This window comes from Ramlibacter sp., from assembly GCF_035554825.1.
Classification (GTDB): domain Bacteria; phylum Pseudomonadota; class Gammaproteobacteria; order Burkholderiales; family Burkholderiaceae_C; genus Ramlibacter.
The window spans coordinates 1-44,250 of sequence record NZ_DATMHS010000171.1 but is presented as its reverse complement, the minus strand read 5'-3'; the positions used below and the strand labels follow the sequence as shown (position 1 = coordinate 44,250).

Annotated in this window: 43 protein-coding genes; 15 read left to right on the top strand and 28 right to left on the bottom strand. The window is 70.0% G+C overall.

Annotated elements, in window-relative coordinates; all coding sequences use genetic code 11:
* The 3 genes from VNT59_RS20695 to VNT59_RS20685 form a co-directional block, all read right to left on the bottom strand.
* Nucleotides 1-225: hypothetical protein (locus VNT59_RS20695; protein WP_325501661.1), on the bottom strand; the 225-nt coding region annotated here is incomplete at its 3' end.
* Between the two features lie 135 nt (nt 226-360).
* Nucleotides 361-2,355 (bottom strand): DEAD/DEAH box helicase, encoded by a 1,995-nt coding sequence (locus VNT59_RS20690; protein ID WP_325501659.1) that lies wholly within the window; start codon nt 2,353-2,355, stop codon nt 361-363.
* 13 nt (nt 2,356-2,368) lie between these two features.
* On the bottom strand, nt 2,369-4,153 hold the full coding sequence (locus tag VNT59_RS20685) for a glutamine--tRNA ligase/YqeY domain fusion protein (protein WP_325501657.1): 1,785 nt from the start codon (nt 4,151-4,153) through the stop codon (nt 2,369-2,371).
* A gap of 156 nt (nt 4,154-4,309) precedes the next feature.
* On the opposite strand from VNT59_RS20685, the gene VNT59_RS20680 reads away from it, so the two are divergent.
* Nucleotides 4,310-4,663 (top strand): hypothetical protein, encoded by a 354-nt coding sequence (locus VNT59_RS20680; protein ID WP_325501655.1) that lies wholly within the window; start codon nt 4,310-4,312, stop codon nt 4,661-4,663.
* Nucleotides 4,664-4,979: 316 nt separating this feature from the next.
* Here the strand turns inward: VNT59_RS20680 and VNT59_RS20675 are convergent, their stop codons facing one another.
* From VNT59_RS20675 to VNT59_RS20655, 5 genes are all read right to left on the bottom strand, one after another.
* On the bottom strand, nt 4,980-5,267 hold the full coding sequence (locus tag VNT59_RS20675; RefSeq protein WP_325501653.1) for a 2TM domain-containing protein: 288 nt from the start codon (nt 5,265-5,267) through the stop codon (nt 4,980-4,982).
* A gap of 105 nt (nt 5,268-5,372) precedes the next feature.
* Nucleotides 5,373-6,173, bottom strand: coding sequence for a LytTR family DNA-binding domain-containing protein (locus VNT59_RS20670; protein WP_325501651.1), 801 nt, complete (start codon nt 6,171-6,173; stop codon nt 5,373-5,375).
* The gene (locus tag VNT59_RS20665; protein ID WP_325501649.1) at nt 6,170-7,249 is read right to left on the bottom strand and encodes a sensor histidine kinase; all 1,080 of its coding nucleotides are present in this window, start codon (nt 7,247-7,249) and stop codon (nt 6,170-6,172) included. The genes VNT59_RS20670 and VNT59_RS20665 overlap by 4 nt, the downstream gene beginning before the upstream one ends.
* Nucleotides 7,246-7,539, bottom strand: a complete 294-nt coding sequence (locus VNT59_RS20660; RefSeq protein WP_325501647.1) for a 2TM domain-containing protein — start codon at nt 7,537-7,539, stop codon at nt 7,246-7,248. Before VNT59_RS20660 ends, VNT59_RS20665 begins: the two co-directional genes overlap by 4 nt.
* Before the next feature lie 131 nt (nt 7,540-7,670).
* Entirely contained in the window at nt 7,671-8,627 is a 957-nt protein-coding gene (locus VNT59_RS20655) for a DUF6622 family protein (protein WP_325501645.1), read from the bottom strand.
* A gap of 175 nt (nt 8,628-8,802) precedes the next feature.
* On the opposite strand from VNT59_RS20655, the gene VNT59_RS20650 reads away from it, so the two are divergent.
* The 4 genes from VNT59_RS20650 (at nt 8,803) to VNT59_RS20635 (ending at nt 13,988) form a co-directional block, all read left to right on the top strand.
* Entirely contained in the window at nt 8,803-10,530 is a 1,728-nt protein-coding gene (locus VNT59_RS20650; RefSeq protein WP_325501643.1) for an efflux RND transporter periplasmic adaptor subunit, read from the top strand.
* 10 nt (nt 10,531-10,540) lie between these two features.
* The gene (locus tag VNT59_RS20645; RefSeq protein ID WP_325501641.1) at nt 10,541-11,239 is read left to right on the top strand and encodes an ABC transporter ATP-binding protein; all 699 of its coding nucleotides are present in this window, start codon (nt 10,541-10,543) and stop codon (nt 11,237-11,239) included.
* Nucleotides 11,236-12,468 carry an ABC transporter permease gene (locus tag VNT59_RS20640; protein WP_325501639.1) on the top strand — a complete coding sequence of 411 codons (1,233 nt, stop codon included), beginning with the start codon at nt 11,236-11,238 and terminating at the stop codon, nt 12,466-12,468. Before VNT59_RS20645 ends, VNT59_RS20640 begins: the two co-directional genes overlap by 4 nt.
* Before the next feature lie 119 nt (nt 12,469-12,587).
* Nucleotides 12,588-13,988 (top strand): MBL fold metallo-hydrolase, encoded by a 1,401-nt coding sequence (locus tag VNT59_RS20635; protein ID WP_325501638.1) that lies wholly within the window; start codon nt 12,588-12,590, stop codon nt 13,986-13,988.
* A 3-nt stretch (nt 13,989-13,991) separates the two neighbouring features.
* On the opposite strand, the gene VNT59_RS20630 is transcribed toward VNT59_RS20635, so the two are convergent.
* A complete protein-coding gene (locus VNT59_RS20630) occupies nt 13,992-14,198 on the bottom strand; it encodes a CsbD family protein (protein ID WP_325501636.1) in 207 nt (68 codons plus the stop codon).
* 208 nt (nt 14,199-14,406) lie between these two features.
* On the opposite strand from VNT59_RS20630, the gene VNT59_RS20625 reads away from it, so the two are divergent.
* Nucleotides 14,407-15,231: an undecaprenyl-diphosphate phosphatase gene (locus VNT59_RS20625; RefSeq protein ID WP_325501634.1), complete on the top strand. Its 825-nt coding sequence runs from the start codon at nt 14,407-14,409 to the stop codon at nt 15,229-15,231.
* On the opposite strand, the gene VNT59_RS20620 is transcribed toward VNT59_RS20625, so the two are convergent.
* From VNT59_RS20620 to VNT59_RS20580, 9 genes are all read right to left on the bottom strand, one after another.
* The gene (locus tag VNT59_RS20620; RefSeq protein WP_325501632.1) at nt 15,232-16,005 is read right to left on the bottom strand and encodes an alpha/beta hydrolase; all 774 of its coding nucleotides are present in this window, start codon (nt 16,003-16,005) and stop codon (nt 15,232-15,234) included.
* Nucleotides 16,006-16,128: 123 nt separating this feature from the next.
* On the bottom strand, nt 16,129-16,929 hold the full coding sequence (locus VNT59_RS20615) for an alpha/beta hydrolase (RefSeq protein WP_325501630.1): 801 nt from the start codon (nt 16,927-16,929) through the stop codon (nt 16,129-16,131).
* A 55-nt stretch (nt 16,930-16,984) separates the two neighbouring features.
* Nucleotides 16,985-17,812 (bottom strand): proteasome-type protease, encoded by an 828-nt coding sequence (locus VNT59_RS20610; RefSeq protein WP_325501628.1) that lies wholly within the window; start codon nt 17,810-17,812, stop codon nt 16,985-16,987.
* Nucleotides 17,813-17,816: 4 nt separating this feature from the next.
* Nucleotides 17,817-20,378: a DNA mismatch repair protein MutS gene (mutS, locus tag VNT59_RS20605; protein ID WP_325501626.1), complete on the bottom strand. Its 2,562-nt coding sequence runs from the start codon at nt 20,376-20,378 to the stop codon at nt 17,817-17,819.
* Between the two features lie 189 nt (nt 20,379-20,567).
* Nucleotides 20,568-21,092, bottom strand: a complete 525-nt coding sequence (locus VNT59_RS20600) for a MarR family winged helix-turn-helix transcriptional regulator (protein ID WP_325501624.1) — start codon at nt 21,090-21,092, stop codon at nt 20,568-20,570.
* A 48-nt stretch (nt 21,093-21,140) separates the two neighbouring features.
* Nucleotides 21,141-21,761 carry a thiol:disulfide interchange protein DsbG gene (dsbG, locus tag VNT59_RS20595; protein WP_325501622.1) on the bottom strand — a complete coding sequence of 207 codons (621 nt, stop codon included), beginning with the start codon at nt 21,759-21,761 and terminating at the stop codon, nt 21,141-21,143.
* An 8-nt stretch (nt 21,762-21,769) separates the two neighbouring features.
* Complete coding sequence (locus VNT59_RS20590) at nt 21,770-22,579, bottom strand: TlpA disulfide reductase family protein (RefSeq protein WP_325501621.1); 810 nt, start codon at nt 22,577-22,579, stop codon at nt 21,770-21,772.
* Nucleotides 22,580-22,599: 20 nt separating this feature from the next.
* Nucleotides 22,600-23,712 (bottom strand): mechanosensitive ion channel family protein, encoded by a 1,113-nt coding sequence (locus tag VNT59_RS20585; protein WP_325501619.1) that lies wholly within the window; start codon nt 23,710-23,712, stop codon nt 22,600-22,602.
* Nucleotides 23,713-23,720: 8 nt separating this feature from the next.
* Nucleotides 23,721-24,659: an inositol monophosphatase family protein gene (locus VNT59_RS20580; protein ID WP_325501617.1), complete on the bottom strand. Its 939-nt coding sequence runs from the start codon at nt 24,657-24,659 to the stop codon at nt 23,721-23,723.
* Between the two features lie 323 nt (nt 24,660-24,982).
* On the opposite strand from VNT59_RS20580, the gene VNT59_RS20575 reads away from it, so the two are divergent.
* From VNT59_RS20575 to cysE, 3 genes are read left to right on the top strand one after another with little or no spacing between them, the layout of a single operon-like run.
* A complete protein-coding gene (locus tag VNT59_RS20575; RefSeq protein WP_325501615.1) occupies nt 24,983-25,231 on the top strand; it encodes a lipoyl domain-containing protein in 249 nt (82 codons plus the stop codon).
* Between the two features lie 47 nt (nt 25,232-25,278).
* Entirely contained in the window at nt 25,279-26,007 is a 729-nt protein-coding gene (locus VNT59_RS20570; RefSeq protein WP_325501613.1) for an RNA methyltransferase, read from the top strand.
* Between the two features lie 27 nt (nt 26,008-26,034).
* The gene (gene cysE / locus VNT59_RS20565; RefSeq protein ID WP_325501611.1) at nt 26,035-26,808 is read left to right on the top strand and encodes a serine O-acetyltransferase; all 774 of its coding nucleotides are present in this window, start codon (nt 26,035-26,037) and stop codon (nt 26,806-26,808) included.
* A 21-nt stretch (nt 26,809-26,829) separates the two neighbouring features.
* On the opposite strand, the gene VNT59_RS20560 is transcribed toward cysE, so the two are convergent.
* The 3 genes from VNT59_RS20560 to yjgA form a co-directional block, all read right to left on the bottom strand.
* Complete coding sequence (locus VNT59_RS20560; RefSeq protein WP_325501609.1) at nt 26,830-29,487, bottom strand: M1 family metallopeptidase; 2,658 nt, start codon at nt 29,485-29,487, stop codon at nt 26,830-26,832.
* 134 nt (nt 29,488-29,621) lie between these two features.
* Nucleotides 29,622-30,221, bottom strand: coding sequence for a molybdopterin adenylyltransferase (gene mog / locus VNT59_RS20555; RefSeq protein WP_325501607.1), 600 nt, complete (start codon nt 30,219-30,221; stop codon nt 29,622-29,624).
* Nucleotides 30,211-30,876, bottom strand: a complete 666-nt coding sequence (gene yjgA / locus VNT59_RS20550) for a ribosome biogenesis factor YjgA (RefSeq protein ID WP_325501605.1) — start codon at nt 30,874-30,876, stop codon at nt 30,211-30,213. Before yjgA ends, mog begins: the two co-directional genes overlap by 11 nt.
* 58 nt (nt 30,877-30,934) lie before the next feature.
* On the opposite strand from yjgA, the gene pmbA reads away from it, so the two are divergent.
* Nucleotides 30,935-32,311: a metalloprotease PmbA gene (pmbA, locus tag VNT59_RS20545; protein ID WP_325501603.1), complete on the top strand. Its 1,377-nt coding sequence runs from the start codon at nt 30,935-30,937 to the stop codon at nt 32,309-32,311.
* 21 nt (nt 32,312-32,332) lie between these two features.
* Here the strand turns inward: pmbA and VNT59_RS20540 are convergent, their stop codons facing one another.
* The 5 genes from VNT59_RS20540 to ybiB all read right to left on the bottom strand — a co-directional run bounded on the left by VNT59_RS20540 (nt 32,333) and on the right by ybiB (nt 36,279).
* Nucleotides 32,333-32,779 (bottom strand): GatB/YqeY domain-containing protein, encoded by a 447-nt coding sequence (locus VNT59_RS20540; protein WP_325501601.1) that lies wholly within the window; start codon nt 32,777-32,779, stop codon nt 32,333-32,335.
* A 104-nt stretch (nt 32,780-32,883) separates the two neighbouring features.
* On the bottom strand, nt 32,884-33,096 hold the full coding sequence (gene rpsU, locus VNT59_RS20535) for a 30S ribosomal protein S21 (protein ID WP_012346814.1): 213 nt from the start codon (nt 33,094-33,096) through the stop codon (nt 32,884-32,886).
* Nucleotides 33,097-33,354: 258 nt separating this feature from the next.
* Nucleotides 33,355-34,578: an NAD(P)/FAD-dependent oxidoreductase gene (locus tag VNT59_RS20530; RefSeq protein WP_325501599.1), complete on the bottom strand. Its 1,224-nt coding sequence runs from the start codon at nt 34,576-34,578 to the stop codon at nt 33,355-33,357.
* A 34-nt stretch (nt 34,579-34,612) separates the two neighbouring features.
* A complete protein-coding gene (gene cobA / locus VNT59_RS20525; RefSeq protein ID WP_325501597.1) occupies nt 34,613-35,383 on the bottom strand; it encodes a uroporphyrinogen-III C-methyltransferase in 771 nt (256 codons plus the stop codon).
* Nucleotides 35,380-36,279, bottom strand: a complete 900-nt coding sequence (gene ybiB, locus VNT59_RS20520; protein ID WP_325501595.1) for a DNA-binding protein YbiB — start codon at nt 36,277-36,279, stop codon at nt 35,380-35,382. Before ybiB ends, cobA begins: the two co-directional genes overlap by 4 nt.
* 244 nt (nt 36,280-36,523) lie before the next feature.
* On the opposite strand from ybiB, the gene tsaD reads away from it, so the two are divergent.
* Nucleotides 36,524-37,555 carry a tRNA (adenosine(37)-N6)-threonylcarbamoyltransferase complex transferase subunit TsaD gene (gene tsaD, locus VNT59_RS20515; protein WP_325501593.1) on the top strand — a complete coding sequence of 344 codons (1,032 nt, stop codon included), beginning with the start codon at nt 36,524-36,526 and terminating at the stop codon, nt 37,553-37,555.
* Here tsaD and VNT59_RS20510 read toward each other — a convergent pair.
* Together VNT59_RS20510 and VNT59_RS20505 are read right to left on the bottom strand one after the other, a co-directional pair.
* Nucleotides 37,521-38,354, bottom strand: coding sequence for an alpha/beta hydrolase (locus VNT59_RS20510; protein WP_325501591.1), 834 nt, complete (start codon nt 38,352-38,354; stop codon nt 37,521-37,523). The genes tsaD and VNT59_RS20510 overlap by 35 nt on opposite strands.
* A 72-nt stretch (nt 38,355-38,426) precedes the next feature.
* Nucleotides 38,427-38,807, bottom strand: a complete 381-nt coding sequence (locus tag VNT59_RS20505) for an Hsp20/alpha crystallin family protein (RefSeq protein ID WP_325501589.1) — start codon at nt 38,805-38,807, stop codon at nt 38,427-38,429.
* Between the two features lie 191 nt (nt 38,808-38,998).
* Between VNT59_RS20505 and VNT59_RS20500 the strand changes: the two genes are divergently transcribed.
* The 4 genes from VNT59_RS20500 to pnp form a co-directional block, all read left to right on the top strand.
* Entirely contained in the window at nt 38,999-40,204 is a 1,206-nt protein-coding gene (locus VNT59_RS20500) for a branched-chain amino acid ABC transporter substrate-binding protein (RefSeq protein ID WP_325501663.1), read from the top strand.
* Between the two features lie 12 nt (nt 40,205-40,216).
* Nucleotides 40,217-41,371, top strand: a complete 1,155-nt coding sequence (locus VNT59_RS20495; RefSeq protein ID WP_325501587.1) for a pyridoxal phosphate-dependent aminotransferase — start codon at nt 40,217-40,219, stop codon at nt 41,369-41,371.
* 135 nt (nt 41,372-41,506) lie between these two features.
* Nucleotides 41,507-41,770, top strand: a complete 264-nt coding sequence (rpsO, locus tag VNT59_RS20490; protein ID WP_325501584.1) for a 30S ribosomal protein S15 — start codon at nt 41,507-41,509, stop codon at nt 41,768-41,770.
* Between the two features lie 245 nt (nt 41,771-42,015).
* Nucleotides 42,016-44,250, top strand: a 2,235-nt coding sequence (gene pnp, locus VNT59_RS20485) for a polyribonucleotide nucleotidyltransferase (protein WP_325501582.1), incomplete at its 3' end; no start/stop codon positions are given.

The following is a 44,250-nucleotide window of genomic DNA, read 5'->3' as shown; positions in this document are numbered from 1 at the left end:
GGAATAATGTCGCCCGCGTACAAATGTGAGGTACTCCTCAATATTGGAATCAACAAAACTACTTAAATCGGGGCGCACAGATGCAGTGGCCCAAGTCACTCGGACAACGCGTTCCTCGACCCGCTCCGTCGCGTTCTCATTGGCATCCAACAAAAGTCCGAGCGTTTGGATTATCTGGCGAGCTTGCCTTAGCGCGTGATCAATATCGCGCGGAGTGGCTTTCACGATTATGACTTCAGGGAATCAAGGAGTTCTTGAACGTCTGTGGGAAGATCGTCGACATTTATTTCGCCTGCCTTAATCCGCTGGAGTAGACGCTTCATTTGTTTGACTTCTTGGCTGACCACCTTTCTTACACGTTTAGTTCGTTCTTTGTAGGCGGCACGCATCTTCTGAATTTTCTGGTGACGTCGGATAAGTGAAGCATAGCTGATAGTTATCAGATGCGATGCCGCGGATTTCGTTGATCAGACCGTCCATGGTCGTGCCCACGCCGCAGACTCTCACCCACGCCTTCGCGCGTGTCATTGCGGTGAAAAGTACATTGCGTCGGCGCGCGACGTCGTAGCCGTCAAATCCGTACTCAGCGTGAGCCACGTACACCAAGGGAGCCTCGTTCCCCTTTGCACGATAAATTCCGCTCATGGCGATCGAGCCTTCAATGAAGACGGCATCTCTACTCGAGGTCACTCCAATGAGGTGACTGCGAATGCCGAACTCGGCTAATTCTGTGCTAATCGTCTGGGCGATCTTGGGCGCGTCCAACGAGTTGGGAATCACCACAAGAATGTCGCTGTGATCAAGTTCCTCATTATTTAGAATTCTCTGAATATCTTTTGCTATCCACTCCGCTTGCTCTGTTGCGGACTCAAAGCGTTTGCTCCGAACGGAACTCTCGGGAGACAGTACATCCTCAAAAAACGGTGCACTTCTATCAGGCCGTCGCTGTAAGCTGACGCTCTTGCCGAGCTCAAGTTTGCCTGCAGTTGCCTCGTAGCCTATTTCGCGCCAGAAGTCTGGATCTGGAAACATCTGGACAGGGGTGCCGTTAGCACGCTTAGTGCCCAATCCGACTCCGAGTGCAAGTGTCAATAGCCAAGAAGGATTTCGGTAGCAAATTGGTAGCAAGATATCTTGCTTTGGCTGACCTTCTACATTGTTGATTTGAACCAGCGGCTGGCCATCGACGTCTTTGCCGAAAAGCTCATCGATAGGGGGCATTGACGAATCGCCAAGATTCTGAAGCTCATCGTACGCCCATACGATTCGATGTGGGTTCTTGGTTACGAGGTAGACGAGTCTGAAGAACGACTCGGGAAAGTCTTGTGCCTCATCAATTAGCACATAATCCCACCTTTGTTTCAGCGCGATTTTGGAGGAGCAGAGTTCCGCGCAAACGCCGGAAAATGCCGCGCTGTAACCATACTTGTAGCGCGCTGTTCCGAAGGGAGTCGGTGAGTAGCCATTGTCCGTTGCAGCTACCGAATAGAAGCCGGCCTCAGAGGGGCTGCCCCAAGCATGCAGGATATGTAGGCGATCCCAATCTGGCTCGTCAGACATGTGCTCAAAGTAGAACCGGCGGATAAGTCCTTTGAACTGCTGGTAGAGAGAGCGCGTATTAAACGTCACCACGATCTCTGCTTCGGGGTCATTGGCGTGGAGGTAAGCTGCTTTCATCGCCAAGATGATTGTCTTGCCGCTCCCGGCTAGTCCGCGGATCCGCTGAGGTCCTTCTGGGGATTCAATCGCGGCGTTACGCTGCCATCTGTCTAGGTTTGCGATCTGCCCCTCCAGGTATTTAATGTTCGCGCCCATTGAGTTGGACTTTCGAACACCTAGCCGCTTTTTCTTCGGCCGCAGGGCGGCGGTCTTCTGAATTGCAGCGTTGAGGGGTGGAATGTAACGTTGTTTGAGCGGCGGCAACTCTGACAGAAACGCTACTAAGTTATCGGCGGAGATAACGCCAGCAACACCTTCGTCCTTGTATTCTGCGGGGGCCAACGTGATGACTTCGACTTTGAACGCGAGAGCCATCGTGTCGTCATCGATTAGCTCTTCATAGGCGACGAGTCGTGCGTTCACTTTTCGGCGAAGTTCCTTGTGACGCTGCCTCACGGCAGCCTCGACTTCCCCGGTGCTGGCCAACTCGAGCGCTTCCAGCGCCATGTCAAAAATTACCAAGCCATGTTCTCGACAAACGAGAAGCGCATCCGTAATGGAGGCTGAAGCGTCATCGCCGCCGAAAACCGGATATCCGACGTAGAGGCTGCCATCCCAGTCCTGCTGCTTAATTGCCGCGACGAGGCTCTCGACGGCTTGCGGATTTGTTTTCTTGCCGTAAACGATGTCAAGCATGGGAACGCCTCTACTATTTGCCCCAAGAATCCTTCATCCCCGCCACCCGATTGAACACGGGTTTCCCCTCGCGGTGATCGACCCGATCCGCCACGAAGTAGCCGTGCCGCTCGAACTGGAACTTGTCGTCGCCCTTCGCCGTCGCCAGTGAGGGCTCGACATACGCCGTCACCACCTTCAGCGAGTCCGGATTCAGTTCTTCCAGGAAATCCTTGTCGCCCGTATCCGGCTGCGGCACGGCGAACAGGCGGTCGTACAGGCGCACCTCCGCTTTCAGCGCGTCGGCGGCGGCGACCCAGGTGATGACGCCCTTGACCTTCACCTTGTCGCTGCCCGGCGTGCCGCTCTTGGTGTCGGGCACCAGCTCGGCGTGGACCACGGTGACGTTGCCCTTCGCGTCGCGCGTGGCGCCGGTGCAAGTCACCACGTGGCCGTATTTCAGGCGCACCTTGTTGCCGGGGTAGAGGCGGTTGTAGCCCTTGGGCGGCGCTTCCTCGTAGTCGGTGCGCTCGATCCACAGCTCGGCGCCGAAGTTGAATTCGCGCCGTCCCAGTTCCGGCAGGTGCGGATGCACGGGCGCCGAGCACGCGTCCAGCACGTCCTCGCCGCCCATCACCTCGCCCCAGTTGGTGATCACCAGCTTGACCGGGTCCAGCACGGCCATCGCGCGCGCCGCCTTCGGGTCGAGGTCGTCGCGCAGCGCCTGGTCCAGCGTCGAATAGTCGATCCAGCTGTCGCTCTTGGTGACGCCGATGCGTTCGGCGAACAGCTGGATGCTCTCGGGCGTGTAGCCGCGCCGGCGCATGCCGACGATGGTGGGCATGCGCGGGTCGTCCCAGCCGCTCACGTGCTTCTCGTCCACCAACTGCTTGAGCTTGCGCTTGCTGGTGATCACGTAGGTGAGGTTCAGCCGCGCGAACTCGTACTGGCGCGGATGCGGCTGGTTGGTCAGCCCGCCTTCGCCCAGCCGGTCCAGCAGCCAGTCGTAGAACGGCCGCTGGTCCTCGAATTCCAGCGTGCACAGGCTGTGGGTGATGTTCTCCAGCGCGTCCTCGATCGGGTGCGCATAGGTGTACATCGGGTAGATGCACCACTTGTCGCCGGTGTTGTGGTGCTCGGCGCGGCGGATGCGGTACAGGGCCGGGTCCCGCATGTTGATGTTGGGACTGGCCATGTCGATCCTGGCCCGCAGCACGGCGGCGCCGTCGGCCAGCTTGCCGTCGCGCATGTCGCGAAAGCGCTGCAGGTTCTCCTCGATCGAGCGGCTGCGGAAGGGGCTGTCGACGCCGGGCTTGCCGAAGTCGCCGCGGTTCACGCGCATCTCCTCGGCGCTCTGCTCGTCGACATAGGCCAGCCCCGCTTCGATCAGGTACTCGGCCGCGCGGTACATGAAGTCGAAGTAGTCGCTGGCCTGGTACAGGTGGCTGGAGCCGTTGGCGTCCCACGAGAAGCCGAGCCACTGCACCGCATCCAGGATCGAGTTGACGTACTCGACGTCTTCCTTCTCGGGGTTGGTGTCGTCGAAGCGCATGTGGCACACGCCGCCGTAGTCGCGCGCCAGCCCGAAGTTCAGGCAGATGCTCTTGGCGTGGCCCACGTGCAGGTAGCCGTTCGGCTCGGGCGGAAAGCGGGTGCGGATCTTCGCGGGATCGGGCGCGCCGGCCTGGTGATGGGCCGCGTCGCCGGGCGTGCCGCCCCAGCGGCGTTGCGCGTAGGTGCCTTGCTCCAGGTCGCGCTCGATCACCTGGCGCAGGAAGTTGCTTGGCTTCGGGAGTTCTTTTTCGGCTGGCACGGTCATATCCGGTCGATTTTAGGTGCCGCGCGCGGGGCGTGACTTCCATCACGGCCGTTACGTGTGGCAACGGGTTTGACTGTGCAAGCGGTATTGGGACGCAAGTCAGGTGCGTTTAATAAACGCATGGGGTCCACGCCCCCACACCAACAGGAGATGTCCATGAAGTTCAGTTCCGTTTCTGCCAAGGCCGCTGCCGTCGCCGCGCTGGCACTCGCGGCCGCCGGCTCGGCCACCGTCGCCCAGGCCCGCGACAACGTTTATTTCTCGATCGGCGCCAACGTGGCGCCCGGCGTCGCCGTCGGCGTCTCCAATGCGCCGCCGGTCTACTACCCGCCCGTCACGTACGTCCAGCCGGCGCCCGTGTACTACGAGCCCGCCCCGGTGTACGTGCGGCCGGCGCCGGTCTACTACGCGCGCCCGGTGTACGGCTACAGCTATGCCGCGCCGGTCTACTACGGCGGCCCGCGCCATCACCGGCACGGTGGCCACGGCCGGCACGAAGGCTGGCGCTAAGCCACGGGTTTTCGCAGCGCACGGAGTTTTCTCCAGGCTGGCCCCCCTCGCGCAAGCGACGGGGGCCTTTTTTTGCGCGGACAAAAAAAGGCCCCCAGGCTTTCGGCCTGGGGGCAACATGCTAGTCGCGGGACGGAGGGCCGGACCAGCTCACCCCGGAGGAGGAGGGGACTCAGAGGAGTCGGGGTGATTGGCTTGTAGTACACCTCCTCCTTCCCAACATCGCTGTAGGACAAGGCCCACACCATCTGCCGGACGAGGCCGCGTGGCTGGAAGCCCTTGAACGGTGGTCGGTGTTGGCCGCGCAGCGGCCGGGTCAGGAGCCTTCGAGCTGCCGCTGCAAGCGCTCGCGCTCGCGGCGGACCAGCCGTTCGCGCACGCCGGCGCCGGCGCCCAGGAAGAAGACGGCGATGCCGTGGAAGGCCAGGCCGAGGCCCCAGCCGAGCACGGGGTAGATCGTCCAGGTGTAGCCGAAGACGAAGGCGAGGACGGTGAGGAAGAGGTTGACCACCAGGTAGATGGCGGCGTGCAGGTACCAGCCGAGTTTGGCGCCGGCGCGCTTGTGCGCGAGGCGTTCGAGATCTTCGGGGCTCAGTGGTCGCATGCCGGAACCTGCAGGTACGCATTCATTGTAGGCCGCGGCGCGGCCGCTGGCGAAAACCTCGCCGCTGACAGTGGCTGAGCCGCCACGCGCCGCCCCGTGGGGTGCTCACATCGCCTTGAACAGGTGGGCATAGAGCCGGCTCACCGGCAGCCGTTCCGGCCGGCCGCGCAGCGCCAGGTGCAGCTTGCCGGCCTCGTCGCGGGTGACGCTCTCGATGGCGTTCGCGCGCGCGACGGTGCCCCGATGCACCTGCCAGAACCGGCCCGGATCGAGCTGCGGCACCAGCTCCTTGAGCGGGGTGCGGATCAGGTATTCATGGGCGGCGGTGAGCACCCGCACGTACTTGTCGGCCGCCTCGAAGTAAAGCACCTCGTCCAGCGGCACCATGCGGATGCTGTTACCTACGCTCACCTGCAGGACCTCGAGCGCCTCTTGCCGGGGCGCGCCGCCGTCCAGCGCGCCGAGCAGGTTGCGCAGCTGGGTCAGCGTCGGCTCGAGCCCGGCGGCGGCCGGTGGCCGGCGCCCGAGCACCTCCTTGACCTTGGCCACGGTCCTGGCCAGCCGCGCCGGCTGCACCGGCTTGAGCACGTAATCCACGGCTTGCGCCTCGAAGGCCTGCACCGCGTAGCTGTCGTAGGCCGTGACGAACACCAGCGCTGGAAACGGGCGGTCGGCAGGCCATTCGTCGGCCACCTGCGCGGCGGCGTCCAGCCCGCTTTGGCCGGGCATGCGGACGTCGAAGAACAGCACGTCTGGCCGCAGCGCGAGCGCTTGCTGCGCCGCGGCGCTGCCGTCGCCGACGTTCGCCACGATCGCCAGTTCCGGCCACGCGCGGGCCAGTTCCGCCTGCAGGGCCCGCGCCAGCAGCGGTTCGTCTTCGGCGATGAGTGCGGTGGGCCGGTTCATGTGAGCAGCGGCAGCCGCAGCGTGGCGGTCGCACCGGTGCCGGGCACGGCGGTGAACTCGGCATCCGCGGCATGGCCGTACAGGGTTGCCAGGCGTTCCCGCACCTGCGCCAGTCCGAAGCCCTTGCCACCGGCGGGCGTCCCGGCCTGGCCCAGGCCGGTGTCGTGCACCCGCAGCACCAGCTGGTCGCCGTCGCGCTCGGCGCTCACCAGGACGTGGCCGCCCTCCACCTTCGGCTCCAGGCCGTGCTTGATGCTGTTTTCCACCAGCGGCTGCAGCAGCAGCGTCGGTACCCGGTGCAGCGCCAGCTCGCGCGGCAGCAGCAGCTCGTACTGCAGGCGCGGACCCATGCGGATCCGCATCAGCTCCAGGTAGTCCTGCAGCCGGTCGAACTCGGACTGCAGCGGATGCGAAGGGGCGCGCGAGGCGTCGAGCGTGGCACGCAGGTAGCCGATCATGTGATCGAGCATGCGCTGGGCGCGCACCGGATCGGCGCCGATCAGGGCCCGCAGGTTGGCCAGCGTGTTGAACAGCATGTGCGGCTCGAGCTGCGTCTCCAGCAGCTTCAGCCGCGCATCGTCGGCGTGGCGGCGCGCCTCGGCCATCTTGCGCTCCAGATAGGCGCTCCTGGTCTGCGCGTAGAAGTAGAAGCTGGCGACGATGCCGGCCAGCACCGTGATCAGGATCGTGGTGCGCCAGTGGCCGGCGCCCGGCGCGGCATGTCCCGCCGGCAGCCAGCCGTACAGCACGCCGATCCGGGTCGCGATGAACGTGCCGAGCAGGAATCCGGCCACGTTGGCGCCCATCACCAGCGCGATCGCCGCCAAGCCCTTGGGCCAGCCGGTCTCGGCCGCCGACGGCAGAAGGTGGCGCCCGAAATCGATCACCGCCCACACGGTGGCGCCGATGCAGATCGAATAGACCACGCTGGGGGCGTACGGCTGCTCGGGCTGGAACGCGGACTGGATGGTCGCGATCGCCAGGCAGAACGCCATCACCTGCAGGAAGTTCTGCAGCTTGGCGGTCCAGTCGATGCGGCCCCGCCAGGGGGCGCCGAGCGGATGGACGGCGCTCACGAGCCGTTGCGCCGCTGCAGCTGTTCGCGCTCGCGCTGCACCAGGTGTTCGCGCAGCGCGCCGCCGGTGCCGAGCATGAACACGGCCACGCCGTGCATCGCCAGACCCAGGCCCCATCCCAGCAGCGGGAACACCGACCACGGCCGATGGCCGAAGCCGTAGCGCGAGATGGCGAAGATGAACAGGTTCACCAGCACGTAGACCAGCGCGTGCACGTACCACCCGAGCTTGGCGCCGGCGCGGCGGTGCGCGATGCGTTCGATTTCCTCGGAAGACAGATGCGGGGTCATGGTGCGGATGATTCTAGGTGGCAGGTGCGGCGGAAGGAAGGTGTCGCTGGTCCTGGGCGCTACCGCGAATCCACCAGCTCATCTTGGCGGCGACGCGGCGACGGCCAGCGTTCAAGATCGGTCCAGCTCGGTCAGGAGACCAGGGCGCGCGCGCCCGTGCCGGACGGGCCCAGGGCAAGCCGCGCCAGCTGCACGGTGCGGCCGAGGAAGATGCCGCTGCAGCCGCCGTACAGCGCGGCCACCGCCACCACGAAGGCGGCGTCGGCGCCCAGCTGCGGCCGGATCGCGAGGCTCGCGGCCACGGCGTAGCGGACCGCGAAGATGCCGAGCATCAGCAGCATCGGCAGCCAGCTGCCGGGAATGACGAAGCGGCGCGATGCGACCAGGTACCTGGCCGCCGACGGGCGCAGCTGCTGGCTGGCGATCGCGGCGCCCGCCGCGGCCGTCCAGGCGAGCAGCACCGGGGGCGAGGCGCCGAAGGCGGACAGCGTGCCCCACAGCGAGAACGCGGTCAGCCCCAGCGGCAGGGCGAGGGCTCGCGCCGCGGTGATGGTGCGTTGCCGGCGCTGGATGATGCCGAGCACCAGCAGCGCGACGAGCAGGGCCCAGACCCAGAGCGGCGTGCGCGCCACGATCTGCGGCAGCGCGAGGGCGACGGCGGCGCCCGCGGCGCCGGGCCGGCCCAGCCCCAGCCACTCGGCCCACAGCAGGTGTCCCAGGAAGCGCGATGGCAACAAGGCGAACAGCCCGGCGACGATGCAGGCGCCGAAGTACAGGCGCTGCATGATCCAGCGGTGGCGGGCGATGTCGTGCCTTGCGAGTGCGCGGAAGGCTCCGGCCAGCGACAGCAGCGTCACCGGAACCAGCAGGTGGACGGGAGTGAGTCCGGCGCTGTGGGGCCACGCGGGATCGCGGATGAACAAGGCGCTGGCGGCCGTGACGATCATCAGCGTCACCCAGGCATGACCGAAGGCGCGGTGCAGCCGCGGCCGCTGCGGAGTGCGGCGGGCCCACAGCGCCACCGGACCGGTGGCGAGGGCGCCGATGGCGGCGGCCATGTGGATGGCGATGAGCGGCGTGAGTTGCATGAATTTGCTCCGATGGGGCGAGCGGCTCACTGTCGCGGCGCAACGGCGGCGCCGCAGCAGCGCCGAGACGAAACGACCGGATCGGGGAGCGAAGCGCACGGCCGATGGCGCGAAACGCGGCCCGCTTTACCTCGGCGAAATGAATGCGGAAGGGCTCATTCCTACAATCGCTTACATGAACAAGCTCTCGTGGAAAGCCGGCGCGGCGGCGCTTGCCGTGCTGGCGGCGGCGGCCGGCGGCGGCTGGTGGTGGTGGCAGGGCCGAGCCCCCGAGGCGAGCTACCGCACCGGCAGGATCGAACGCGGTCCGCTCCAGGCCACGGTGTCGGCCTCGGGCGCGGTCAATCCGGTGACGCAGGTGGTGGTGGGCTCCCAGGTGTCCGGGCAGATCAAGGAGCTGTACGCCGACTTCAACGCCGAGGTGAAGGCCGGCCAGCTGATCGCGCTGATCGATCCCGAGACCTTCGAGTACCGGGTGCGTCAGGCGCAGGCCGACGTCGAAGCGGCGCAGGCGGCGGTGCTGACGGCCCAGGCCAACGCGGCGGCCGGCCGCGCCGCGGTGTCCAGGGCCCGGGTCGACCTCACCGAAGCCAGGCGCGACTTCGACCGCAAGGCGATGCTGGTGGACAAGCAGTTCATCGCCCGCAGCGAGGCCGACAAGGCCCGGGCGCTGGTCGACACGATGACCGAGGCGGTGAAGGCGGCCGAGGCGCAGCAGGGCGTGACCGAGGCGCAGATCAAGACCGCCCAGGCCAACGTCCGGCAGCGCCAGGCGGCGCTGGCGCAGGCGCGGGTGGACCTGGGCCGGACCCGCATCACCTCGCCGGTGAACGGGATCGTGATCAAGCGGGCGATCGAGCGCGGCCAGACCGTGGCGGCCAGCCTGCAGGCGCCCGAGCTGTTCGTGATCGCGCAGAACCTGCAGGACATGGAGGTGGACGCCAGCATCGACGAGAGCGACGTCGGCCGCATCCGCAGCGGCCAGCGCGCGACCTTCACGGTCGACGCGTTCCCCGGCCAGACCTTCGACGGCGAGGTGCGCCAGGTGCGCAAGGCCGCGCAGAACGTCGCCAACGTCGTGACCTACGTCGCGGTGATCGGCTTCGCGAACACGGCCGGCCGGCTCCTGCCCGGCATGACCGCGAACGTGCGGGTCGTGACCGACGCGCGCGAGAGCGTGCTGAAGGTACCGAACGCCGCGCTGCGGGTGCGGATCGCCGGCGTGGAGCCGGCCGCCGCTGGCGCTTCCGGGCCGGCCGCCGGCAAGGGCGCGCCGGCCGCGCCGCCGGCCTCGGGCCCGGCCACCGGGGACGCCGGCGGCTGGCACTGGATGCCGCAGGCGGTCGCGCAGCCGGCAGCGGGCGGGCCACCGCAGTCCGAGCCTCGACCGAAGCAAGCGCAGTCGGACCCTGCGGCGCGCGCTCCGGGCAACCCGGCGGCCGAATTCCGCGCGCGCCTGCAGGCCGAGTTGAAGCTCACGCCGTCGCAGCTGGAGCAGGTCGATGCGATCTACGCCGACGTGCGGCCGAAGTTCATGCAACTGCGCGAGCTGCCGGCCGAAGAGCGGGCCAAGGCGCGCGAGCGCATCTCGGCCGAGGTGCGCGCGCGCATCGGCGGCCTGCTCACGCCCGAACAGAAGCCGCCGTATGCGGCGATCCTGGCCGAGAGCGCGGGCCGCACGGTGACCCGGGGCCGCCTCTACCTGCTGGGCGAGGACAACCGGCCGCGCGCCTTCAACGTGCGCCTGGGCATCACCGACGGCACCAGCACCGAGCTGATCGTGGCGCCGAACGCGCCCGACGCGGCCGACCTCAAGGAAGGCGCCGCCGTGATCACCGGCGTCACCGCGCCGGGCGCCGCGGCGCCGGCGCGCGCGCCTTCGGGTCCGCGGATGCCGTTCTGAGCGCCGGCCCATGGCCCTCATCGAAGCGCGCGACCTCACCAAGGTCTACGTCATGGGCGACCAGACGGTGCACGCCTTGCGCGGCGTGTCGGTCGACGTCGCGGCCGGCGAGTTCGTGGCGATCATGGGCTCGTCGGGCTCCGGCAAGTCGACGCTGATGAATATCCTGGGCTGCCTGGACCTGCCCACCGGCGGCACCTACCACCTCGCGGGCGAGGCGGTGGAAGGCATGGGCCAGAACCAGCTGGCGGCGATTCGCAACCGGCGCATCGGCTTCGTGTTCCAGCAGTTCAACCTGCTGCCGCGCACCAGCGCCGTGGAGAACGTCGAACTGCCGATGATCTATTCGGGCGTGAAGGCCGCGGCCCGGCGGGAGCGCGCGCTGGCCGCGCTGCGCCGGGTCGGGCTCGGCGAGCGCAGCAACCACACGCCCTCGGAGCTGTCCGGCGGACAGCAGCAGCGCGTCGCGATCGCCCGGGCGCTGGTCAACGATCCGCAGCTGATCCTGGCCGACGAGCCGACCGGCGCGCTGGACACGCAGACCTCCGAGGACATCATGCGGCTGCTGACGGCGCTGAACGACCAGGGCATGACGGTGGTGATCGTGACCCACGAGCACGACATCGCGCAGTGGGCCCGGCGCAAGATCGTGTTCCGCGACGGCGCTATCGTCGAGGACAGCGGCGCCCGCCAGGGGGCCGCCGCATGAACACGCTCGCCGCCCTGCGCTCCGCGTTGCGAGCGCTGGCCGCCAACAAGCTGCGCAGCGTGCTGACCATGCTGGGCATCATCATCGGCGTGGCCGCGGTCATCACGATGATCGCGGTCGGCCGCGGCGCCACTTCGCGCGTGCAGGAGCAGATGAAGGGCCTGGGCTCCAACATCATGCTGGTGCTGCCGGGCGGGGTCACGGCCGGCGGCGTGCGCCTGGGCGCGCAGACCGGGCAGATGCTGACCGAGGACGACGCGGCGGCGATCGCCCGCGAGATCCCCGAAGTCCAGGTGGCGGCGCCGAACCTGCGCACCGGCGCGCAGGTGGTGGTCGGCAACACCAACTGGGGCACGTCGATCTTCGGCACGACCAACGACTACCTCGAGGCGCGCGAGTGGCCGCTGGCCGACGGCCGGCTGTTCGAGGCCGCGGAGCTGCAAGGTTCGGCCAAGGTGGCGATCGTCGGCCAGACCGTCGCCCAGCAGCTGTTCGGCGACGCCGACCCGCTGGACCAGGTGATCCGCGTCAAGAAGGTGCCGGTGACGATCGTCGGCGTGCTGGAAAAGAAGGGCCAGAACTCGATGGGCCAGGACCAGGACGACATCGTGATCGTGCCGATCAGCACCTATCGCAACCGGATCCAGGGCGGCACGGCGGGCAAGCTCAAACGCATCGGCTCGATCAGCGTCAAGGTGCGCGAGGGGCAGAGCATGAAGGACGCGGAGGAGGGCATCAAGGAGCTGCTGCGCCAGCGCTTCAAGGTGCAGCCCGGCGCCGACGATCCGTTCTCGATCCGCAACCTGACCGAGATCCTGCAGGCGCAGGAGGCTTCCAGCCGGGTGATGACCATGCTGCTCGCCGCGGTGGCCGGGATCAGCTTGGGTGTGGGCGGGATCGGCATCATGAACATCATGCTGGTGAGCGTGACCGAGCGCACCCGCGAGATCGGCCTGCGCATGGCCGTTGGCGCGCGCGGGCGCGACATCCTCGCCCAGTTCCTGATCGAGGCCATCACGCTCAGCCTGATTGGCGGCGCGATCGGGGTGGTGTTCGGAGCGGCCGCGACCTGGGCGGTGGGCGCCTTCGCCGGCTGGCAGGTCAGCATCAGCGCCGGCGCGATCGGACTGGCGGCCGGCTTCTCGGCCTTCGTCGGCGTGTTCTTCGGCTTCTATCCGGCACGCCGCGCCTCGAAGCTGCTGCCGATCCAGGCCTTGCGCTACGAGTGATCGCGGTCTGCCGGCTTGCCGCCGGCGCCTGCCGGGCGCGACATCTCTTGCAACAGCGGGCCCCGCGGGCGCGGCGCCTCTGGTATACCGGCGCGCTCCACATCCACCGGAGCTGCGGCATGGCGCTCGTGTTCGAACGCGTGGTCACCGAAGGGCTCGGGGACCTGAGCTACCTGATCGGCGACGATTCCCGAGGCATCGCGGCCGTCATCGATCCGCGCGCCGATGTCGAGGTGTACCTGCAGCTCGCGCGGCGGCACCAGGTTGCCATCACGCACATCCTGCAGACCCACGTGCACGAGGACTTCCTGAGCGGCGCCCTGGAACTGGCGGCGCGTGTCGGCAACGCAAAGGTCTGCAGCAGCGCGGTGGACGCGGCGCCGTACGGCTACCCGCACGAGCCGCTGCGCGACGGCGACCGCCTCGAATTCGGCGCCACGGTGCTGACCGCGCGCCACACGCCGGGCCACACGCCCGAGCACATGGCTTTTCTGGTGGCCGAGTCCGGCAAGGAGCAGTCGCCGTACGCGGTGTTCTCGGGCGGATCGCTGTTGATCAACGCCGCCGGCCGCACCGACCTGCTCGGCCCCGAGCGGGCGCGCGAACTCACGGCCACCCAGTACCGCACGCTCCACGACTTCTTCCTGCGGCTGGACGACGGCGTGATCGTCCATCCCACCCATGCCCACGGCTCGCCCTGCGGGGCCTCGATCGGCGACCGCCTAGCCAGCACCGTCGGCTACGAGCGGCGCTTCAATCCCTACCTGCAATGCCGCGACGAGGCGGCGTTCAGCCGGCTGGCCCTCGGCCAGCTGCCGCCCAAGCCTTCGTACTATCCGCGCCTGAAGGAGAGCAACACCCAGGGGCCGCCGGTGCTGGGCGGGCTGCCGGTGGTGCCGCCCCTGCCGCCGCAGGCGTTCCAGGCGCGCCTGCGGCAGGGCGACGCGATCGTGCTGGACACGCGGCACATGCTGGCGTTCGGCGGCGGCCACATCGAGGGGGCGCTGAACATCGGCGGGTCGGCGCAGCTGCCGATCTGGGCCGGCTGGATGCTGGACGCCGGGCAGCCGCTGCTGCTGGTGCTGGAGAGCGACGGCGCGCTGGGCGAAGTGGTCGCGCTGCTGCTGCGCACCGGCTTCACGCGCTTCGCCGGCTATCTGGTGGGCGGCATGGGCCGGTGGGACAACGCGGGGTTCGGGCTGGCCACCACGAAGCAGGTGACGGCCGCGCAGATCCACGACCGGCCCGGCGCCTTCACCCTGCTGGACGTGCGCGCACCGTCCGAATGGGAGGCGGGCCGGCTGCCGGGCGCGCGCCACGTCTACCTGCCGGAGCTGCCGGCGCGGGCCGGGGAGCTCCCGCACGGCAAGCCGGTCGTCGTGTACTGCGACACCGGCTATCGGGCCTCGATCGGCGCCAGCGTGCTGCAGCGCGCCGGCCTCGCCGACGTGGCGACGATGCCCGGCAGCATGCAGGCGTGGAAGCGCGCGGGCTATCCCCTGGAAGAGGCGCCCGCCTGAGGGTCAGTGCTTGTCGAGGTGGCCCTTGTCCAGGTCGCGGTCGTCGCGCTGCGCTTCCTTCATGTTGCCGACCTTTTCCTGGACCTTGCCCTTGACGTCGCGGGCCTCGCCGCGCGCGCGCAGCGAGCTGTCGCCGGTCATCTTGCCGACTTCCTTTTTCACCTTGCCGGTGGCCTGGTTGGCCAGGCCCTTGACCTGCTGCTTGTTCATGACGCTGACTCCTGTGGTGCGGGAGAAATTCCCATGCACCCAAGGTAGCGCCATCGCCAACTGAGCCAAGCCCCCAAGCGCGCATCGCGGCGTGGGCTGCGTCCTACGCGGCGGCGCGCGACGTGTTGCGAGGCGGCGGATGGCCCGGCCGGGCCAGGGCCCGGTCAGGGGAGCCCAGCGATAATCCAGCCTCTTTCAAGGAGCGTGTGTGGATCTCGTACTGCTGGTGAAGGCCGCCGTCATGGGCGTCGTCGAGGGGCTGACCGAGTTCCTTCCGATCTCGAGCACCGGCCACCTGATCCTGGCCGGCTCCTTGCTGGGCTTCGACGACGAGAAGGCCAAGGTGTTCGACATCGCGATCCAGACCGGCGCCATCCTGGCCGTGATCATCGTCTACTGGGCCAAGATCCGCGCCACGCTGGTCGCGCTGCCGACGCAGCGGCAGGCCCAGCGCTTCGCCCTGAACGTGCTGATCGCGTTCCTGCCCGCCGTGGTGCTGGGACTGCTGTTCGGCAAGGCCATCAAGGCCCACCTGTTCACGCCGGCGGTGGTGGCCAGCACCTTCATCATCGGCGCATTCATCATCATCTGGGCCGAGCGGCGGCCGCGCGAGACGGTGCGCATCCACGACGTGGACGCGATGACGTGGCAGGACGCGCTGAAGGTGGGGCTGGTGCAGTGCTTCGCGATGATTCCCGGCACCAGTCGCAGCGGCGCGACGATCATCGGCGGCATGTTGCTGGGCCTGTCGCGCCAGGCCGCGACCGACTTTTCCTTCTACCTGGCGATCCCCACGCTGATCGGCGCCGGCGCGTACAGCCTGTACAAGGAGCGCGCGCTGCTGTCGATGGCGGACCTGCCGCTGTTCCTGGTCGGGCTGTTCTTTTCCTTCGTCAGCGCGTGGCTGTGCGTGCGCTGGCTGCTGCGCTACATCTCCACCCACAGCTTCACGCCCTTCGCGTGGTACCGGATCGTGTTCGGGCTGATCGTGCTGGCGACCTGGTTCACCGGCTGGGTGACCTGGGCCGAGTGATCAGCGCCGGCCGGCAGCCGTCGCGCGCAGGCGCTCGGCGCGCCCCAGCGGCCGCCACCGGCCTTCGGGTTGCGCCAGCCGCAGGGCCAGGATGCGCTGCACGTGCGGATGCGAGACCATGCCCAGGTGGCTGGCCGAGACCTCGATGCTTTCCGAATTGGCGCTGCGCTGCTCGACGCAGCCGCGCCACGAGACAATCCCGTCGCTGCGGCTGTAGATCGACGTCGTGGGCACCGGCGGCCGCTGCGCGAGCCGCGCCTGCAGCTGCGGCGTCAGGTGGGTGCCGTCCGGATGGAGCAGCCGGAACAGGCCGCTCGCATGGTTGCCGCTGCCCAGCGACTGCGACGGGGTCGCCAGGGTGACCACCTGCCGCACCGCCCGCGGGCAGGCCTTGGCCAGCTCCCGGGCATAGAGCCCGCCCAGGCTCCAGCCGACCAGGCTGACCTGACGCCCGTGCGCCTGGTGCACCTGCAGCAGCCGCTGCGCGAGCGGCACCAGCCAGTCGTGCAGCCGGCCGACCGGGCCGGTGTTGATGCCGCCTTCCCAGTCCAGCGCCGTGAAGCCGCAGTCCTTCAGGAAGGTGCGCAGGGAGGAGGTTGTCAAGGCGCCCGCGCCGAGGCCCGGATAGACGATCACCGGGTGGCCGTCACCCACCGGCAGCGGTTCGCGGACGTGGCAGGCGAAGCCGTCGAAGAGCGCCCGCAGGGGCTCGACGGCCAGCAGCGAGAGCGGCGGGGCGGGGAAGGTCGAACGCAACGCGGTGGCGATAGGCATGGCAGCCAATGTGCAGGCAGGCGCGGCCCGGCGCTGTGGGCGCGGCGGGCATCGGCCTGTAGGACGCTGCCCAGCCGCGCTGCCGTTCGCGGCCGTCAGTAGAACCACGCAGGCCGCGCGCCGTCAGGCGAGCGAACGCAGCGTCGCCTCGATCGCCGCCGCCGTGGCCAGCGGCTTTTCCATCGGATAGAGGTGGCTGCCATCGAGCATCGCCATGCGCCCGCGCGTGACCTGCTGGGTCATCGCCAGTCCCACCTGGCGATTCTCTTCCGACTGCAGGCCGCCGATGAACGCCACCGGGCAGCGCAGCGGGTGCCGCCGCAGCAGCCCTTCGAGGTTGTCCGGCAGCGTGTTGTAGATCATCGTCTCCACGTCGCGGTCGAAGCTGAGGACGCGCTCGCCGTCTTCCTCGTGCGTGCCGTGGCTCGCGTAATCCTGCAGCACCTGCTGGTCCCAGTGGGCGAACGCCTTCTTGTGGCGGAAATGCTCGAAGGCGGCCTCCACCGACGGCCAGCGGTTCTTGCGGCGCCGGCTCACCCGTCCGGGCGTGATCGAGCCGGCCAGGGGCGTGCGCTTGATGGCGCCGAACGCGGTGGCCTTCCAGCCGCCGAGCAAGGGCGAATCGAGCAGCAGCACCGCCCGCGCCAGCTTGGGATGGCGCGCCGCGCACATGATGCTGAGGAAGCCGCCCAGCGAGTGGCCGACCAGGAACGCCGGCGAACCGTGCTTGTCGACTTCGCGTGCGGCGAAGTCGTGCAGTTGCTGCACCAGGTGGTCCCAGTTGTTGGTGACCGGGTACCTGGGGTCGTGCCCGAACTTGTCGACGGCGCGCACGGTGAAGCCGCGGGCCCGCAGGTGCCTGAACAGCACCGCGTACGTCGAGGCGGGAAAGCTGTTGGCGTGCGAGAAGACGATCAGCGACATGCGCGTATTGTCGCGCTGGCCGGCGCGTTGTCACCGCCGCCTTCCGCGGGCGGGGTCAGATCAGGCGCTCGTCCGGCCGGGTGATCTTCTTGAGCGGCTTGCTGCGGCTCGCCGGGACCTTGAGCGGCACTTCGGTGTGGGCCTCGTCCCAGACCGGATCCTCCAGGCTATCGAACACCTCGCGCAGCTTCTGGCCCCAGCTGCTGTGCAGCATGCGGTAGTACGGGTTCTGCATGTCGATGGAGACGATCTTGTCGGTCTCGAAGCGGTTGGCCTCGTAGACGACGAGATCCAGCGGCGGCCCGACCGACAGGTTGGACTTCATCGTCGAGTCCATCGACACCAGCGCGCACTTGGCGGCTTCGTCCAGCGGCGTGTCGGGCGTGATCACCCGGTCGAGCACCGGCTTGCCGTACTTGAACTCGCCGACCTGGAAGTAGGGCGTCTCCGGCGTCGCTTCGATGAAGTTGCCGGCCGAATAGACCTGGAACAGGCGCATGCCTTCGCCGCGGATCTGGCCGCCGAAGACGAGGCCGACGTTGAACTCGACGCCCGAGTGCTGCAGCGCCTCGGCATCGCGCTCGTACACGTGGCGCACCGCGTTGCCCAGGACCCGGGCCGCGTCGAACATGCTCTTGGCATTCCAGATCGTCACGGCCTCGGCGTCGGGGCGCTCCTGCAGCTGCTCCACCTGCAGGATCTCGCGCACCGACTGCGCGATGCTGAGGTTGCCGGCGGACAGCAGCACCATGAAGCGGTCGCCGGGCCGCTCGTACACGATCATCTTGCGGAAGGTGCTGATGTTGTCCACGCCCGCGTCGGTGCGCGAGTCGCTGAGGAACACCAGCCCCGCGTTGAGCTTGATGCCGACGCAGTAGGTCATGGGGTCACTTTGCTAGCAGTTTCTTGAGCCGGTACACCGCGTCCAGCGCCTCGCGCGGGCTCAGCGCGTCGGGGTCGAGCGCCGCCAGGGCGGCCTCGGCCGCGCTGGGCGCCGGCGCTTCGGCGGCCGGGGGCGGTGCGAACAAGTCTACCTGCTCGCGACTCAGCGTTTGCTGCGTCTCCAGCGCCTGCAGCGCCTGGCGCGCGTGGTTGACGACGGCCGCCGGCATGCCGGCCAGCCGCGCCACCTGGATGCCGTAGCTGCGGCTGGCCGGCCCCGGCTGGATCTCGTGCAGGAACACGATGTCGGCGCCGGATTCGGCGGCGCTGACGTGCGTGTTGACGGCGCCGTGGTGCCTGGCCGGGAACTCGGTCAGCTCGAAGTAGTGCGTGGCGAACAGTGTGAACGCCTTGGTCTTGTCGTGCAGGTGGGCCGCGATTCCGGAGGCCAGCGCCAGCCCGTCGAAGGTCGACGTGCCGCGGCCGATCTCGTCCATCAGCACCAGCGAGTTCGCGGTGGCGCCGTGCAGGATCTGCGCGGCCTCGGTCATCTCCAGCATGAAGGTCGACTGCGCGTTGGCCAGGTCGTCGGCCGCGCCGATGCGGGTGTGGATGGCGTCGATCGGCCCGAGCCGGCAGGCCTGCGCCGGCACGTACGAGCCCATCGAGGCCAGCAGCACGATCAGCGCCACCTGCCGCATGTAGGTCGACTTGCCGCCCATGTTGGGGCCGGTGATGACCTGCATCCGCTGCTTCGGGCCGAGACGCGTGTCGTTGGCGATGAAACTGCCGCCGCTGGTTTCGGCCAGCCGGCTCTCCACCACGGGGTGGCGCCCCTGGGTGATCTCGATGCCGGGCTCGCGCATGAACTGCGGGCAGCACCAGCCCAGCGTGAGCGAGCGTTCCGCCAGCGCGCACAGCACGTCCAGCGCGGCGAGGGCGCGCGCCAGCCGCGTCAGGGCCGGCACATGCTGCTGCAGCTGGTCGAGCAGCTGCTCGTACAGCCATTTCTCGCGCGCGAGCGCCCGCTCCTGCGCCGAGAGCGCCTTGTCCTCGAAGGCCTTGAGCTCCGGCGTGATGAAGCGCTCGGCGTTCTTCAGCGTCTGGCGGCGGCGATAGTCGCCCGGCACCTTGTCCAGCTGGCCTTGGGTCACCTCGATGTAGAAGCCGTGGACCTTGTTGAACTGCACGCGCAGGTTGGCGATGCCGGTGCGCGCCTTCTCGCGCGTCTCCAGGTCCAGCAGGAAGCCGTCGCAGTTGTCCTGGATCGCGCGCAGCTCGTCGAGCTCGGCGTCGTGGCCGGTGGCGATCACCCCGCCGTCGCGCACCAGGGCCGCGGGCTCTTCCATGATCGCGCGGGCCAGCGCCTCGCCGCAGCCCGGCGGCGGCGCCAGGCTGGCGCGGATCTCGGCCAGCAGGCCGCCCGGGCCGGTGGCCGCGGCGGCGAGCTGGGCGGCGCGGTCCAGCGATTGCCGCAGGCCCACCAGTTCGCGCGGGCGTACCTGGCGCAGCGCCGTGCGCGCGGTGATCCGCTCGACGTCGCTGCAGCCCTTGAGCGCGGCGCGCAGCCGCTGCCATGCGCCTTCGCGCAGGAAGCCGATCGCCTCCAGCCGCTGCTGCGCCTGGGTGCGTTCGCGCCTGGGTTCCAGCAGCCAGCACTTGAGCAGGCGGCTGCCCATGCCGGTCATGCAGGAGTCCAGCAGCGAGAACAGGGTCGGCGCCTCCTCGCCGCGCAGCGTCTGCACCAGTTCGAGGTTGCGCCGGGTCGTCACCGGCAGCTCGATCAGTTCGTCGTCGCGCTGCACCTGCAGGCTCTGCACGTGCGACAGGGCGCGGCCCTGGGTGTGCTCGGCGTAGCTGAGCAGGGCGGCTGCGGCCGCGTGCGCGCAGACCAGCTCCTCGGCGCCCCAGGCGGCGAGGGTGGCGCTGTTCAACTGCTCCAGCAGCTTGCGCAGGCCCAGCCCCGCCTCGAACTGCCATTGCGGCCGCTGCGCCAGCGACATCGGCGCGGCCGAGCGCAGCGCCCGCAGCCGCTGCTCGAACGAGGGCGTCACGTCGGCGCTGAACAGCAGCTCGCTCGGGCCGATCCGCGCGACCCAGGCTTCCAGTTCGTCGCCGGCGCACTCGGCGAGTTGGAGCGCGCCCTGGGTGAGGCTGAGCCAGGCGAGGCCCAGCCGGTGCCGCGAGCCCTGGTGCACGGCCAGCAGGATCGCTTCGCTCTTGTCGTTGAGCAGCGCGCTGTCGGTGAGCGTGCCGGGGGTCACCACGCGCACCACCTTGCGCTCCACCGGCCCCTTGGCGGTGGCGACGTCGCCGACCTGCTCGCAGATCGCGACCGACTCGCCCTGCTTGATCAGGCGGGCCAGGTAGCTTTCGACGGAATGGAAGGGCACGCCGGCCATGATCACCGGCTCGCCGGCGGAGTTGCCGCGCCGCGTGAGCGTGATGTCCAGCAGGCGCGCCGCCTTTTCCGCGTCGCTGTAGAACAGCTCGTAGAAATCGCCCATGCGGTAGAAGACGAGCGTGTCCGGATGCTCCGCCTTGATGGCCAGGTACTGGGCCATCATGGGGGTGTGTTTCTGGGCGTCCGGGGCCCCGTCGGCGGGCCCCGCGGCCCCCGGGATGTCCTTGGGAATCAACGTTCTACCTGTTTCCACTGGGGTTGTGCCGCGCGCAGCGGCGAGCGGGGCCGCGGTTCGGCCCCGCGCCGAGTCTACCGAGGCCGGGCCCGACCCAGCCGGCGAGCGCGGGGATGCTCAAGGTTGTCCGAGCGGGATCGTGCCCGCCTGCTCGTCGAGCCCGAGGCTGGCGATCAGCTCGCCCAGGTCCCGCTCGAGCCGCGCCAGGGTTCGCGCGTCCATCGCGGCGACCGCCGCCGGCAGGACCCCCGAGAACGGCGTGGGCGCCTTGCGCAGCACGCGCTCGCCGGCCGCCAGCACATGGAGCTGGACCATCCGCCGGTCGCTGGCGCTGCGCCTGACCGTCACCAGCTTGCGTTCGACCAGGGCCCGCAGCAGGTTGCTTGCCGTCGACTGGTGCACGTCCATCGCGGCGGCCAGGTCGTTGACGCCGATGCCGGGGGCGTCGCGGATCACGCTCAGCGCCCACACCTGCGCGCCGGCCAGGCCGGCCTTCTTCTCCACGTCGCGGAAATGCGTCTTCACGGCATTGAACACGACGCGGAACTGCCGCAGCACATGGGTGGCCGTGGCCTTGCGCCTGGCCGCGGCGCTGGCAGCGCGCGCGCCGGTGGCCGTCGCGGCCTTCTTGGGGGCGGGCATGCGCAAATGATATCGGCCGCGGTCGCCGCGCCCCGGGGGCGCGCTCGCTCAGCGCGGTCCCAGGATCTCCGGCAGCGCCGCGTCGGGCGCGCCGGTGCGGGCCTGGACCTCGCCCTTCGCATTGCGCCAGACGATGCCCGGCGTGCCGGCCAGGCCCAGGGCCGCCATCAGCTGGCGGTTGGCATCGAGCTGGGCGCGCAGCGTCGGCGGGATGCCGGGCAGCGGCTGCAGGCTGCCGCCCTGCAGGGGTTGCGGACGGCCCGAACCGATGGTCTGCCGGGCCTCGCCCAGCTGCCCGCGCTCGTAGGCGGCCAGCGCCGCCGCGGGATCGGCGGCGGCCAGCAGCGCCGCGGCCTTGCCGGGACTGGTGGGCGCGAGGATGCCGACCATCACGTGCCGCAGCAGCACCTTGCCGCCGTCGACCCAGGGCCGGGCGTCGGACCAGAACTTGGTGCAATAAGGGCAGTTCGGATCGGTGAAGACATAGACGACGCGCGCCGCCCCGGCATCGCCGTCGGCGATCCAGCGGCTCGCCTCGAGCTGGCGCCAGGTCTGCGCCGCGCGGGCGCCGGTCTGCGGCGCTGCCCGGAGCAGGGCCGGCGCGCCCACCATCACGGCGGCGATGGTGGCGACGACGGCGCGGCGCGCGGCGATGGCGGAAGGGTTCATGGGGGACCTCAGGGAGCGGACAGGGCGGCCAGCTTGTCGGCCAGCGTGGCGCGCGAGAGTTCCCCGACGCGGGCGTCGACCAGCCGGCCCTGGGCATCGAAAAAGAAGGTGGTCGGCAGACCGCGGGCGCCAAGCTGCGTGGCGGCCTGGCCTTGCGCGTCGAGCAGCACGTTGCGCAGCGGCAGCTGCTCGCGCGCCAGGAAGCGCCGCACCTGTTCGGCGGATTCGCGCTCGTTGACGAACACGAAATGGATGTCCGGGTGCTCGCCCTGCGCGGCCAGCAGCACCGGCATCTCGCGCCGGCACGGCGGGCACCAGGTGGCCCACAGATTGACGACGGTCGGCTTGCCGTGGAAGGCCGCGAGCGCCACCGGCTGGCCCTGCACGTCGGGCAGCGCGAGCTGCGGCAGCCGGGTGCTGTCGTCGGTGGCGGTGAGCAGGGCCGAGCCCACCAGCCACGCGAGCGCGCCGGTGGCGGCGGCCGCGGCGAGCGGCAGCCGCCAGGGCGCGCGCCGGATGCCGATGACCACCGCCACCGCCGCCCCGGCGGCCAGTCCCGGCCAGAGCGACCAGCCGCCGTCGCGGATGTCGAGGATCTCGAGCGGATGCGGCAGGTAGGCCTCGTGCCACTGCGCCACGTAGGCCAGCCGCGCCGCGACCAGGCCGGCGGTCAGGGCCGGAAAGAGCGGCAGTTCGCCGGCGGCGCGGGTCCGCCACGCGACCAGCTGGCCGGCGGCCATGGCCAGGGCGAGCGCGAACAGGGCCAGCACCACCGGTGCCGGGAAGGAGAGCGGCCCGAGCTGCAGCGACTGGGTCATGGTTGCGCCGATCGGGTGGCTCAGGCCGGGCCGCTGCCGGCGTCGGCGATGGCGCCGGCCGGGCCGGCGCTCGCATCGATGCCGGCCCGGGTGCTGCGCACCTGCGGCAGGCACTGCGGATACTCGCGGGCGATGAAGGCCAGCATCTGCTCGCGCACCTTGCAGCGCAGGTCGAAGGCCTTGCCGGAATTGGCGGCCGAGACCAGGATCCGCACCTGCATGGCGCGTTCGGTGGCGTCGGTCACCTGCAGCACGCAGACGCGACCGTCCCATTCCGCGGCCGGCTTGACGATGCGGTCCAGCTCCGCACGCAAGGGCTCCACCGGCGTCGCGAAGTCGAGGTACAGGAACACCGTGCCCAGGATCTGCGAGCTGGTGCGGGTCCAGTTCTCGAACGGGTTCTCGATGAACCACTGCAGCGGAATGATCATGCGCCGCTCGTCCCAGATGTTGAGGACGACATAGGTGCCGGTGATCTCCTCGACCCGGCCCCACTCGCCCTTGACGATCAGCACGTCGTCCATGCGGATCGGCTGGGCCAGCGCCAGCTGCAGCCCGGCGATCAGGTTGCTGAACACCGGGCGGGCGGCGATGCCGCCGACGATGCCGATCACCCCGGCGGAGGCGAGCAGGCTGGCGCCGAGCTGGCGCGCACCGGGAAACGTCATCAGCGCCATCGACATGCCGGCGAGCAGCACCAGCACCATCGCCGTGCGGGCCAGCACCGTCGCCTGGGTCTGGATGCGCCTGGCCTGCAGGTTGTCCTCGGCGGCCACCGGGTTGCGCGCGATCACGCCGCGCGCCAGGCCCCCGATCACGCCCATCGCCAGCCAGGTCAGCGCCGCGATCAGCAACAGGCCGTTCACGTGGCGCACGTTGCCGATCCAGCGCAGGGTGTCGGGCGCGGCCGTCCACACCACCTGCAGCGCCGCGAGCGGCAGGACCGCGCCGGCCGGGTTTTCGCTGCACTCGACGATCGCGCGCAGCAGCGGGGCCCGGCTGGTCGCCCGCAGCAGCAGGGCGCGGCCGACCCGGCGGACGACGAGGGCCGCCACGACCGCCAGCAGGGCCGCGACCACCGTCGCGAGCCAGGCGTTCTCCTGGAACAGGCTGCTCAGGAACTGCGCTTGCATCGGCCCGCTCACGCCTGCGGATCGTCGCTGGCTTCCGTGTCGCGGGTCCCGTCCGGTTCCACCTGGGCGCTGGGCGTCATGTGCGGCGGCACCAGGGTGGGCGTGCTCTGGCGCAGCGCGGCCTTCTCGCCGGCGCTGGCGAACTTGCTGTACTTGCCGAGGATCGCGACCAGCTGGCCGTAGATGCGGGGATTGCCGGCCACGCACTCCTTCTGTTCCAGGAAGTCGGACTCGCCGGTGAAGTTGCCGATCAGGCCGCCGGCCTCGGTGACCAGCAGCGAGCCCGCGGCGACGTCCCAGGGCGACAGCCCGGTCTCGAAGAAGCCGTCGGTGAAGCCGGCGGCGACGTAGGCGAGGTCGAGCGCCGCGGCGCCCGGGCGGCGCAGCCCGGCGGTGCGCTGCATCACCTCGGCCATCATGCGCAGGTAGTTGTTGAAGTTGTCGCCGGGCCGGAACGGAAAGCCGGTGCCGATCAGGCACTGGCGCAGGTCGGTGCGCTTGGAGACGCGGATGCGGCGCTCGTTCATGTAGGCGCCGCGGCCCTTGGTGGCGGTGAACAGGTCGTTGCGGCTCGGGTCGTAGATCACGGCCTGCTCGACCTTGCCCTTCACCGCCAGCGCGATGCTGACGCAGTAGACGGGAAAGCCGTGGATGAAGTTGGTGGTGCCGTCCAGCGGATCGATGATCCAGACGTGGTCCGAGCCCTGCTTGCCGTGGACCTTGCCGGACTCCTCGGCCCAGATCGCATGGTCGGGGTAGGCGCCGAGCAGGGTTTCGATGACGGCGGCCTCGCTCGCATGGTCGACTTCGGTGACGAAATCGTTGACCTGTTTCTGGGAGACCCGTACCGCCTCGACGTCGAGGGCGGCCCGGTTGATGATGGAGCCGGCGGCGCGGGCGGCCTTGACGGCCACGTTGAGCATGGGGTGCAGGTTGGAGGAGGCCATGGATTGTTCGAACGTTGCAGGCGGCGCGGTGGCGCTGCCCTCATTGATCAGGAGCGGTGGCTCCGCCGGCGATGCGGCGGGCACGAATGGCCTCCATTGTCCCAGATTCGCCAGCCCGGCCGTTGTCGGCGAAGACGCCGCGTGGCCAGCCCCGTGCGGCCCGGCCTCGGCCCAGCCACCAGCGCCTTCGGTGGCACGAGTACGCGTCAAGGCTGGGGCGGGAAAGACCCCGGCGGCGGCACGCCGATTCATTGATCAGGCGCAATGCGGGCACCATCGCCGCCAAACAACAATGCGACGAGGAAGACAGACAGGAGGCTGCAATGGTCGACGTCATTCTGGATCCCGGACGCTGGGACAAAGCGGGCGAGGACGCCGAGGCGCTGCTGGAGAGCTGGTTCGTCGACGAAGGCGACCACGTGGACGCCGGCCAGCTGCTGGCCAAGGCCTCGCTGGTGCAGCAGGGGCTGGACGTCGCGGCGCCGGCGGCCGGCATCGTCGAGCAGATCGCGGTCGCGGCCGGCGAGAAGTTCGGCCCGGGCTACATCCTGGTGCGCCTCGCCGACGAGTGAGCGGCGCTGGGGCGCCGCCGGCGCAGGGGGCTGAGACAATCGGCGCCATGCGCACCCGCTTCATCCTGATCAACACCAGCCACGCCGGCAACGTCGGCGCCGCCGCGCGCGCCCTGAAGGTCATGGGCTTCGACGACCTGGTGCTGGTCGCCCCGCGCTGGCCCGACGTGCTGGAACGCGAGGAAACCATCCAGCGCGCCAGCGGCGCCGCCGACGTGCTGCGGCAAGCCCGCATCGTGGCCACGCTCGACGAGGCCCTGGACGGCGTCACCTATCTGTGCGCGACGGCGATGACGCCGCGCGACTTCGGTCCGCCGAGCGTCGCGCCGCGCGAGCATTTCGCCGCGCTGGCCGCATCCGGGCACAGCGTCGGCTTCCTGTTCGGTTCCGAGCGCTTCGGCATGAGCAACGACGACGTGTATCGCTGCCACGCGGCGCTGACCATTCCGACCGCGCCGGGCTACGGCTCGCTCAATCTGGCCGCGGCGATCCAGGTGATCGCGTACGAGTGGCGCACCGCCCTGGGCGGCTTCGCGGTCGCCGCCGGCGGCGCCAGGCCAGCGGCGCTCGCCGACGCGCCGGCCGTCGGCGGCATGCTGCAGCACTGGGAGCAGGCGCTGGTGGAGATCGGTTTCCTCGATCCGGCGGCGCCCAAGAAGCTGATGCCCCGGCTGAACCAGCTGTTCAACCGCGCCCAGCTCACGGTCGAGGAAATCCACATCCTGCGAGGTGTCGCCAAGGCCATGTCGCAGGCCGCCGGCGCGGCGAGGCGATAGACTGGGCGCATCAGTCCAAGCCTGCCCATGTTCACCCGCCTGCGTTCCGACATCCAGTGCATCTTCGACCGCGACCCTGCCGCGCGCAGCAAGTGGGAGGTGATCACCTGTTATCCGGGCCTGCACGCGCTGGTGCTGCACCGGGTGGCGCACTGGTTCTGGCGGCGCCACCTGCGCTGGCTGGGCCGCTTCACGTCGCACCTGTCGCGCTGGCTGACGGGCATCGAGATCCATCCGGGGGCGACCATCGCCGACAAGGTGTTCATCGACCACGGCATGGGCGTCGTCATCGGCGAGACCGCCGAAATCGGCGAGGGCTGCACGATCTACCAGGGGGTGACGCTCGGCGGCACCTCGCTCACCAAGGGCTCCAAGCGCCATCCGACGCTGGGGCGCAACGTGGTGGTCGGCGCTGGCGCCAAGGTGCTGGGCGGCTTCACGGTGGGCGACAACGCCAGCATCGGCTCGAACGCCGTCGTCACCAAGCCGGTGCCGGCCGGCGCCACGGCCGTCGGCATTCCGGCGCGGATCATCCAGGCCGGGGACCTGAAGCGCCGCGAGGAGGTCGCCAACCGCATGGGCTTCTCGGCCTACGGCGTCACCGAGCAGGACGATCCGCTGTCGCAGGCGATGAAGGGCCTGATCGACAACGCCGCCTCGCAGGAGCACCAGATCGCGATGCTGTGGCAGGCGATCGAGAAGCTCTCCGAGACGTCCAAGGGGCCCGAGTGCGTGCCCGAGGGCGCCGCGCTGAAGGAAGGCTTCGAGAAGGACAAGCTGACGCAGCTGGTCGGCAAGTAGCCGCGCGGCGACGGGGCCGCCTCAGCCCGGCGCGCGCGGCGCCCAGTCCCGCAGCATCGCCGGCACCCGCTGCACTTCGCGCTCGCGCAGCCGCACGCGCGTGCGGATGGTGGCGATCGTCTGGTCGGCCGCGGCCTGGCCGTGGCGGCCGGCCAGTCGCGCCTGGTCGCGCGCCAGCCGCTGCGCATGCTCGCCGTCGGCAGCCCAGCTGGCAGCGCCCGGCAGCAGCCAGCGCGACCCGGTGTCCCCGGCGAGCTTCGCCAGGCCCGCCCAGTGTTCGACCGCGAAGTCGTAGACCAGCGGTCCCAGGCCCGGCGTCCCCGCCAGCATGTGCGGCACCCGCGAGCCGAACGTACCCGGCAGCTGTCCGGCCGCGGCGCGTTCCAGCAACTGGCGCGCGCGGCGTGGATCCGGCGAAGCGGCCAGCGCCTCGAGCAACAGCCAGCGCTCCTCCTGGCTGGGGCTGGCCAGCAGCGCCCGGTAGACGGCATCGACCTGCGCGTCGCTCGTCTGCCGCAGGCAGGCCTGCAGCACGCCAGCGCGCACCGACGGTGCCACGGCGCGGGTGTCGCCGGCCAGCGCCGCCGGGCACAGGCCGGTGGCCGTGGCGATGGTCGGTTCGTGGCCGAGCCGCGCGAGCCGGCTGACGAGCTTGCCCCGCAGCCGCGCGACTTCGCTGCTCTCGCCGCTGGCCGGCTGCCAGCCCAGGCGCTCGAGCTCCGGCGCCAGCAGCGCCTGCTCGGCGCGTTGCATCGCCGCGGCCGCCGGCGTGCCGGCGAAAGTCTCATCGAGGAAGGTCCACTGCGCGATCGCCTGCAGGTAGAGCCCGGCGCGGCCGGCGTCGCGTACCAGCGGCAGGCGCGCCAGCAGGGCCAGGTGATCGGCCAGCGGCCGCCGCCCCGCGAGCGTCAAGGCGTAGCTGTCGCCCAGCAGCGCCAGCCGGTCGACCGGCGCCAGCGCGGGCAGGGCGGCCGCCAGCTGCTCGCGCAAGGCAGGCGCCGCGTCCACCCGGTAGTAGCCGGCGCTGCCGGCGTTCGCGATCACCGGCAGCGGCTTGCAGCCGGGGAAATCGAGCGTGGTCGCGCCGGCGCCGACCAGCGCCGTGCGCAGGACGGCGCCGCGCCGGACCTGCACCGGCACCAGCCACGGCACCGGCGGCAGCGGGGCCAGCGCCGCCAGCCGGCTGCGCTGCAGGGTGACCCTGGTGCGTCCGCGCGCGCACCGCGAGTCGACGGCGATCACCGGCACGCCGGGCTGGTCGGTCCAGGTGGCGGCCAGCGCCGCCACCGGCCGGCCCGACGCCTGGCCGATGTGATGCCACAGATCGCCGGCGGTGGCCGGCTTCATGGCGCGCTCGGCCATGTACGAGGCCAGGCCCTGCTGGAAGGCGCGCGGGCCGATCCACTGCTCCAGCATCGACAGCACGGCGCCGCCCTTCTTGTAGGTGATGTCGTCGAACACATCGAAGACCCGGGACTCGCCGACCTCGCCCGAGCGAATGGCCCGCGTCGCCGGCGTCGCGTCGCGCGCCATGGTGTGCTCGATGTCGCGGCGGTTTTGCAGCTCGATGTCCCACTCCGGGTGGAACCGCGCGCTGGCCTTCTGCTGCATCCAGGTGGCAAACGCTTCGTTGAGCCAGATGTCGTTCCAGGAAGCCGGCGACACCAGGTCGCCGAACCACTGGTGCGCGATCTCGTGCGCGACGACGCCGAAGACCGCCTGCTGACGCGCCTGCGGGCTGTGCTGCGGGTCGTAGAGCAACAGCGTTTCGTCGTAGCTGATGAGGCCCCAATCCTCCATCGCGCCACCGCGCACCCCCGGCACGGCCACCTGGTCGAGCTTGGGCAGGGCGTACGGCCGGCCGAAGTACCGGCGGTACCAGGGCAGCAGCTGCTTGGTCGCCGCCATCGCGAACGCCGCCTGCGCCTGCTTGCCGGGCGGCGTGACGATGCGCAGCCGCACGCCGTCCACCTGGTCTCCCAGGATGTCGAAGCGGCCGACCGTCACGGCAAGCAGATAGCTTTGCATCGGCGGGGTCGGGGCGAAGCGGTGGCGCACCGAGTCGCCCTCGGGCTCGGCCGAAACGGCGTCGGTGTTCGACAGCACCGTGTAGCCGGCGGGCGCGCGCACCTGCACCTGGAAGACCGTCCGGAACAGGGGCTCGTCGAAACAGGGCAGCAGCCGGCGCGCGTGAATGGGCTCCAGCTGGGTCGACAGCATGCGGGCCGGCCGGCCATGCGCCAGGTGCTCGACGGCGAAGAGGCCTTCGCCGGCCGCGTTCACCAGCCCGCGGTAGGCCAGCTCGAGCCGGTGGCGGCCCGGCGCGATGGCTTGCCCGTCCTCCAGCTGCAGGGCCCAGGTCTGCGCCAGGTCGGATGGCGCGAGCCGCAGCGGGCGCAGCTGCGCGCCGCTGCGCAGCAGCAGCCGTGCGGGCTCGAGGCCGCGCGCATGCAGCACGATGCGCTGCACCGGCTCTCGCACGTCGACGTCGATCGCCACCTCGCCGCCGAACTGGTCCTTGGCCGGGTCGAGCTCGAGTTGCAGTTCGACCCGGGAAGGCACCACCGCCTTGGACAGGACGGTGTCGGTTCGATCGAAGGCGAATCGCTCCTGGGCGCATGCCGCCGTCGCGGTGAACGCCAGCAACAGGGCGAGCACACGCCGCGCGAGACTCTGCATCTCTTCTCCTCGGACACCGCTTTGCCGCGGTGGTGGTGTTCTGACTGCGGCGACAGCTTAGCAGGCGGCCCGGCGCGCGCCGGGCGGCCGGTGCCGGAGCAGCCTCACGGCGCGCGATGACCGGCGCCCGGCGCTCAGGCCGGACGCGGTGGCCGCACGGCCGATTTCGGCCGGAACGCCTTGCACACCGGGTCGTTGGTCTCGAGGTAGGGGCCGCCGATCAGGTCGATGCAGTAGGGCACCGCGGCGAAGATGCCGGGCACGACCGCCTTGCCGTCGGCGTCGCGCAGGCCCTCCAACGTCTCCTGGATCGACTTCGGCTGGCCGGGCAGGTTGATGATCAGGCTCCGGCCGCGGATCACGGCGCATTGGCGCGAAAGGATCGCGGTCGGCACGAACTTCAGGCTGACCTGCCGCATCTGTTCGCCGAAGCCCGGCAGCACCCTGTCGGCGACCGCCAGCGTCGCTTCCGGCGTGACGTCGCGCGGCGCCGGCCCGGTGCCGCCGGTGGTGAGCACCAGCGCGCAGCCGGCGTCCACCAGTTCGATCAGCGTGGCGCTGATGCCGGGCTGCTCGTCGGGGATCAGCCGCGGCTCGAACGCGATCGGGTTCTTCAAGGCGCGCGACAGCCACTCCTGCAGCGCCGGCAGGCCCTGGTCCTGGTAGACGCCGCTGGAGGCGCGGTCGCTGATCGACACGATGCCGATCTTGACGGGGTCGAATTCAGTGCTCATCGCTGTCCTGCGCGGTGGAGTCGGCTTCGTCGTGCGCTGCATCGGCCCGCGTGAGCTGCTCGCGCACCAGCTGGAAGATGTCGCGGTAGGCCCGGCCGTGGCGCGGTGCCTGTCCCTTGGCCGCCGCGTCGGCGTCCGGCGGCGGGTCCTTGCGGGCCTGCCGGATCAAGGCCCGCAGTTGCTGCGTGTCGGTGGCCGGATAGGCGCGCAGCCAGGGCCCCAGCGCCTCTTCCGATTCGATCAGCCGGTCGCGCCATTGCTCGGCGCGGTGCAGCGCCAGGGCCTCGCCGGCCGACCCCTGCTGCTGTTCGTCCAGCGCGGCACGGATCGCCTGCAGCGTGTCCTCGTCGAGTCCGCGCATGAGCTTGCCGACGAACTGCATCTGGCGCCGCTTGCCCTCGAAGTTGGTGATGCGCCTGGCTTCGCCCAGCGCCTCGACCAGTTTCTCCGGCAACTGCAGCCGCTGCATCAGGTCGCCGCGCAAGGTCAGCAGGGCTTCGCCGGTCTTTTGCAGCTGCGCGCTCTCGCGCTTGAGGTCGGTCTTGCTCGGCTCGTCGCCACCCTTGAGCTGGGCCTTGAGCTCGAGGTCCTCGGGGCTGCCCTCGGCGATGAACTGGCCACGGACGAAGTAGCCTTTTTTTGGTTTGCGTGGCATGGAGTGGAGGTGCCGCGCAGCGGCGGTGGCAGGCGGCGGCAAGTATCATAGCCGCGCTATGACAAAACCCGATTCCCGCGCCGACACCGGTTTCGCTTACAGCCGTGCTGCTTTCGAGGAACTGGTGGACACCGCGCTGGCGCACGCCAGGAAGCTGGGCGCCACCGACGCGGGGGCGGAGGCTTCCGAAGGCTGCGGCCTCAGCGTGTCGGTGCGCAAGGGCGAACTCGAGAATGTCGAGCGCAATCGCGACAAGTCGTTGGGCGTGACGATCTACGTCGGCCAGCGGCGCGGCAACGCCAGCACCTCCGACTTTTCGCGGGCGGCGATCGAGCAGACGGTGCAGGCGGCCTACGACATCGCCCGCTTCACCGCGGAAGATCCCGTGGCCGGCCTGCCCGATGCCGACGACATCGCCGGCCGTGACCAGCAGCCCGACCTGGACCTGTTCCATCCGTGGAACATCGACAGCGAGCAGGCGACCGAGCTCGCGTTGCGCTGCGAGGACGCCGCGTTCGCCACCGACCGCCGCATCACGAACAGCGAAGGCGCGGGCGTGTCGGCGCAGCAAAGCCACTTCTTCAGCGCGCACTCGCGCGGCTTTCGCGGCGGCTACGCCAGTTCGCGCCATTCGGTCTCGGTCGCGCCGATCGCCGGCACCGGCGACAACATGCAGCGCGATGCCTGGTACAGCTCGATGCGCGACGCGCAGGAGCTGGCGGCGCCGGAGGCGATCGGGCGCTATGCCGCCGAGCGCGCGCTGGCGCGGCTGCAGTCGCGCAAGATCGCGACGCGCGAGTGCCCGGTGCTGTTCGAGTCGCCGCTGGCGGCGGGGCTGCTGGGCGCCTTCGTGCAGGCCGTCAGCGGCGGCGCGCTGTACCGCAAGAGCACCTTCCTGGTCGATTCGCTGGGCAAGAAGATCTTTCCCGACCACGTCGATCTGCTCGAGGACCCGCTGGTGCGCAAGGGCAAGGGCAGCGCGCCGTTCGACGAGGAGGGCGTGCGCACCAAGGCGCGCAAGGTGGTCGACGCCGGCCGGGTGGAGGGCTACTTCCTCAGCAGCTACTCGGCGCGCAAGCTGGGCATGAAGACCACCGGCAACGCCGGCGGCTCCCACAACCTGTATCTCAAGTCGCGGCTGACGCAGGCCGGCGACGACCTGCCGGCGATGCTGCGCAAGCTGGGCCGGGGCCTGTTCGTCATCGAGCTGATGGGGCAGGGCGTCAACTACGTCACCGGCGACTATTCGCGCGGCGCCAGCGGGTTCTGGGTGGAGAACGGCGAGATCGTGCACCCGGTGGAGGAGATCACGATCGCCGGCAACCTGCGGGAGATGTTCGCCGGGCTGCAGGCCATCGGCTCGGACGTCTACAACTACGGCGCCAAGAGCGTCGGCTCGGTCCTGATCGGGAAGATGAAGGTCGCGGGGTCCTGAAGGCGGCGTGCGGGCTGTCGCTCAGCCCGCCAGCGCCGACCTCACCGCGGCCGAGACCTGGCCCATGTCGGCCTTGCCGGCCAGCCGCGACTTGGCCGCGCCCATGACCTTGCCCATGTCGCCCGGGCCCGTGGCCCCGACCTCGGCCACGATCGCCCGCACCTGCGCCGCGATCTCGTCGGCGGACAGCCGCGGCGGCAGGTAGGCCTGCAGCACCGCCACTTCAGCGGCTTCGTTGTCCGCCAGGTCCTGCCGGCCGGCCTTCTCGAACGCCTCGATGCTGTCCTTGCGCTGCTTGATGAGCTTGTCGACCACGCCCACCACGGCCGCGTCGTCCAGCTCGATGCGCTCGTCCACCTCGCGCTGCTTGATGGCCGCGGTCAGCATCCGGATGGCGCCCAGGCGCTGCGTTTCGCGGGCGCGCATGGCGGCCTTCATGTCTTCGGTGATGCGTTCCTTCAGGGTCATGGTCTTCTCCAGATCGAAAAATGCAAAAGCCCGCGCGAGCGTCCTCGGGCGGGCTTGAAGTCTCCGTGACGGCCAGGGGCCGCCGGCAGCTGCGGAGCCGAGGCTCAGTACAGCTTCTTGGGCAGCTGCATGCTGCGCACGCGCTTGTAATGGCGCTTCACGGCCGCGGCCTTCTTGCGCTTGCGCTCGGCCGTGGGCTTCTCGTAGAACTCGCGGGCGCGCAGTTCGGTGAGCAGGCCCAGCTTCTCGATGGTGCGCTTGAAGCGGCGCAGGGCCACGTCGAAGGGCTCGTTTTCTTTTACACGGATCGTCGTCATCAGCGAATGGATTCCAAAGTGTGCGGCCAGAGGGTGCCCGGGAAGATCGGGCCCGGGCGCCGTAACCGCGAAGTTCCCCAATGTATGGTGATCAGGCCCATTGGGGTATGCCAGCAAAGCCCGACATTATAGCGCTCACTGCCGGTTCGGCAAGTCGGGCGGCGGCGGAAGGCCCGGGGGAGGCGGCGAAAACCGCCGGCCGGTCCGCGATGTTACTTACGCAAACATCTCGATCCGACTGCCGGGCGGGCGCCTCGCTCAGGGACCAGCCGCCGCCATGGCCTGGGCGCAGGCCATGGCGCTGGCCCAGGCCCACTGGAAGTTGTAGCCGCCGAGCCAGCCGGTCACGTCCACCACTTCGCCGATGAAGAACAGGCCCGGCCGCGCCGACTCGAGCGTCTGCGACGAGAGGTCGCGCGTGTCCACGCCGCCGGCGGTCACCTCGGCCTTGCGGTAGCCTTCGGTGCCCTCGGGCACCAGGCTCCAGCGCGCCAGCCGCTCGGCCAGCGCCGCCAGGGCCTTGTCGCTGGCTTCGGCGACCGGCCGCTGCCAGGCCGGATCCTGCTGCACCCAGGCCTCGGCCAGCCGGGCCGGCAGCCAGGCGGCCAATTCGTTGGCGATCAGCTTGCGCGAACCGGCCTTCGCGCGCGCCAGTTCGCCCGGCAGGTTGACGCCGGGGGCGAGATCGATCCGGATCGGCTGCCCGGCGTGCCAAAAGCTGGAGATCTGCAGCACGGCCGGACCGCTCAGGCCGCGGTGGGTGAAGAGCAGGTCCTCGTGGAACTCGACGCGCTGCTTCTTCTCGCCGGTGGCGATCGTGACCGGCAGCGACAGGCCCGCCAGCGCGGCGTAGGGAGCCCAGCTCGCGCCGGCAAAGGTCAGGGGTACAAGCGCCGGCCGGGTGGGCACCAGGCGCAGGCCGAACTGGCGGGCGATCCGGTAGCCGAAGTCGGTGGCGCCGATCTTGGGAATGGACAGCCCGCCGGTGGCGATGACGAGGTTGCGCGCCTGCACCGCGCCGCGATCGGTGTCGAGCGCGTAGCGCGACGCCTCGCTTTCGACCGCGCGCACCGCCTGCACCGCGCAGGGCTGCCAGCGGGTGACGCCGCCGGCGCCGCATTCGCGCAGCAGCATCTGGATGAAATCGTCGGCCGAGCGGTCGCCGAACAGCTGGCCCTTGTGCTTCTCGTGGAACGGGATGCCGTGGCGCCGCACCAGGGCGACGAAGTCCGACGGCGTGTAGCGCGACAGGGCGGAGCGGCAGAAATTCGGGTTCTCGCCCAGGTAGTGCCGGTGCGGCGCGCGCGGATCGAGGTCGCGGTTGGTGAAGTTGCAGCGGCCGCCGCCCGAGATCCGGATCTTCTCGGCCACCTGCTCGCTGTGATCGAGCAGCAGCACCTTCAGGCCCAGCTGGCCGGCCACGCCGGCGCAGAACAGGCCGGCCGCGCCGGCGCCGACGATGGCGACATCGAATGAGTGCATGGGCGGCGAGTGTAGGGGCGCCGCGCCCGCCGCCTCAGGCGACGCGGAACCGCGCCGGCTGGCGCGCCGCCGCCGCCGCGCCGGCGACGACGTCGCCGACGATGATGACGGCCGGGCTCGCCAGCTGCTCGCGCGCCACGGTGGCGGCCAGCGCGGCGAGCGTGGTCACCACCTGGCGCTCGCCGGGCAGGCTGGCGCGCTGCACCACCGCCACCGGCGTGTGCGCCGGCAGCTCGGCGCGCAGTTCGGCTTCGATCCGTCCGATGCCGCTGACGCCCATGTAGATCACCAGCGTGAGCCGGGCGTCGCGCGCCATCGCGGCGACAGCGCGCCAGTCGGGGCCGGGCGCGCCCTGGTGGGCGTGGCCGGTGATGAACAGCACGCCGTGCGCGTGCTCGCGGTGCGTGAGCGGCACGCCCAACGCGGTGGCGGCGGCCAGTCCCGAGGTGATGCCGTTGACGATGCGCACCTCGATGCCCTCCGCCCGCAGGTGCTCGACCTCCTCGCCGCCGCGGCCGAAGATGAACGGATCGCCGCCCTTCAGGCGCACCACGCACTCGCCTTCCCGGGCGGCCGTGACCATCAGCTTGTGGATGAAGCCCTGCGGCGTGCTGCGGCAGCCGCCGCGCTTGCCGACGTGGATCACGCGCGCCTGCGGCGCCGCGAGCGCCACGATGTCGGCGCTGACGAGGTCGTCGACCAGCAGCACGCTGGCCGACCGGATCGCCTTCACCGCCTTCAGCGTGAGCAGGTCGGGATCGCCGGGGCCGGCGCCCACGAGGGTGACTGTGCCTGGATGGTTCATGGACGGACCAGACGCAAGATGTGTTCCACCTGCACGGCGATCGCCGCCGGGACCGCCGTCCGGCCGGCCAGCACATCCTGGGTGTACGCGGCCGTGGACTCGGCGTCGATCGCCGGCGGCAACTCGGGCACGGCGGCCAGGCTGCCCGCCTGGCGCTCCTGCAGCCGCAGGCGCCGGCCCCGGCTGAAACCGTCCATGGCCGGCACGCGCCTGGCATCCGCGGCCGCCTCGCCTTCGGTCCCGCGCAGCAGCAGCGCGCTGGCGCCCAGGCGCTCGAACACCTCGCACATCGCGGCGCCGTACTCGGCGTGGGTGTAGCTGCTGACGATCAGCGCCGCCCCGGCGCTGGGGTTCATCAGCTTGACGACGCTGTGGCTGGCGTTGCGCAGGCCGATGCGCTGGCGCGCCTCGAGCAGGCGCGCCAGTCCCGGATGCAGCGCCGCGGTGGGGAGATACGCCGCCTCGCCGGCGGCGATCGGCCGCACCGCCGCCAATGCCTGCACGCCGAGCGCCTGCAGCACCGCCGAGGCGAAGACCCGTCCCGACTCGGTGGGCGTCCCGTGCACCAGCACCGGCAAGCCTTCGCGGGCCAGCAACAGCGCGAGCAAGGGGGTGAGCACCGGCTGCTTGCGGGCGCCGTTGTAGCTGGGCAGCACGACCAGCGGCCGGCCGCCGGCCGGCACCAGCCGCAGCCGGGCATGCGTCGCATCGAGAAAGCCGCACAGCTCGTCGACGCTCTCGCCCTTGAGGCGCATCGCGAGGCAGAAGGCGCCGATCTCGAGGTCGCTCACCGCGCCATCGAGCACCTGGCCGAAGAGATCGGCCGCCTGCTCGCGCGACAGCTCCCGCGCGCCCTGACGCCGGCCGATCTGCTTGAGGTACTGGCTGATGCCCATTCGCCGGATTGTCCCTGAAGCATCATGACGAATGGCTATGAGCTCATGCACCCGCCGCGGCTGGTGGCAGCAGCGCCGCGGCGATCGTCGGCTTCGGTTCCGGCACGCAACCAACCGCACTGCGTGCCGCAGTGGAGCGTGCCTGTAGCGTCGCCGGTTGGCGATGTCGTGCCGGCGGCGCAGGAAGCGCGCCGGATGTCCTTGCGGCCGCGCCGGCGCGCGGCCTTCACCTACACTGCCGGCCATGCTGGTGCTGGGAATCGAGTCGTCGTGCGATGAAACGGGCGTGGCCCTGGTCGACGCGCCTGGGCGCGAGCTGCCCAGGCTGCGGGGCGACGCGCTGCACAGCCAGATCGAGATGCACCGGGCCTATGGCGGCGTGGTGCCGGAGCTGGCCAGCCGCGACCACATCCGCCGCGTGCTGCCGCTGACGCAGGCGGTGCTGGCCCGGGCGGGCGCGCAGCTGGCCGACCTGGACGTCGTGGCCTACACCCGCGGGCCGGGCCTGGCCGGCGCGCTGCTGGTGGGCGCCGGCGTCGCCTGCGCGCTGGGCGCGGCGCTGGACCGACCGGTGCTCGGCGTGCACCACCTGGAAGGCCATCTGCTCTCGCCGTTTCTCAGCAGCGATCCGCCGGAGTTTCCGTTCGTCGCGCTGCTGGTTTCCGGCGGCCACACCCAGCTGATGCGCGTCGACGGGGTGGGGCGGTACGAGCTGCTGGGCGAAACCATCGACGACGCCGCCGGCGAGGCCTTCGACAAGTCGGCCAAGCTGATGGGCCTGGGCTACCCGGGCGGGCCGGCGCTGTCGCGCCTGGCCGAGCAGGGCGATCCGCAGGCGTTCAAGCTGCCGCGGCCCCTGCTGCACAGCGGCGACCTCGACTTCTCCTTCGCCGGCCTCAAGACCGCCGTGCTGACGCAGGCCGGGAAACTGGGCGCCGACCTGGAACGGCGCAAGGCCGATCTGGCGGCGTCGACGCAGGCGGCGATCACCGAGGTGCTGGTGCGCAAGGCGATGGCCGCCCTGGAGCAGGCCGGGCTGCAGCGGCTGGTGGTGGCCGGCGGCGTCGGCGCCAACCAGTCGCTGCGCGCGCAGCTCGGCGCGGCGGCCGGGAAGCGCAACGTGCGCGTCCACTACCCGGAGTTGAACCTGTGCACCGACAACGGCGCCATGATCGCGATGGCGGCGGCCATGCGCCTGGCCGCAGGCGTCCAGGCGCCGACCCGCTCGTACGCCTTCGACGTCAGGCCGCGCTGGCCGCTGTCGCAGTTGCAATGAACTCGGTGACCACCCGGGCGTATTCCTCCGGGTGGCTCAGGTGCGGCACGTGGCCGGCATCGGGAAAGACATGCTGGCGGGCATACGGCACCGCCGCCGCCACGCGCTTGACCACCAGCGGAAAGAACGGCGGGCTGGCGCCACCCAGCGTCAGCAGGGCCGGCGCCGAGTAGCCCGACAGCAGGTCGAGCTGCATCGACAGCGCCTCCGGTTCCTGCAGCTCGTCGAGCCAGGTCGGGGCGTTGAAGACGAAGGTGTCGCGCGTGGCCTGCGGCAGTTCGTCCCACGCCCCCGGTCCGTACGCGATCGTGTCGACGAAGCGGCGCGCGCCGCCTTCCATGTCGCCGGCCCGCAGCAGCGCCGCCGCCGCATCGATGCGGTCGCGCACCGCGGCCAGGGCGGGTTGCAGGGTGGGGTCGTCTTCCAGCAGGCCGAACAGCGGCGGCTCGTGCGCCACGAGGCTGCGAATCAGCTCGGGCGAGCCGGCGGCGAGCCGCAGCACGATGGCGGCGCCGAAGGAGCCGCCGACGACGTGGGCCGGACCGCCGAAGAGATGGCGGATCAGCGCGGCGAGGTCGTCGACGTCCTCGTCGATGCTGCCCTGGCCGGCCGGCCGCTCGCTGCGGCTGTGGCCGCGGCGGTCGTAGCGGGCGACCCGCAGGCCGCGCGAGAAGGCCGGGACGACCCGGTCCCAGTTGTGGTGGTCGCCCCACGAGCCGTGCACCAGGACCACCGGCTCGCCCTGGTCACCGCTGAGCTCCCAGAAGAGCTCGACCCCATTGATGCGCGACATGGGCATGGCAGGCCTCCGCGATGGTTGCGTCTGCCATGCAGTCTATGCGCAATGCGCGGGGCCGGGCCCCGCGGGCGCTTACTTGACGTCGATCCGGCGGGCGGTGCTCACCGGCGCCTTCTTGGCCAGCGTCAGCGTCAGCACGCCATGCTCGAGCTTGGCCGCGCTGGCTTCGGCATCGATGTCCTGCGGCAGCTCGTAGGCCGCCTTGAACTGGCGCTTGGCTTCGGCGCGGGTGTCGATGCGCACGATGGCCCCCTCGATGTTGATGGCCACGTCTTCCCGCGCGATGCCGGGCATGTCCAGCGTGAGCGTCCAGGCCTTGTCGTCTTCGTTGACGGCGAAGCCGGGCGGCAGGTTGCGGAAGAACGCGTCGTTGACGAAGCGCTCGAAGCTGCGGTCGAACGAACGGAACGCGGGCGCCATGGCGCGGGTACGGACGACGGGTGCGAAGAACATCGTGGTCTCCTGGGGTGGAGGGCGACTCGGCATCGCCGCTCCGATACACTGCGCGGCTCTCAACCGTGATCGCCGCATGGCTCACATCTTTGAGCCGGGCGAGGTTTTTCAAGGGAATCTCCAGAGTGAAAAATGACAGGCGCCAGCTCTTGAAATCGCTGGCAGCAGCGCTATGTGTGCCGGCCGCCGCGATGGCGCAGCCGGCGCGCGCGCCGGTCAAGCTGGCCATGATCGAAGGGCTGTCCGGCGGCAACGCCAACGGCGGCGAGGCGGTGTTTCGCAACCTCGTGTGGGCCGTCGAGCGCGTCAACCAGCGCGGCGGCGTGAAGACCGCCGACGGCCCGCGGCCGCTGCAGCTCGATCGCTACGACAGCAAGGGCCAGATCGAGGAGGCGCTGTCGGCGCTGCGCTCGGCCATCGACGACGGCGCGCGCTTCATCCTGCAGGGCAACTCGTCGGCCGTCGCCGCGGCCCTGATCGACGCCATCAACAAGCACAACGAGCGCGAGCCGGGGCGGCGCGTGCTGTTCCTCAACTACTCCGCGGTCGACCCCATCCTCACCAACGAGAAGTGCAGCTTCTGGCATTTCCGCTTCGACGCCCACGCCGACATGCGCATGGCGGCGCTGATGTCGGTGCTGCGCGAGGACCGCGCCCTGAAATCGGTGTACCTGCTGGGACAGGACTACAGCTTCGGCCACGCGGTGCTGCGCGAGGCGCGGCGCCAGCTGGGGGCGCAGCGTCCCGACGTGCGCATCGTCGGCGACGAGCTGCACCCGCTGCTGCGGATCAAGGACTTCGCGCCGTACGCCACCAAGATCAAGGCGAGCGGCGCCCAGGCGGTGATCACGGGCAACTTCAGCAACGACCTCACGCTGCTGGTGAAGGCGGCGCGCGAGGTCGGCTTCACCGGCACCTTCTACACCTTCTACGGCAACGCGCTCGGCGCGCCGGCGGCGCTGGGCGATGCCGGCGTCGGCAAGGTGATCGCCGTCGCCGACTGGCTGCCCAATGCCGGCACCGCCGCCAGCGACGCGTTCTACAGGGCCTTCCGCCAGCGCTACCCGCAGCCGGCGGACGACTACGTGCACATGCGCATGCAGCTGATGATCGAAGCGCTGGCGCAGGCGATCGACAGGGCCCGCAGCGCCGAGCCGGTGCCGGCGGCGCTGGCCCTGGAGCAGGTGCGGGTGGAGCTGGGTGGCCAGCGCGGCGCCATGCGCGCGGCCGACCACCAGTTCCAGCAGCAGCTGATGGTGGGCCTGATGGAACGGCAGGGTGCGCCGGGGGTGAAGTTCGACGTCGAAGGCTCGGGTTACGGCTTTCGCGTGATCAAGACCATCCAGCCGGCGCAGGCCGAAATGCCCAGCAGCTGCAAAATGACGCGACCCGACTGAAGGCCCCGACGCATGCGCCACACCATCCAGAACCTCGAAGAATCCAAGATCCGCGAAGTCGCCAACGCCGGGCTCGGGCGCAGCGACGTGCTGGCCTTCTGGTTCGGCGAGAGCGACGAAGTCACCCCCGAGTTCATCCGGCAGGCGGCGATCGAGTCGCTGCAGCAGGGCGAAACCTTCTATGCCCACAACCTGGGCCTGCCCGAGCTGCGCGAGGCGGTGGCGCGGTACACCGGCCGGCTGCATCCGGCGCTGGGCAGCGAGCGGATCGCGATCACGTCCAGCGGGGTCAATGCCCTGATGCTGGCGGTGCAGTCCGTGGTCGACGCCGGCGACGAGGTGGTGGTGCTGACGCCGGTGTGGCCCAACCTGGTGGCCCAGCCGCTGATCATGGGCGCCAAGGTCAAGCGCGTGTCGCTCGAGCCGGCCGGCGGCGCCTGGACGCTGGACCTGCAGCGCCTGCTCGATGCCGTCACGCCCGCCACCCGGCTGCTGGTGATCAATGCCCCCAACAACCCCACCGGCTGGACGCTCAGCCGAGCCGAGCAGCAGGCGATCGTCGAGCACTGCCGCCGCGCCGGCACCTGGATTCTGGCCGACGAGGTCTACGAGCGCCTCTATTACGAGCCCGGGGCCACCTGCGCCCCCAGCTTCCAGGACGTGGCCGCGCCGGACGACCGGCTGATCGTGGCGCACAGCTTCTCCAAGAGCTTCCTGATGACCGGCTGGCGGCTCGGCTGGCTGGTGATGCCCGCGACGCTGACGCAGCACATGGGCAAGCTGCTGGAATTCAACACCTCCTGCGCCAGCACCTTCACGCAGCGCGCCGGCGTGGTGGCGCTGCAGCGCACGGACGAGGTCACGCCGCGGGTGGTGGCGCACCTGAAGACCTGCCGCGACACCCTGGTGCCGCTGCTGCGGCAACTGCCGCGGGTGGTGGCGGACCCGGCCAAGGGCGGGATGTACGCCTTCTTCCGGCTGGACGGGTACGCCGATTCGCTGGAGGTGGCCAAGCGCCTGGTCCGCGAGGCCGGCCTGGGCCTGGCGCCGGGCAACGCCTTCGCCCCCGAGGCCCAGGGCTGGCTGCGCTGGTGCTTCGCCTCCAAGGACCTGTCGCGGCTGGAGCAGGGGGTGGAGCGGCTGAGCGGTTGGCTGGCGAGGAACTGAAGCCGGGTTTTGGCGTTTGGCCGCGGCCGGCCCCCGATAGCGCTTCCAGCTATAATCCCATGGTTCTGCAGTCCGCAGAGCGCACGTTGCCGGCAGTTCCAGCTGGCAACGCAAGTCAAACTCTCAAGGAATCACATGACCGCTATCGTCAAGGCCGACGTCGTCAAGGCCAATGCCCGCTCCGCGAACGACACGGGCAGCCCGGAAGTGCAGGTCGCCCTGCTCACGGCGCGCATCAACGAACTCACCCCGCACTTCAAGACGCACGCCAAGGACCACCACGGCCGCCGCGGCCTGCTGCGCATGGTGAACCGCCGCAAGAGCCTGCTGGCCTACCTCAAGAACAAGGACGCCGAGCGCTACACCGCGCTGATCGGCAAGCTGGGCCTGCGCAAGTAAGCAGGACGGCAGGAATGCAGGGCGCCTGAGCTGGTTCAACCGCTGGCTCAGGCGCTTTGTCCATCGGAGACGGCAAGACGAATACGCGCTGTGTCATTCCACAAGGGGCTGCGGGCCCCTTCTGGAATGGCATCGTGTTCGACACCGCCGCCCCGGGCTTCCGGCGCAGCCACATGCGCCGCCCGGGGGATCGCGAGGCACAGGGCGCCAGCCGCCCGGCCTGATCCCCAACCAGGAAAACGAACATGAGCATCTTCAACAAAGTCACCAAGACGTTCCAGTGGGGCTCCCACACCGTCACGCTGGAAACCGGCGAGATCGCCCGCCAGGCCGGCGGCGCCGTCATCGTCAACATCGACGACACCGTGATCCTGGCCACCGTGGCCGCCTCCAAGAGCGCCAAGCCGGGGCAGGACTTCTTCCCGCTCACGGTCGACTACATCGAGAAGACCTACGCCGCCGGCAAGATCCCCGGCAGCTTCTTCAAGCGCGAGGCCAAGCCGAGCGAGCACGAGACGCTGACCAGCCGCCTGATCGACCGTCCGATCCGCCCGCTGTTCCCCGAGGGCTTCTTCAACGAAGTGCACGTGGTGATCCACACGCTGTCGCTGAACCCCGAAGTCGACGCCGACATCGCCGCCATGATCGGCACCAGCGCCGCGCTGGCCGTCTCCGGCATCCCGTTCGCCGGCCCGATCGGCGCCGCCCGCGTGGGCTACGTCAACGGCGAGTACGTGCTGAACCCGGGCCAGACCGCCCGCAAGATGTCCGACCTGGACCTGATCGTCGCCGGCACCGAGAGCGCCGTGCTGATGGTGGAATCCGAGGCGCAGCAGCTGTCCGAGGAAGTGATGCTGGGTGGCGTGGTGTTCGGCCACGAGCAGGCCAGGATCGCGATCAACGCCATCCACGAACTGGTGCGCGACGCCGGCAAGCCGGTGTGGGACTGGCAGCCGCCCGCCCGCGACGAGGCCTTCATCGCCAGGGTCAACGCCCTGGCCGAGGAAAAGCTGCGCGCCGCCTACCAGATCCGCAGCAAGCAGGCCCGCACCCACGCCCTGCGCGAGGCGAACGGCGCCGTGATGGCCGACCTGAAGGAGTCCGGCGTCGAATTCGACCCGATCAAGGTCGAGTCGATGCTGTTCGACATCGAGGCGCGCATCGTGCGCAGCCAGATCCTGGCCGGCGAGCCGCGCATCGACGGCCGCGACACGCGCACCGTGCGCCCGATCGAGATCCGCACCGGCGTGCTGCCGCGCACCCACGGCTCGGCGCTGTTCACCCGCGGCGAGACCCAGGCGCTGGTGGTCACCACGCTGGGCACCGAGCGCGACGCGCAGCGCATCGACGCGCTGATGGGCGAGTACGAAGACCGCTTCATGTTCCACTACAACATGCCTCCGTTCGCCACCGGCGAAGTCGGGCGCATGGGCTCGACCAAGCGCCGCGAGATCGGCCACGGCCGCCTCGCCAAGCGCGCGCTGATCGCGTGCCTGCCGAGCAAGGACGAATTCCCGTACACGATGCGCGTGGTCTCCGAGATCACCGAGTCGAACGGCTCCTCCTCGATGGCCTCGGTGTGCGGCGGCTGCCTGTCGCTGATGGACGCGGGCGTGCCGATGAAGGCGCACGTGGCGGGCATCGCCATGGGCCTGATCAAGGAAGGCAACCGCTTCGCCGTGCTGACCGACATCCTGGGCGACGAGGACCACCTCGGCGACATGGACTTCAAGGTGGCCGGCACGACCAACGGCATCACCGCCCTGCAGATGGACATCAAGATCCAGGGCATCACCAAGGAAATCATGCAGGTCGCCCTGGCCCAGGCCAAGGAAGCGCGCACGCACATCCTGGGCAAGATGCAGGAGGCCCTGGGCGAAGCGAAGACCGAGGTCAGCACCTTCGCACCGCGCCTGTACACGATGAAGATCAATCCGGAGAAGATCCGCGACGTGATCGGCAAGGGCGGCGCCACCATCCGCGCGCTGACCGAGGAAACCGGCTGCACCATCGACATCGCCGAGGACGGCACGATCACCATCGCGTCGACCGAAGCCGACAAGGCCGAGTTCGCCAAGAAGCGCATCACCGAAATCACGGCCGAGGTCGAAGTGGGCAAGGTCTACGAAGGCCCGGTCACCAAGCTGCTGGACTTCGGCGCGCTGGTGAACCTGCTGCCGGGCAAGGACGGCCTGCTGCACATCAGCCAGATCGCGCACGAGCGGGTCGAGAAGGTCGGCGACTACCTGAGCGAAGGCCAGGTCGTGCGCGTGAAGGTGCTCGAGACCGACGACAAGGGCCGCGTCAAGCTGTCCATGAAGGCGCTGCTGGATCGCCCGGCCGGCATGGAAGACCGTCCGCCGCGCGAAGACCGCGGTCCGCGTGAAGACCGTGGCCCGCGTGGCGAAGGCCGGGGCGAATACCGCGAGCGCCGCGAACCGCGTGAGCCGCGCGGCGATGACCGCCAGCCGCGCGAGCAG

What these genes read in the sequence shown, in the direction of transcription:
- VNT59_RS20505 (WP_325501589.1), bottom strand. Translation starts at nt 38,807, where the DNA reads ATGTTCTTCGCACCCGTCGTCCGTACCCGCGCCATGGCGCCCGCGTTC.
- VNT59_RS20510 (WP_325501591.1), bottom strand. Translation starts at nt 38,354, where the DNA reads ATGCCCATGTCGCGCATCAATGGGGTCGAGCTCTTCTGGGAGCTCAGC.
- VNT59_RS20495 (WP_325501587.1), top strand. Translation starts at nt 40,217, where the DNA reads ATGCGCCACACCATCCAGAACCTCGAAGAATCCAAGATCCGCGAAGTC.
- VNT59_RS20575 (WP_325501615.1), top strand. Translation starts at nt 24,983, where the DNA reads ATGGTCGACGTCATTCTGGATCCCGGACGCTGGGACAAAGCGGGCGAG.
- VNT59_RS20600 (WP_325501624.1), bottom strand. Translation starts at nt 21,092, where the DNA reads ATGCCCGCCCCCAAGAAGGCCGCGACGGCCACCGGCGCGCGCGCTGCC.
- mutS (WP_325501626.1), bottom strand. Translation starts at nt 20,378, where the DNA reads ATGATGGCCCAGTACCTGGCCATCAAGGCGGAGCATCCGGACACGCTC.
- rpsO (WP_325501584.1), top strand. Translation starts at nt 41,507, where the DNA reads ATGACCGCTATCGTCAAGGCCGACGTCGTCAAGGCCAATGCCCGCTCC.
- VNT59_RS20500 (WP_325501663.1), top strand. Translation starts at nt 38,999, where the DNA reads ATGGCGCAGCCGGCGCGCGCGCCGGTCAAGCTGGCCATGATCGAAGGG.
- VNT59_RS20660 (WP_325501647.1), bottom strand. Translation starts at nt 7,539, where the DNA reads ATGACCCCGCATCTGTCTTCCGAGGAAATCGAACGCATCGCGCACCGC.
- pmbA (WP_325501603.1), top strand. Translation starts at nt 30,935, where the DNA reads ATGACAAAACCCGATTCCCGCGCCGACACCGGTTTCGCTTACAGCCGT.
- VNT59_RS20650 (WP_325501643.1), top strand. Translation starts at nt 8,803, where the DNA reads ATGAACAAGCTCTCGTGGAAAGCCGGCGCGGCGGCGCTTGCCGTGCTG.
- ybiB (WP_325501595.1), bottom strand. Translation starts at nt 36,279, where the DNA reads ATGGGCATCAGCCAGTACCTCAAGCAGATCGGCCGGCGTCAGGGCGCG.
- VNT59_RS20635 (WP_325501638.1), top strand. Translation starts at nt 12,588, where the DNA reads ATGGCGCTCGTGTTCGAACGCGTGGTCACCGAAGGGCTCGGGGACCTG.
- VNT59_RS20615 (WP_325501630.1), bottom strand. Translation starts at nt 16,929, where the DNA reads ATGTCGCTGATCGTCTTCTCGCACGCCAACAGCTTTCCCGCCTCGACG.
- VNT59_RS20685 (WP_325501657.1), bottom strand. Translation starts at nt 4,153, where the DNA reads ATGACCGTGCCAGCCGAAAAAGAACTCCCGAAGCCAAGCAACTTCCTG.
- VNT59_RS20655 (WP_325501645.1), bottom strand. Translation starts at nt 8,627, where the DNA reads ATGCAACTCACGCCGCTCATCGCCATCCACATGGCCGCCGCCATCGGC.
- VNT59_RS20675 (WP_325501653.1), bottom strand. Translation starts at nt 5,267, where the DNA reads ATGCGACCACTGAGCCCCGAAGATCTCGAACGCCTCGCGCACAAGCGC.
- dsbG (WP_325501622.1), bottom strand. Translation starts at nt 21,761, where the DNA reads ATGAACCCTTCCGCCATCGCCGCGCGCCGCGCCGTCGTCGCCACCATC.
- VNT59_RS20530 (WP_325501599.1), bottom strand. Translation starts at nt 34,578, where the DNA reads ATGCACTCATTCGATGTCGCCATCGTCGGCGCCGGCGCGGCCGGCCTG.
- VNT59_RS20690 (WP_325501659.1), bottom strand. Translation starts at nt 2,355, where the DNA reads ATGCTTGACATCGTTTACGGCAAGAAAACAAATCCGCAAGCCGTCGAG.
- cysE (WP_325501611.1), top strand. Translation starts at nt 26,035, where the DNA reads ATGTTCACCCGCCTGCGTTCCGACATCCAGTGCATCTTCGACCGCGAC.
- VNT59_RS20580 (WP_325501617.1), bottom strand. Translation starts at nt 24,659, where the DNA reads ATGGCCTCCTCCAACCTGCACCCCATGCTCAACGTGGCCGTCAAGGCC.
- mog (WP_325501607.1), bottom strand. Translation starts at nt 30,221, where the DNA reads ATGAGCACTGAATTCGACCCCGTCAAGATCGGCATCGTGTCGATCAGC.
- VNT59_RS20610 (WP_325501628.1), bottom strand. Translation starts at nt 17,812, where the DNA reads ATGACCTACTGCGTCGGCATCAAGCTCAACGCGGGGCTGGTGTTCCTC.
- cobA (WP_325501597.1), bottom strand. Translation starts at nt 35,383, where the DNA reads ATGAACCATCCAGGCACAGTCACCCTCGTGGGCGCCGGCCCCGGCGAT.
- tsaD (WP_325501593.1), top strand. Translation starts at nt 36,524, where the DNA reads ATGCTGGTGCTGGGAATCGAGTCGTCGTGCGATGAAACGGGCGTGGCC.
- VNT59_RS20645 (WP_325501641.1), top strand. Translation starts at nt 10,541, where the DNA reads ATGGCCCTCATCGAAGCGCGCGACCTCACCAAGGTCTACGTCATGGGC.
- VNT59_RS20590 (WP_325501621.1), bottom strand. Translation starts at nt 22,579, where the DNA reads ATGACCCAGTCGCTGCAGCTCGGGCCGCTCTCCTTCCCGGCACCGGTG.
- VNT59_RS20570 (WP_325501613.1), top strand. Translation starts at nt 25,279, where the DNA reads ATGCGCACCCGCTTCATCCTGATCAACACCAGCCACGCCGGCAACGTC.
- VNT59_RS20540 (WP_325501601.1), bottom strand. Translation starts at nt 32,779, where the DNA reads ATGACCCTGAAGGAACGCATCACCGAAGACATGAAGGCCGCCATGCGC.
- VNT59_RS20620 (WP_325501632.1), bottom strand. Translation starts at nt 16,005, where the DNA reads ATGCCTATCGCCACCGCGTTGCGTTCGACCTTCCCCGCCCCGCCGCTC.
- yjgA (WP_325501605.1), bottom strand. Translation starts at nt 30,876, where the DNA reads ATGCCACGCAAACCAAAAAAAGGCTACTTCGTCCGTGGCCAGTTCATC.
- VNT59_RS20680 (WP_325501655.1), top strand. Translation starts at nt 4,310, where the DNA reads ATGAAGTTCAGTTCCGTTTCTGCCAAGGCCGCTGCCGTCGCCGCGCTG.
- VNT59_RS20640 (WP_325501639.1), top strand. Translation starts at nt 11,236, where the DNA reads ATGAACACGCTCGCCGCCCTGCGCTCCGCGTTGCGAGCGCTGGCCGCC.
- VNT59_RS20630 (WP_325501636.1), bottom strand. Translation starts at nt 14,198, where the DNA reads ATGAACAAGCAGCAGGTCAAGGGCCTGGCCAACCAGGCCACCGGCAAG.
- VNT59_RS20585 (WP_325501619.1), bottom strand. Translation starts at nt 23,712, where the DNA reads ATGCAAGCGCAGTTCCTGAGCAGCCTGTTCCAGGAGAACGCCTGGCTC.
- VNT59_RS20560 (WP_325501609.1), bottom strand. Translation starts at nt 29,487, where the DNA reads ATGCAGAGTCTCGCGCGGCGTGTGCTCGCCCTGTTGCTGGCGTTCACC.
- rpsU (WP_012346814.1), bottom strand. Translation starts at nt 33,096, where the DNA reads ATGACGACGATCCGTGTAAAAGAAAACGAGCCCTTCGACGTGGCCCTG.
- VNT59_RS20670 (WP_325501651.1), bottom strand. Translation starts at nt 6,173, where the DNA reads ATGAACCGGCCCACCGCACTCATCGCCGAAGACGAACCGCTGCTGGCG.